This is a genomic window from Myxococcus sp. RHSTA-1-4 (assembly GCF_020037125.1).
GTDB lineage: Bacteria > Myxococcota > Myxococcia > Myxococcales > Myxococcaceae > Myxococcus.
On the sequence record NZ_JAIQDG010000028.1, the window covers coordinates 112144 to 165836 of the forward strand.

Consider the following 53693-nt stretch of genomic DNA (forward strand, 5'->3'; position numbering starts at 1 on the left):
GGAAGAACCCTCGAGGCTACGGCTTGCGGCTGAGCCACCTCCGCCAGGAGGAGAAGGAGTTCATCCAGAAGTACCTGGCCCGCGCGAAGCCCAAGAAGTGAAGCCGTCCCACACTCCGCCCGCGACTAGAGCATCTGTCCGACGAACACCGCCCCCGTCATCACGAAGGCGGCCATCACCGCCATCACGGCCTTGAGCTCGAAGTCGTTGCGGTCCATCAGGTTCATGAAGTTCATGGTCGTCATCTCCGGTATCGCCCCTCGCCCTTCCCTACGGGGTGCGGCGAAACCCATTGCAAAGGCCCCCTGGGGCATTCAGGAGCCGCCTTGCGGCCACACGAGGCGCCCCCCAGGATGACCGCCGTGTCCACCGACCCCGCTGACTACCGGCTGCTCGAAGGGCTGCCCATTCCCGTCTCCGTCGTTCGCGGGGAGCGGGTGCGGCATGTCAACGCGGCGTTCGCGTCCCTGCTGGGCACGACGCGGGAGGAGCTGCTGTCCACGCCCCTGCTGGAGCTCATCGCCCGGTACGTCCCCGAGGAGCGTGGCTGGCTGGAGCCGATGTACGAGTCCGTCTCCCGGGGTGAGCCGCACCCGGAGCACCCCCGCTGGCTGCGCGTCCGCCGGGCCGATGGACAGGAGCGCACCGTGCAGGTCTGGCACGTGCCCGGCCTCACGCCGGAAGACACCGTGGTGCTGGTCCAGGACATGGAGGGCGAGCACTCGGTGCGGCGGCTCACCGGAGCGCTGGTGGCGGCCGCCGCGGAGATGATGCGGTGCCGGGACGAGCAGTCCGTCCTGGAGACGGCCGTGGACGCCATCCACCGCCAGGGCTTCTACGTGTCGGTGATGCGCCTGGACGGAGACGTGTTCCGGCACGGCCCCATGCGCCAGGAGGCCGCCAGCGTGGCCGAGGCGGAGCGCCTGTACGGCATGCCCATGGGCGACGTGCGGATTCCTTCCGCCGCCGTGCCGCACTACCAGGAGGTGCTCCAGCGACGCAGGGCGGCCTTCCACCCGGACTTCTTCGCCGTGGTGAGCCGCATCCACCCGCCGGAGGTGGTGGAGAACATCCGGAAGCTCTACCCGCCGGAGTCACAGGGCCTGGACGCGCCCATCCTCGTGGAGGGCCGGCCCTACGGCGTGCTCTCCGTGCAGGGCACCACGCTCACCCCGGCGGGCGCGGGCACGCTGGAGCTGTTCTCCCAGCTGTTGGGCGGCGCGCTGGAGAACGTGCACCACCACCAGACGGTGGCGGAGCGGCTGGAGGAGGTGTCGCGGCTGCAGGAAGAGCTGGTGGCGCGCGAGCGGCTGACGGTGCTGGGTGAGGCGGCGGGCGTGGTGGCCCACGAGGTGCGCAACCCGCTGGGCGCCATCCTCAACGCGGTGGCGGTGCTCCGGCGCGAGGCGCACCTGGGCCCCACGGGGCAGGCCGCGGTGGGCATGCTGGAGGAGGAGGTCATCCGGCTGGAGGACATCGTCAAGGACCTCCTCGACGTGGTGCGCCCGCTGGAGCCGCGCCCCCGCCCCGTGTCGGTGGGCGAGCTGGTGCGCCGCGCGCTGGGGCAGCTCCACGGGCCTCCGGACGCGCCCACGCTGCGCTTCGTCGTGGACGAGGCGCCCGACACGCCGGCCATCGAGGCAGACGAGACGCTGCTCCAGCTCGCGGTGACGCACCTGGTGCGCAACGCGGTGCAGGCCTCACCCTCGGGAGGCCGGGTGCGGATGGCGGTGGCGCCCATGGCGGGAGGCGTGTGCCTGGTGGTGGAGGACGAGGGCCCCGGCATTCCGAACGTGGACCCGGCGCGCGTCTTCGAGCCCTTCTTCCTCACGCGCGCCAACGGGCGCGGGCTGGGGCTGGCCATCGTCCGGCGCGTGGTGCTGGCACACGGGGGCACCGTGCGGGCCATGGGGCGGCCGGAGGGCGGCGCCCGCTTCGAGGTGCACCTGCCGCTGGAGCCTAGCCGTAGGTCTCCCGCTTGATGCGCTTGTCGGAGATGCCCAGCGCATGGAGGTGGCCGAGCACCGTCTCCATGAAGCGCGGCGTGGCGGGCGTGCGCGTCTCCAGCGCCTTGCGCCTGTCCCACGGCGTAATCGCGGGGCCGCACGCGTAGACGAGGCAGGTGTCGCGGTCCGGAATCAGCTCCTCCAGCAGCGCCTGGCCGACGCGGCCCTTGCGCACGTTGGGGGCGTAGCGGGACTCGTCCGTCTCGCGGGTGAGGGTGTGCACCACGCGCACGCGGTCCGGGTGCGCGCGCTCCAGGGCCGCCAGCTCCTCGCCGTAGAGGACGTCGCCCCACGTCTTGCTGGAGAAGATGAAGGTGTGGCGCGGCTTGAGGCCTCGGTGGAGGGCGTCCTTGAGGATGCCGAAGTTGGGCACCGCGCCGGAGCCGGCGACGAGGTGGACGATGTGTCCGGTGCGCTCGTCCACGTCGTCCGGCAGCACGTAGGGCCCCATGAAGCCCAGCACCTTGAGACGCGCGCCGGTGAGCCGGCCATGCACGAGGAAGGGGGACAGGAGCGGCGGGTAGCGCGTGAGGCCGGGGATGAAGTCCTCGTCCTTGACGGTGATGGCCACCAGCGGCTCATGCGGCGCGGAGGCGAGCGAGTAGGAGCGCTGGGGCTCCTTGCGGCCCTTCTGCTCCTGGAGGTAGGCGGCCAGGCGCCCGAGCGCGGGGAACTGGTGCGGGTCGATGTTGAGGAACTGGCCGGCCTTGTATTCCGGAGGAGGGCCGCCGAAGTCGAGGAAGAGCGTGGCCGTGTCGTGCGTGTCCATCCGCACCTGGGTGACGGTGACCTCGTACTCGACGGGCTTCCTGCTACGGCTCGACGTGGCTTCGACGGCGCTCATACGCCCTTCCCATAGCCCAACCCGCACTCCCGCGCCGATGGGTTTGCGCGGTCCGGGACGGCAGTGCGGAAAAGTGTCCCGTCCTCCAGTGCACCCCGAGCGTTGGCTGCATGACGCCCTGCCCCGCGAGCGGGGTGGCGTACCGCGTCAGACGCTGACGGTGAACACCCGGCGGGACTACATCTTCTGGAGACGGATAGCAGTGCTGGGGACCCGGCGTCATCGTCCGGACGTCCGAGCCCTGGCCGGTCCATGCTTCCGCGCCAACCCCCTGGATGGAGGCGAGCTCCGCGTGTTGCGCATCCTCTTCTTCCTGATGTCCAAGCTGCCGGAAGGTCCTCGCAAGCGCGTGGTCCGCATGCTGATGGACCGGGTATGGGACACGCTCGCGGACGAGGTGGTGGAGGGACGGGAGAACCTCTCCGATGAGCCCTGCCTCTTCATCTGCAACCACCTGTCCAACGCGGACGGCTTCACGCTGGCGCGGGCGTTCCACCCCCGGCGCGTCATCTTCCTGGCGGGCGTGAAGCTGCAGGGGACGGTGATGACGCGGCTGGCGTCGGAGGTGATGGACACCATCGCCATCAAGCCCAACACGGCGGACATCGAGGCGATGCGGAAGGCGGTGGAGACGCTCAAGGGTGGGAGCTCGGTGCTCATCTTCCCGGAGGGCGCGCGCAGCCGTACGGGCGGGCTGATTCAGGCGAAGAAGGGCGTGTCGCTGATTGCGAAGCGCGCGGGCGTGCCGGTGGTGCCGGTGGCGCTGATGGGCACGGAGAAGCTGATGCCCATCAACGACAGCGACATGGGCGGCGAGCGGCTCTACAAGGCCCACGTCACCGTGCGCTTCGGGAAGCCGTTCCGCATCGAGGACCTGGAGGCGGAGACGGCGGGGGCGGAAGACCCGCGCCAGGCGCTGGTGGACGCGATGATGCGCCGGGTGGCCGCGCTGCTGCCGCCCGAGTACCACGGTGTCTACGGGGGTGACCCGTCCCCGGTTTCCGTGAGCCGGAAGCCGGAACAGCCATCAGCGCCCGCGTCCTGAGCACGGGCACGGCCGGAATGAGCCATTGCGGCCGGCCCGGAGGCGCGGACAATGGGGCCTCCCGTGACGAGCCCGAGAAACGACGAACAAGTCTACGTGTCCACCCTGCCCGGCCTGGAGCCCGCGCTGGAGGCGGAAGCCGCCGCGCTGGGCTGGAAGCCGCGCCGCGTGGAGGGGGGAGTAGAGCTGGAGGGCCCGGCCGGACTGCACCAGGAGGCCAACCTGCGCCTGCGCACCGCCAGCCGGGTGCTGCTGCGCGTGGGTACCTTCCGCGCGGGTGACTCCGACACGCTGGCCGAGCGCCTGGGCGCGCTGGACCTGTCGCGCGTCTGGGACGGGCGCACCCCACCGAAGCTGTCCGTGAGCCTGCACCGTTCGCCCGTGCCGGGAGCGGACGTGGTGTTCTCCTCGGCGGCCTGGGCCTGGGGCCTGCCTTCGCTGGAGCAAGCGGGAGCGCTCGACGAGGAGGGCGGTGGCCCGGGCCTCACGTTGCTGGTGCGCGTGGAGGGGGACGCCTTCACCGTGAGCGCGGACACCAGCGGCGAGCCGCTGCACCGGCGTGGCTACCGGCAGGAGGTGAGCCGCGCGCCCCTGCGCGAGACGCTGGCCGCGGGCATCCTGGTGCTCGCCGGCTACACCGGCGCGGAGCCGCTGGTGGACCCGATGTGCGGCTCGGGCACGTTCCTGGTGGAAGGCGCATGGATGTCCATGCGCCGCGCGCCCGGGCTGCTGCGCTCCTTCGCCTTCGAGTCCTTCCCGGGCTTCGACGCCGCCGCGTGGGCGGAGCGCAAGGCGCGGGCGGAGAAGGAGGCACTGCCCGAACCGCGAGCGGCGCTCCACGGCTACGACATCAACGCGGGCTCGCTGGGCACGGCACGGCGCAATGCGCGGCGCGCGGGGGTGACTCTCACATTGGAGCGGAAGGACGCGCGCACCCTGACGCCACCCTCCGAAGGCCCGGGACTGGTGGTGGCGAATCCGCCCTATGGCAAGCGCGTGGGAGAAGCGGAGGACCTGCCCGGCCTCTACCGCGCGCTGGGCCACACGCTGCGGCGGAGCTTCGCGGGCTGGCGCGAGGCGGTCATCCTTCCGGATGACGCCATGCTGGTGAAGGCGCTGGACCTGCCCGGCGCGCGGAGCCTCCCCGTGCGCAATGGCGGCCTGCGATGCCGGCTCCTGTTGAAAGCGCTGGAGCCCCCACGGAGCCCGGCCGACGGATAGCGCCGCCCCAGGCTCGGAGCCCCTCGATGCGACCCGGCCGATGGGTGTGTCTGTATTCACCCCGGGAGCACCCTCTGATAGATAACAGGTCTCCCCCATAACCCAGGAGAGCTGGATGAACAGGTGGACCGGAGTGCTGGTCGCGGCGCTGTCCTTCGTGGTGGTGACGGCGTGCGGAGGAGCCGAAGAGGTGGGTGCCCCCGAGGAGGTGCTGGGACAGCACGAGGGGCGCATCGACGTCTGTGGCAACGGCATCTGCTACTCCTACGAGCAGGTGTCCTGCCCCGAGGACTGTACCTACGGGGGCTACTGCGGTGACGGCGCCTGCACCGGGCCCGAGACGTATGACAGCTGCTCCCGGGACTGCCCGTGGACTGGAGGCGGCTGCTTCGCCCCGAGCACGGGGACTCCGAGCGAGCCCCTCCAGGGCTTCGACGTCTGTGGCAACGGCATCTGCTACTACAGCGAGCGGAACACGTGCCCCGACGACTGCTACTACGGCGGCTACTGCGGCGACGGCGCCTGCGCCGGGCCCGAGACGGTCGACACCTGCGACCGGGACTGCGCCTGCTGAGCGGCACCTGAGCGAGACAGCCCTCCCGTGAGCTTCGGGCAGGCAGGCTCGCATCCAACCCCGGAATCCCCTCCGGTCTTCACCGGAAAGCCCGCTGTCCGGAGTCCTGCCCGCCCCTCCCTCCGCGCACCGCCGGGCGCAGGGCGGGCGAGGCAGCCCGGACCCATTTTACAGAGGGCCCCGAAGCGCCGGACCATACCCCTGACATGGGCCTCTCCCGCGCGCTGCTTGCGTCCGCCGTTCCCGAGCTCTCCCCCCAGGCCTCCACGCACGTCAGAGGCCGGCACCGCGGAACAGCGCGCCTCGTGGCCCTGGGGTGCGCACTGCTCCTCGTGCTCGCGCTGACGCCCACGGCGCACGCCGCGGCGGTGGACACGTCCGCGCCCATCGCCGGCGGGTGGCGCTTCCGCTGGGGCGACGCTCCCTTGCGTCCCGATGGCGTCCCCACCTGGGCGCAGGAGACAGGCGAGTCCGGGGACTGGAAGCCCGTGGACGCGCTCAAGGAGCCGCCCGGCCGTGGAAGCCACACGTTCCTCTGGCTGAGCATCCCCGTGCCCCAGGGCCCCTGGCCCGAGCCCGCCCTCTACCTGGGGAGCGTCGCCACCGCCTTCGAGGTGTATGCCCAGGGCCAGCGCATCTACGGCAGCGGCAGGCTGGTCCCCGGCGGGCGCGAGGAGATGGACAACATGGCCTGGCACGTCGTGCCCCTGCCGCCCGGCACCATGGGCCAGCGCGTGCTCCTGCGCATCCAGGGCTCCGGGCCCGCCATCGGCGTGGGCCGGGACGTGCGGGTGGGAACGCACCATGAATTGCTCGCGTCGATGACCCGCGCCGGGCTGGCGCCCTTCTTCATGGGGCTGCTGCTCCTCGTCATCGCGCTGGTGTCCACGGGCACCGCCCTCCTGCGGCGCCAGTGGCGGATGCTGGTGGCCCTCACCGTCTTCTGCGCGGGCTCGGGCGGGCTCCTGCTCGGCGCGAGCGGTCTCTTCGGCTCGCTCTGGGACGAGCCGTCCATGGGGACGCGCCTCATCATGCTGGGCTCGTACGGCATCCTCCCCGGCCTCGCCTGGTTCGTCTCGGACATGGTGGGCGAAGGCCGGATGCGCTGGCTCCGCCGGGGCGCGGCGGTGGTCTCCGTCCCCGCCGTCCTCCAGGCCATCCTCGTGCTCGTGGACCCGGGCTCGGCCCTGCGGCTCATGGCGCCGTTCATCTTCTACTCGGTCCCCGCCATGCTGGTCTGCGTCGGCGTCGTGCTGGCCGAGGCGTGGCGGGGAGACCCCGATGCCCGCATCTTCAGCGTCGGGCTGGGCAGCCTCTCCTTCTTCCTCGTGCTCGGCATCCTCCCCCTGATTGGCCTGCAGCGGACGGGCGACAGCCAGGTCCACTGGGGCTTCCTGGGGCTCGCGCTGTCGCTGGTGGGTATCGTCGGACGCCGCTCCTCGCTCCTCGTCCAGGCGCTCGCGCAGCACACCCACCAGCTCGAGGAGCGGCGGGCGGAGGTGCGTGAGCTGGCGGACCGCATGGGCAGCGGCGCCCGGGAGCTGGCCGCCGTGGCGCAGCAGCTCCGCACCGCGAGCGAGGAACAGACCGCGGGCATCAGCCGCCAGGCGACGGCGCTCCAGCAACTGGAGGCGACGATGGAGGAAATCCGTCAGAGCTCCCACGTGACTGCCGACAAGGCCCGCCTGCTGGCGGCCTCGGCGGAGAGCGCCGAGCAGGTGGGGCGCGAGGGCGGCGCCGCCCTGGAGCGCACGCTGACGGACCTCGCGGCCATCCGCGCCGAGGTCTCGGAGATGGCCAGCAGCATCCTCTCGCTCGATGCGCGGACGCGGGAAATCTCGGGCATCGTGGACGCGGTGAAGACGCTCGCGGACCAGTCCAACATGCTGGCCATCAACGCCGCCATCGAGGCGGTGCGCAACGGCGACAGCGGCAAGGGCTTCGGCGTGGTGGCGCGGGAGATGCGCAGCCTCGCCGACCAGTCCATCCAGGCCACCCACCGCATCCGCGAGGTGCTCGACGGGCTGAGCACGAGCATGCGCGACACGGCGAAGCTGAGCGAGCAGGGCGAGCTGCGGGTGCGCAGCAGTCTGGACGCGGTGCGCACCTCGGGCACGCAGCTCCAGAAGCTGGCCGGCATCATCGGCGACACCAGCTCCAACGTGCGGCAGATTACCGCCGCCGTGGCCCAGCAGGACGTGGGCACCCACCAGATTGCCCAGGCCATCCAGGAGCTGTCCGCGCAGATGCAGCGCACGCTGAAGGTCGTCGGGGAGACGCAGACCGTCACGCGCTCCGTACAGTCGCTGGCCGAGAGCATGTCCGGCATCGCCGACAGGGCGCTGCGGTCCGACACGCTGGAGGCGAGGGCGCAGCCGGCCCGGTAGCCCCCACCGTCAGGTGCTCATGGCCGCTCCCGGAGCCCCTCCCCCGGGCTCCGCGGAAGCAGCCGCGCGCAGGCGGCGCCGCGCCACCAGCTTGCGCAGCTCCTCCACCCACAGCACCGTGCTGGCCACGGCGCCGATGGTGAGCACCTCCTTCAGGCTGAACGGGACGGTGTGGAAGACCTCGTTCATGAAGGGCAGGAACACCACCGCCGCCTGGAGGAGGTTGCCGAGCACGAGTCCTCCGACGAGCCAGCGGTTCGTCAGCAGCCCCATCTGGAAGACGGACTTCCACTCCGAGCGGCAGTTGAGGACATTGAACCACTGGCACACGGCCAGCACGGTGAAGGTCTCCGTCTGGACCTGGGGGAAGGCGACGCCGCTGGACAGCCGGTAGATGAACCAGCCGAGCGTGGCGGCGGCGATGGACGGCGTCATGAAGAGCATGCGCGACAGCAGGCCCCGCGTGAGCAGCGACTCGTCCCGGGGCGTCGGCCGCTGCCGCATCTCGTCGCCCTCGGGCGGCTCCAGGATGAGGTTGATGGTGACGGTGCCCTCCGTCACCAGGTTGATCCACAGAATCTGGACCGCGGCGAGCGGCGGCGGGAAGCCGAGCGCCAGCGACGTCAGGAGGACGACGACCTCCGCCAGCGAGGTGGAGAAAAGGTAGAGGATGACCTTCTTCAGGTTGCGGTAGACGATGCGGCCCTCTTCGACGGCGGCCACCAGGGTGGCGAAGTTGTCGTCGGCGAGGACGATTTTCGCGGCCTCCTTCGCGACCTCCGTCCCCGTCACGCCCATGGCGACGCCCACGTCCGCGCGGGCCAGCGCGGGCGCGTCATTCACGCCGTCGCCCGTCATCGCCACCACGTGCCCCTGGCGCTGGTAGGCCTCGACGATGCGGAGCTTCTGCGCCGGGTGGACGCGCGCGAAGACGGAGATGCCGCCCAGCCGCTCCATCAGCTCCGCGTCCGGCATGGCCGCCAGCTCGCGGCCGTCCACCGCCGCGTCGCCCTCGCGGGCGATGCCCAGCTCCCGGGCCACCGCGAGCCCCGTCACCTTGTGGTCCCCGGTGACGATGACCGGGCGGATGCCCGCCCCCACGCAGCGCCGCACGGCCTCGGCCACCTCGGGCCGGGGCGGGTCCACCTGGCCGACCAGGCCCAGCAGCACCGCCCGCCCCCGGAAGGCGGAGAACCCCACCGCCCCGTCGATGTCCCCCCCGGGAACCACGGCGAGCGCGAGGACGCGGAGCGCCCGGTGCGCCATGGCCTCCGCGCCCGCCCGCACCCGCTCACGCGCGGCGGCGTCGAGCGGAAGCGCCCCTCCCTCCCGCCGGGCGAAGGCGCACAGCTCCAGCACCTCCTCCGGGGCGCCCTTGAGGACGACGAAGGCGCCGTCCGGCCCTTCATGCTGCGTGGCCATCATCTTGGCCCCCGCGTCGAAGGGAATCTCCGCGCGCCGCGCGAAGCGCTCCCGCACCTCCGCCGGCACCAGGCCCGCCTTCACGGCGAGCGTCACCAGCGCCACCTCCGTCGGGTCCCCCAGCGGCTTCCAGCGAAGCCCGGCCTCGTCCGTGCCCTCCAGCTCCGCGTCGTTGCAGAGGAGGGCCGCCTGGAGCAGCTCCCCCACCGCGCCATCCGCGAGCGGCTCCAGCGTGGCGCCCCGCTCGAGGAACCCGCCCTCGGGCTCGTAGCCCACCCCCGTCACGGAGATGTCCCGGCCGTCCGGCAGGAACAGGGCCGTGGCCGTCATCTCGTTGCGCGTCAGGGTTCCCGTCTTGTCGCTGCAGATGACGGTGGTGGACCCCAGCGTCTCCACGGCCGCGAGCCGCCGCACCACCGCGTTGCGGCGCGCCATCCGCTGCACGCCCATGGCCAGGGCGATGGTCATCGCCACCGGCAGGCCCTCGGGCACCATGCTCACCATCTGGCTGAGGCCCACCATCACCATCTGCCCGGCCGGTACGTCGCGCAGCAGGCCCACCGCCACCACGACGAGGAAGAGCGTCGTCGCGGCGACCACCAGCATCCGGCCGAAGCGCTCGATGCGGTGCTCCAGGGGCGTCCGCGGCTCCTTCGCGCCCTCGGTCAGCGCGGCGATATGGCCAATCTCGCTGGCGGCGCCGGTGGCCACCACCACGCCCCGCGCGCGGCCGGCCGTGACATGCGTGCCCGCGTGCACCATGCCCTGCCGGTCCGCGAGCGCCGTGTCGTGCGCGACGGGCAGCAGGCCCTTCGTGACCGGCACCGACTCGCCCGTGAGCGCCGCCTCGGACACCTGGAGCGCCGCGCCCTCGATGAGGCGTGCGTCGGCCGGCACCGCGTCGCCCGCGGCCAGGATGACGATGTCCCCGGGGACCAGGTCCCGCGCCTCCACGAGCTGTTCATGCCCGTCGCGCAGCACGCGGGCCTTGTGGCTCGCCAGCCGCCGCAGGGCCTCCAGGGAGCGCTCGGCCCGGCCCTCCTGGAAGGTGCCGATGAGCGCGTTGAGGAGCACCACCACGACGATGACCACCGCGTCGCTGACGTGCCCCAGCGCCACCGAGATGCCCGCGGCGACGAGCAGCAGGTAGATGAGCGGACTCTTGAACTGGTGCAGCAGGACGGTGAGCAGGGACCTGCTCGGCGGCTCGGCGAGCGCGTTGGGGCCGTGCTCCGCCAGGCGCCGCTCCACCTCCTCACGCGACAGCCCGCGAGCAGGCTCCGTCCGGAGAGCACGCGCGGCCTCCTCCGCCGTCAGGGCATGCCAGTGTCGGGCCTCCAACGCCGCCGGCCCGGCCTCGGAAGTCGTCGGGGTCGTGGGCCTCACTCACTCACTCCTTCCGGGAGCCAGTGGCCCCTCGAGAGAACACCTTGCAGGACACGGACCCGCCATGGCCGGAGCACGCCTCACGCTCCTGGGCGAATGCCCTGCGCGAGCCCGGACCGATGCGCAAATCCTTCGCGGGGCGCACCCGGCATGGCCTGCTCGTGGCATGGGGTATCATGGCTGGGAGCAGCCCTTGCAAGAGGAAGCGCCCATGAGCCCCACCTCTCTTCCAGGAATCGAGCCGCTTCGCCGGGTGCTGCTGCCCACGGACTTCTCGCGCGGAGCGGCGAATGCCGCGAAGCGGGCCGTGCTCCTGCCCTTCGAGAAGGGCGCCCGGCTGCACCTCGTTCACGTGCTGCCGGCGAACGTGCCGGAGAAGCTCGAGGACGTGATGGAGCGGCAGGCGGAGATGAAGCTGGAGAGCCTGCGCCGGCAGGTACACAAGGAGGCCCGGCAGCGGGGCATCAAGGGCGTCGAGGTCACCGCCCTCGTCCGGCGGGGTGAGCCCTTCGTGGAAATCATCCGTGCCTCCCGGACGCTGGAGGCGGACCTCATCGTGCTGGGCCGGCATGGCCGGCGTCCCCTGCGCGACATGTTCATCGGCAGCACGGCGGAGCGGGTCATCCGCAAGGGAGAGGCTCCGGTGCTCGTCGTCAGCGGGCGGGCGTTCCACCCGTACCGGCGGCCCCTGCTGGCGGTGGGGCTGGACGCGGCGTCCGAGTTCTCCCTGGCGCTGATGCGGCGCGTGCTCGGCCCCGGCGCCGGGAGCGCGACGCTGGTCCACGCCTTCAACATCCCCTTCGAGGACTTCCTCGCCCCGGCGAAGCCGGGCGGGCGGGAGCAGTCCTTCCGGAAGGAGTACCGCACGGAGGCCGACTCGCGCATCCGGAAGTTCCTCGCGTCCGAGCGGGCCGCGGGGCTGGAGTGGGACGTCGTCCTCCGCGCCGGGGACGCCCGTGCCCTGCTCATCAAGGAAGCGGTTCGCCGGCAGTCGGACCTCATCGTCCTGGGCACGCACGCGCGCCAGGGGCTGGCCCATGCCCTGCTCGGCAGCGTCGCCGAGTGGGTGGTCACCACGGCACCGTGCGACGTGCTCGTCGGACGGCCGACGCCGGTCGAGTTCCAGCTTCCCTGAGCGCGGCGGTCTCGCGACCCCGCCGCGTCTCCACGATTTCGTGCTACCGAAGGGCCGTGGAGACGTGGGTGACGCCGTTCGAGCCGCAGCCAGCACCGGGGGAGACTCCGGAGAGCTTCCCGAGCCCCTTCGATGAGGCGGGCCCGCATGCGCTCGCACGCCAGGCCGCGGAGCTGCTGCAAGCGGAGCTTCGCGCGGGGGCCATCGCCCCTGGGCTTCCGGCGGCAGCGCTCGACACGCCGGAGGGCGGGAAGATGTTCGGCGTGCTCGTCGTGCGCGAGCCCGGCGGACGCCTCGGGTTCCTCCGCGCCTTCTCCGGCATGCTCGCGGGGCGCTGGGATGTCCCCGGCTTCGTTTCCCCACTCTTTGACCGCGAGGAGCGAGCGCGGCTGGAGCCCGAAGGCGAAGCGGTGGTGAAGGCGCTGCTCGCCCGCGAGGAGGCGCTTCGCACTTCGCCGGAACTGGCGGCATTGCGCGCCACACATGAAGCCTTGCAGGCGCGCCACACCGCGGAGCGCGCGGCGATGCGGGCGCGGCATGAGGAACGGCGGAGGCAACGCCACACGCGCAGGGCGGAGCTCAAGGCTCCATCGGGAGAGGCCGCGAAGCACGCGGACCTCCGCTCACCCGCGCCGGAGCGTCGAAGCGACCCGCGAGAGGAACGCCGGGCAGAGGCGCTCGGAGAGGCCAGGCGCCGTACGCCCCTCCACGCGCTCCACCGGGAGAGCGGGGGCGACAAGCGAGAGATGCCCCAGCCAGAGACGCTCGGAGAGGCCGAGCGGCGCGCGGCGCTCCATGCGCTGGACCAGGAGAGCCGGGGCGACAAGGCGGAGTGGCGCCGGATGGAGGCGGCCCACGAAGAGGAGCGGCGGGCACTCGCGCCGAAGCTCGCGCGGCTGGAGCGCCGGCTCCGAGCGCATGAACGGCTGCGGCAGTTCGTCTGCCGCTCGCTCATGAAGCGCATCCACGACACGTACCCGGTGCCCAACGCGCGCGGCGAGCGCCGCCCGCTGCGCGCCCTGTTCACGTCGGGGGAGCCGCCCTCGGGCGCCGCGGACTGCGCCGCTCCGAAGCTCCTCGCCCATGCCTTCACCCACGGCCTCCAGCCGCTGGCGCTCGCGGAGTTCTGGTGGGGCGCCCCGCCGCTCGCCGGGGGCCGTGTCTCCGGTGCGTTCTATGCCGCGTGCCGGGACAAGTGCGGCCCCCTCCTGCCCTTCATGCTGGAGGGCCTGCCCGTCGCCGCCCCACGGGCCTTCGCGCCCCCCGTGTCCCGGAGCGGAGGGCTGTCCATCGTCTTCGAGGACGCGTGGCTCGTCGTGGTGGACAAGCCGTGTGATTTGCTCTCCGTCCCGGGCCGGGGAGCCTCGCTGACGGACTCGGTGCTCACGCGGCTGCGCGCCCGGTATCCGCACGCCACGGGCCCGCTGCTCGCGCACCGGCTGGACCTGGACACATCCGGGCTGCTCGTCGCCGCGCTCGACCTGGAGACGTACACGGCCCTGCAACGGCAGTTCGTCCAGCGCGAGGTCCACAAGCGCTACGTGGCCTGGGTCCAGGGGCACGTCCGGGGCGAGCGGGGCACCATCGACTTCCCCATGCGCGTGGACCTCGACGACCGGCCCCGGCAGATTCACGACCCCGTGCACGGCAAGCCCGCGATGACGGAGTGGCACGTCCTGGAGCGGAGCGGCGAGCACACCCGCGTGGCCTTCTTCCCCCACACCGGCAGGACGCACCAGCTGCGCGTCCACGCTGCGCATCCGCTCGGCCTGGGCGCGCCCATCGTCGGAGACCGCCTCTACGGACACCCGGGCGGCCGGCTGCTCCTGCACGCGGAGGCCCTGTCCTTCCAGCACCCCGCCACGGGCCAGCGCGTCTCCTTCGAGCTGCCGGCGCCGTTCTAGGCAGCGCCTACCCCGCGCTCGAAGCGAGCGCGGCATCCCTCACGGCGCGGAGCCGGGCGCGCACCTCGGCCAGGTTGGTGCCGTCGTAGCGCAGCGCATTCGGGTGCGAGAGGCCCTCGTTCCACGGCTGCGCGGGGACGATGACGAGCCCGCGCGGGCGCCACGTGAGCCAGCGGTGGATGTACTCCGGCCAGTCATCCACCAGCACCTTCCCGTAGACGAGCCCTTTGTCCATGGTGACGGTGACGCGCGCGTCCGGCACGTGCGCCTGGCACCACTGGAGCTTCTCCGCCCACGCATTCGTCGAGTTCGCGGGCCCCTTGGTGAGCACGTGCAGCTCGAACTCCAGCGCCCGCAGCTCCTCCAGCACGTCGAAGCCCTGCTGCCGCCGCTCCAGCCGTGCCCACCACCCGGGCTGCCCGCGGATGAGCTCCTGCCGCGCCCGCATCCAGGGAGTGTCCTCGAACTCGGACGTCAGCGGCGGCTCACCCGGGCTCCGCAACCGCTCCAGGTCGCGCAGCATCGCGCCCTGGTAGTCGCAGAGCGTCCCGTCCATGTCCACGAGCGCCACCAGCTCCGACCGCTTCACCGTGTCCGCCATGCTCCCCCTTCTACTCCAGCCCGGGGAACGCGGCGGACGGACACGGCGGGCCCCGGCCCCAGGCCGGGCCCGCCGCGAGTCACTCCCCCGCGGGAGGCGGGTTCGCCGCTTCGGAGCCCCCCGGCGCTTCGGGCTCCGGCGCCTCGCCCCCGCCCGCTGGTGTGGAAAGGGTGGCGGGCTTCACGCCCAGCTCCCGCGTCAGCTTCGGCGCCACGCCCGTCTCCGCCAGCAGCCGCTCCAGCTGCACACGCGCGCGGCGGTTCTCCCGGTGCACCCTGCGCCCGAGAATCAGCTCGTTCTTCAGCGAGTGCTCCCAGCCCGTCAGCTCCGTCACCGTCACCTGGTAGCCGAAGGCCTCCAGCGTCAGTGCGCGGATGACGTTCGTCAGGTGCGAGCCGAACTCGCGCCGGTGCCAGGCGTGCGCGTACAGCAGCGACATGGAGCCGCTGCCCCCCGCCACCGGCCGCCGCTCCTTGAGCTGCGCGGCCACCTCCGCCTGGCAGCACGGCACCACCGCCACGTGGTCCGCCCCGTGGCGGATGGCCGCCACCAGCGCGTCATCCGTGGCCGTGTCGCACGCGTGCAGCGCCATCAAGAGGTGGATGCGCTCCGGGTACCGCGCCGTGTCGATGTGCGCCGTCTGGAACTGCATCCGGTCGAAGCCCAGCCGCTCCGCGCGGCCCTTCGCCCGCTCGGTCAGCTCCGGCCGGCCTTCGATGGACAGCAGCGAGCCCCCGAGCGCGTTCTTCAGGAACAGCTCGTAGAGGACGAAGCCCAGGTAGGCATTGCCGCTGCCCGCGTCCACCATCACCGCGTCGGGATGGCGCGACAGCACGTCCTCCACGGCGGGGCGCAACAGGCCCATCAGGTGGTTGACCTGCTTGAGCTTGCGCAGCGCGTCCGCGTTGAGGTTGCCCTCGCGCGTGAGCAGATGGAGCTCCCGCAGGAGCGCCGGGGACTGGTCCGGCAAGAGCTCGCGCCGGACCTGGGGTGCCTTGACGTTGCGCCTCAGACGGACACCACCTCGAGCACCTCGGGGATGGCCTCACGCAGCCGCCCCTCGATGCCCATCTTCAGGGTCGCCGTCGACGACGGGCAGCCCGCGCACGAGCCCTTCATGTGCAGGTAGACGATGCCGTCCTCGAAGCGGTCCAGCGTGATGTCGCCGCCGTCCATCGCCACCGCCGGGCGGATTTCGTTGTCCAGGATGTCCCGGATGCGCCCCTCCACGGAGCCGCCGTCCGCGCCCACGGCCGCCTGGCGCGCCGCCGCCACCGCCGCCTCGTCCACCACCGGCTCGTTGGCCGACAGGTGCGAGTCCAGCGTGGCCATCACCGAGTCATTCAACTCGTCCCACTCGCCTTCCTCGCCCTTCGTCACCGTCACGAAGTTGCTGCCAATCATCACCGCCGTCACGCCGCGCACGTCCATCAGCTTGTGCGCCAGCGGCGACTTCGCCTGGGCGTCGTCCCGGCTCGTGAAGTTCAGCGCGCCGCCCGCCAACAGCCTCCGGTCCACCACGTACTTCAGCGTGCTGGGATTCGGGGTCCACTCGAGCTGGATGTTCACCGACATTCAATTCTCCTGAGGCCTCTCCTGTAAGGCGCCCGCTGCCCCATAGCAACCCGACTCTCCGGGAAGCAAACCTCCCCGCGCCCCTTTCCCGGGCTCCTCCCATCCTCCAACGAGAAATCCAAGAAGAACCAGAAGTCCTAGGTGGTTCTGGTAGAGTCATGAGATGAACGCTCCCCTGGGAGCCCACCGATGCTGCTGACCTCTTCCCGCCGTCCCCCCGAGACGACCCCGCCCCCCGCGCCGCGCGTGCCCGCCAGCGTGTTCGAGGGGCTGTTCGTGCGGGGCCTCAAGGCGGAGGGCCGGCTGGCGCGGGAGCTGGAGGCGCTCGGCTACCACATGAAGCAGCCGGAGATGGACTACCCCATCCAGCTCTGGCAGCAGGTGGTGGCCCTGGCCCGGCGGGAGGTCTACGCCGGGCTGGGCGAGGAGGACGCGTACCGTCAGATTGGCCGGCAGCTCGTCAACGGCTTCGCGGAGACGCTGATTGGCCGGGTGGCCGCGGTGGCCCTGCCCATGGTGGGCCCGGCGCGCGCCCTGGAGCGGCTGCCGCGCTACCTGGGGATGATGGGCCGCACGGACGTGGAGATGACGCTGTCCGCCGTGGGAGAGCGCGGCCGCCGCCTCCACCTCACGGACCGCTACAACCGCCCGGACCTGATGGCCGGCGGCCTGGAGCGGATGCTGGAGCTGGCCTCCGTCCAGCCCCGAATCACGGTGGAGGAGCGCAGCGCCGAGGGCTACCGTCTGCTGGTGCGCTGGTAGTCAGCGCCCAGGAGCGCCCATGTCCTACCCTCCCCGCCTCGCCCACCTCGCCACCCGCGCCGTGGTGGTGGCGAAGCTGGTGCCCACCTACGCCCGGGCCCACCACATCGACGAGGAGGAGGCGGCGCAGCGGCTGTCCTCCGTGCTCTCCGGGCGGATGCTGCCCTCGCTGCTGGACGCCGCGTGGGCCGCCATGCGCGGCAAGTCGAAGCGGCTCACCGACGACGGGCTGCTGGAGAAGGTGGCCACCACCCTGAGCGAGCGCCCCCTGCGCCCCGGGCGTGTCGCCGCCCTGAATCCCGCCTGGAGCGCCTTCCTCATCCTGGTGGACCTGGAGGTGGGCACCGCGAGTGACGCGGCCCGCCGGGTCATGGAGACGGACGAGGGGCGCCGCCGGGGCGAAGAGGGGCTGGCGGAGGCCGGGCGCTTCCTTGCCGCGGAGCTGACACGCGGGAAGTAGCCTGTGGGCCGGCCCCATGCGGCACCCGGACCGCATCGTTATAGGCTCGGCCCGACAGACACCCCGACCGCCGCGATGTCCACCCCGCTGCCCACCACCCTGCGCATCCTGCGCTCCATCACCGAGGTCCCCCGCGCCGCGTGGGACGCGCTGGTGGACGACGCGGCCGTGCCCTTCCTGGAGTGGACCTTCCTCGCCAGCCTGGAGGAGAGCGGCAGCGCGGTGCCGGAGCGGGGCTGGCACCCCCGCCACCTGACGCTCTGGCGCGGCTCGCGCCTCGTCGCCGCGGCGCCCGCGTACCTCAAGGAGGACAGCAACGGCGAGTTCGTCTTCGACAGCCCCTGGGCCACCGCCGCCGAGCGCGCCGGCCTGCGCTACTACCCGAAGCTGGTCCTCGCCGTGCCCTTCACCCCCGCCACCGGCCGGCGCGTGCTGGTGGCCCCGGGCGAGGACCGGCCCGCGCGCGAGGCCGAGCTGTACGCCGCCGCCCAGGAGTACGCCCGCGCCGAGCGCCTGTCCGGCGTCCACGTCCTCTTCCCCACGGAGGAGGAGCTGCCCGTGCTGGAGGCCCAGGGCTTCGCGGTGCGCCTGGGCGTGCAGTACCAATGGCGCAACGAGGGCTACCGCACGCTCGACGACTTCCTCGCCCGCTTCCACGCGAAGCGGCGCCACCAGCTCCGCCGCGAGCTGCGCGCCCCGGCGGACCAGGGCATCCAGGTGCGCACCCTGCGCGGCGACGCGCTGGCGCAGGTGGACGTGGACGCCGTCTGGCGCCTGTACGTCTCCACGGTGGACAAGTACCCGTGGGGCCAGCGCTCTCTCACCCCGGACTTCTTCGCGCGGATGCTCGCCCGATTCCGGCACCGCTGTGAGTGGGTGGAGGCCCGCCGGGAAGGGCGGCTGGTGGCCGGCGCGTTCAACTTCGCCGGGCCCCATGTCCTCTATGGCCGCTACTGGGGATGCTTCGAGGAGCACCCCTTCCTTCACTTCAACGTCTGCCTGTACCACCCCGTGGAGCAGGGCATCGCCCGGGGCCTGGAGCGCTTCGAGCCCGGGCACGGCGGGGAGCACAAGCTCACCCGAGGCTTCGAGCCCCGGCTCACGTACAGTGCACACCTGCTCCTCCACCCGGGGCTGGACAGGGCCGTCCGCGGCTTCCTGGCCCACGAGCGGGCAGCCGTCCAAGGCGGCCTGCCCCAGTGGCGGGCGGAGACCGGTTTCAAGGAGGGGGCCTGAAAATCCCCCCTCCCGACATCATTAAAGGGAGCCCGACATACCCATGGCGCAGAAGCACGAGCACGATACCTCCGTCGTCACGGAGACCGTTCCCAAGCAGAAGCTCAAGAAGCCACCGCTCTACAAGGTGCTGCTGCACAACGACAACTACACGACGCGCGAGTTCGTCGTCGCCGTGCTCAAGGAGGTCTTCCACAAGTCGGAGACGGATGCCGTGCAGATCATGCTGCACGTCCATTACAACGGAGTCGGGGTCGCCGGCGTCTATACGTTCGACGTCGCCGAGACGAAGATTCGAACGGTGGAGGCCGCGGCACAGGAGAATGGGTTTCCCCTGCGGCTCTCCATGGAACCCGAGGAAGGTTGAAACGTGGCAGGACCGCTGATTGCCAAAGAGTTGCAGGCCAGCTTCCGCACCGCTCTCGAAGAGGCGCGGAAGATGCGGCACGAGTACCTGACGCTGGAGCACCTGCTCCTGGCGCTCACGAAGGACTCGCGGACGCGCGAGGTCCTCAAGGCGTGCGGGGCCAACGTGAAGCAGCTCCAGGAGCGCCTGGCCGCCTTCCTGGAGGAGACGGTCGAACGGCTGCCCGAGGGGGTGGAGGCCGAGCCCCAGCAGACCATCGGCGTGGAGCGGGTGCTCCACCGCGCCGCCATGCACGCGCTGTCCGCCGAGCAGAAGCTCATCGACGGCGGGGACGTGCTGGTGGCCATGTTCCGCGAGGAGGAGAGCCACGCCCTCTACCTGCTCCAGCAGGAGGGCGTCACCCGGCTGGACCTCCTCAACTACATCTCCCACGGCATCTCCAAGGACGGCGAGGGCGAGGGTGCTTCCGACGCCGCCAGCCGCGCCGCGCCCGCGGGGGATGACGAGGAGGGCGAGTCCCCCCGGAAGAGCCCGCTGGAGGCCTACACCACCCAGCTCAACATCGAGGCGAAGGAGGGTCGCATCGACCCGCTCATCGGCCGCGAGAAGGAGCTGGAGCGCACCATCCAGGTGCTCTGCCGCCGCCGGAAGAACAACCCGCTCTACGTGGGCGAGGCAGGCGTGGGCAAGACGGCCATCGCCGAAGGGCTGGCCCTGCACATCCACGAGGGCAGGGTGCCGGAGGCGCTGAAGAACGCCGTCGTCTACTCGCTGGACATGGGCGCGCTGCTGGCGGGCACCAAGTTCCGCGGCCAGTTCGAGGAGCGCCTCAAGGGCGTGCTCAAGGCGCTGCAGGAGCAGCAGGACGCCATCCTCTTCATCGACGAAATCCACACGATTGTGGGCGCCGGCGCCACCAGCGGCGGCTCCATGGACGCGTCCAACCTGCTCAAGCCCGCGCTGGCCAGCGGCCGGCTGCGCTGCATCGGCTCCACGACGTACCAGGAGTACAAGTCGGCCTTCGAGCGGGACAGGGCGCTGTCGCGGCGCTTCCAGAAGATTGAGGTGGGCGAGCCGTCCGTGGAGGACACCGTCCTCATCCTGGAGGGGCTGAAGAGCCGCTACGAGGAGCACCACAAGGTCCAGTACACGCCCGAGGCCATCCGCGCGGCGGCGGAGCTGTCCGCCAAGCACATCAACGACCGGTTCCTGCCGGACAAGGCCATCGACGTCATCGACGAGACGGGCGCGGCCGAGCGGCTCAAGCCGGAGGGCCAGCGAACCAACACCGTCACCGCCGCGGACGTGGAGGCCGTGGTGGCGAAGATGGCGAAGATTCCGGCCAAGAGCGTGTCCGCCAGCGAGGGCGTCCAGCTCCAGAACCTGGAGAAGGAGCTCCAGGGCGTCATCTTCGGGCAGGACGCCGCCATCAAGGACCTGGTCAGCGCCATCAAACTGGCGCGCTCGGGCCTGCGGGCGCCGGAGAAGCCCATCGGCAGCTTCCTCTTCTCCGGCCCCACGGGCGTGGGCAAGACGGAGCTGGCCAAGCAGCTCGCGCACTCGCTGGGCGTGGAGTTCCTGCGCTACGACATGAGCGAGTACTCGGAGAAGCACACGGTGAGCCGGCTCATCGGCGCGCCTCCGGGCTACGTGGGCTTCGACCAGGGCGGCCTCTTGACGGACGCCGTGCGCAAGCACCCGTACGCGGTGCTGGTGCTGGATGAAATCGAGAAGGCCCACCCGGACCTCTTCAACATCCTGCTCCAGGTGATGGACCACGCGACGCTGACGGACAACAACGGCCGCAAGGCCGACTTCCGCAACATCGTCCTCATCCTCACCACCAACGCGGGCGCCCAGGAGATGAGCACCAAGGCCATTGGCTTCGGTGATTTGGCGAAGCCGGCGGACGCCACCCGCGCGAAGAAGGCCATTGAGCGCACCTTCACGCCGGAGTTCCGCAACCGGCTGGACGGGTGGATTCTCTTCTCCGGCCTGCCGCCCGAGGTCATCCTCAAGGTGGTGGACAAGGAGGTCCGCCTCCTCCAGAAGATGCTGGACGAGAAGAAGGTGAAGCTGGAGCTGACGCCCGCCGCCCGCGCGTGGCTGGCCGAGCACGGCTACGACCCGGCCTTCGGCGCCCGGCCCATGGCCCGGCTGGTGGACAACTCGCTGAAGAAGCCCCTCGCCGAGGCGCTCCTCTTCGGCGACCTGAAGGACGGCGGCATCGCCCGCTACGACGTGGAGGGCGACAGCCTGAAGCTCCAGACGGTGCCCGCCACCGCCGCCGTGGAGGCGTAGCTCCGCCCCACGCGGGAAATGAAAAGGCCCCGGCTCCCAGGTGGAGTCGGGGCCTTTCTCTTTTCCGGAGGGCGGCGCGCGTCAGCCGACGCGGTAGCTCTTCACCGCGCTGGAGAGCTGCTCGGAGATGATTTGGAGCGTGGTGGCGGCCTCGCCGGTGGAGCCGATGCGGGCCACCGTCTCGTCCATCATCTTGGAGAGGTCGTTCACCGCCAGGGTGATTTGATTGATGCCCACGTTCTGCTGGCTCACCGCGGCCGCAATCTGGCGGACGGCGGCGGCGTTGTCCTGGACGATGGAGGACAGCTCGCGCAGGTTCTGACCGCTGTTGCGCACCTGGGCCACGCCCGCCTCCATGCGCTCGGCGCCGCGCTCGGTGATTCGCACCGCGGCCGTCACCGAGTTGGCGATGTCGTCCAGCAGCTCGCGCACGCGGGTGGTGGCCTGGATGGACTGGTCCGCGAGGGCGCGAATCTCGCGCGCCACCACGCCAAAGCCCTTGCCGTGCTCGCCCGAGCGCACGGACTCAATCGCCGCGTTGAGGGCCAGCATGTTGGACTGGTCCGCCAGGTCCTTCACCGACTGGGTGATGCCGCCAATCTGCTGCGTGCGCTCGCCCAGCTCGAGAATCTTCTGGGCAATCTCGCCCACCTGGGCGCGGATGTCGTTGAGGCCCGCCATGGTCAGCTCGATGGAGGCCTCGCCCGACTTGGCCAGCGCGTCGGCGCGCTCGGCCACGGACAGCACGCTCTCCGCCTTCTGCGCGGCCAGCATGGACGTCTGCTTGATTTCCTGCGCCGTCACCTGCGTCTCCTGCAGCGCGGCGGCCTGGCGGGAGATGGTCTGCGCCTGCTCGGTGGAGGACGCGTTGAGGTGCTCGGTGGACTGGGTGAGCGCGGTGGCGGCCTGCTGCAGGTTGAGCGTCACTTCCTTCAGCCGGCCCACCATCTGCGCGAAGGAGTTGGACAGCCGGCCCACCTCGTCGCCGCTCTTCACCTGGATGGGGCGGGTGAGGTCGCCGGACTCGACGATGTGGCCCGCCACCTCCGTCAGCTCCCGGAGCGGGCGGACGATGCTGCGGCCGAACAGCGCCGACACGCCCACGCCCACGGCCACCAGCAGCAGGGCGAACAGCGTCATCCGCCAGCGCAGCGCGGACACCAGGTCATCGATATGGTCCACGGACACGCCCACGTGCACCGTGCCCAGCCGGCCTCCGGCCACTGGCGTCGCCACGTCGAAGGCGTGCAGCCGCTTGCCGCCGGACTCCACCTCCACCACGGCTCCGGCCTGCGCTCCGGCGGCCGCGGCCTTCAGCGGCTCGGGGAAGCCGCCGGCGAAGGTGTGCGCCACGACGTTGCCCGTGGCGTCCTGGAGGAAGACGTACGCCAGGTCCTCACTCTCGCGGGTGACGTCCAGCATGGGCTGGAGCGCGCTGGTGCCCGCCGTCACGCCCTGCTCGGCGGCCACCGCGAGGCTGCGGGACAACAGCCGGCCCTCGCCCAGGTGGTTGTCCACCAGGTCCGCCTCGAGCTGCTGGGTGGCGATGCCGGTGAGCATCAAGGCCAGCGTGGCGGTGATGACCGCGGTGAGCAGGACGAACTTCGGCGCCAGCCCCAGGGACTGGCGGAACTGCTGCTTGAGCTGCGTGGTGAGCGAGGGTTGCTGAGGGTTCACGGAATCACCACCGTGGAGACGGCGTCAGGATGGCACCCGCGCGAGGGCGGGCAGGAAATGGACGCGCGGGGGGACGCGAAGCTCATCGGTTCTGGCCTCCCTCGCCGCCACGCCCGACGGCCCGGAAGGCCGGCAGCGAGCAACTCTGGAGGATGAGGTCCGGCATGGAGGCCAGGGGCACACCCTGGTCCACGGCCTTCAATTCCAGCGCGGCGCGAGGCATGCCGAAGACGACGGAGGAGGCCTCGTCCTGGGCGAAGGTGACACCACCGGCGTTGCGGATGGCCAGCAGGCCCCGCGCGCCGTCCTCGCCCATGCCGGTGAGCACCACGCCGCCGCTGCGCCGGCCGAAGACGGTGGCCAGCGACGACAGCAGCACGTCCCCGTTGGGACACGGGCCGCCGCGGCTGCGCTGCAGGCGCGCCAGTCCCCCGGCGTCCACCAGCAGGTCGTGCCCGTCGAGCGGGAAGTACACCTTGCCCGGCTCCAGCCGCTCGCCCTCCTTCGCGATTTCCACCGGAAGCGGCGTCACCTGGGACAGCCAGCGCACCATGCCCTGGGTGAAGCCCACGGTGATGTGCTGGGCGATGAGCAGCGGGACGGGGAAGTCCTTCGGCAGCTTGGCCAGCATGTCCGCCAGCGCGGGCGGGCCGCCGGTGGAGGCCACCACGCCGAAGACGTCCACCCGGGCGCCCGTGGGCGGGGGCGGTGTCACGCCCGTGCGCGGGCGGCGGGAGATGACGGGCACCTCCGCCATCAGGCACACGGAGTGGGCCAGCTCCCGGCCCCACTTGCGCAGCTCCTCGCTGTTCTTCACGTTGGGCTTGCCGATGAGCTCCAGCGCGCCGGCGCTCATCGCCTGGAAGCCCAGGTCCACGCCGCGCTCCTCCGCCACCGCGCTCACCACGAGGATGCGCGCGGGGGCCTGGGACATGATGGCGGCGATGGCGGCCGGGCCGTCCAGCCCCGGCAGCAGCAGGTCCATGGTGATGACGTCCGGCCGCAGCAGCCTCGCGAGCTGCACGGCGCGGTTGCCGTCACCCGCCCGGCCCACGACCTCGATGCGCGGCTCCTCCGTGAGGAGGGCCGTCAGCGTGTTCGCCATGGTGGGAGAGTCATCCACCACCAGGACGCGGATGGACCGCTTCGCGCTCAAGCCCGGTTCCCCCTACGGCTCATCACGTCCAACACCTCCGCCAACAGGCGACCCGCGGCGCACTCGCGCTTGCTGAGGTAGCCGTCCGCGCCCGCCGCGAGCCCACGCTCGCGCGCCGCGGCGCTGTCATGCGCGGACACGAGGATGACGGGCAGCGACGCCGTCTCCCTGCGCTCCCGCAACTTCGCGATGAGCTGCGTGCCGTCCATCTCCTCCATGTCCAGGTCGCAGATGACGACGTCGTAGGTGTCCGTCTGGAGCCGGTCCAGGGCCCGGGCGCCGCTGGCGGCCAGGTGCACCGTGAAGCCGCCGGCCTCCAGCATGGCCCGGTGCAGCGCGCGCGCGGTGAGCGAGTCGTCCACCACCAGCGCCCGCCGCTGCGCCACCACCTGCGCCTGCGCCGTGTCCGTCACCAGCCAGTCCGGGCGGCAGATGAGCAGCAGCTCGCCGCGGCTGAGCGTGGCCGCGCCCTGCCAGGCCGGCACGTCCCGCACCTCGGAGGGCAGCGGGCGGATGACCAGGTCCCGGTCGCCCACCACCGCGTCCACCGCCAGCGCCACGCGCTTGCCTCCGCTCTGCACGATGAGCAGCGGCTGGCCCTCCGCCGGAGGCGTGAGCGCGCGCAGGCCCAGCCGCGCCCCCAGGTCCACCACCGGCAACAGCTGCCCCTGGTACTCCCAATGCGCCCGGCGCTTGCCCAGGCGCAGCGCGTCCGCGCGGGCCAGCTGCGTGGCCTCCACCGCCAGCATGGGCAGGCCCACGAGCTGCTCCAGCACGCGCACCACCAGCACCGGAGAGCTGCCCAGGTCCACCGGCAGGGTGAGCATGAAGCGCGTGCCCTGCCCCGGCGTGCTGGCCACCTCGATGCGGCCCTGCAGCGACTCCACCGAGGCGCGCACCGCGTCCAGCCCCACCCCGCGCCCGGAGGTGTCCGTCACGTCCGTGCGCGTGCTGAAGCCGGGCCGGAAGATGAGGTCCCGCGCCTGGTTCTCGTTGAGCCGCGCCGCCTCCTCCGCGGTGACGAGCCCGCGCGACTCGGCCACCTTGCGCACCTTGTCCAGGTCGATGCCGGCGCCGTCGTCCGCGCACTCCAGGTAGAGCAGGTTGCCCTGCTGCTCCACGCGCATCGTCAGGGCGCCCTCGTGGTGCTTGCCCGCGCGCTCGCGCTCGGCCGGCATCTCCAGGCCGTGGTCCACCGCGTTGCGCAAGAGGTGCACCAGCGCCCCTTGCAGCTTCTCCAGCAGGCGCCGGTCCAGCGACACCTCCGAGCCCACCACCGACAGCCGCGCCTCCTTGCCGAGCTGGCGCGACAAATCGCGCACCATGCGCTGCAGCGGGTCCAGGATGGTGCGCACCGGGCGCGTGGTAATCGCCTTGAGGCCCTCCTCCAGCGCCTCGACGATGTCGCCCGTCTCCTCACCGTCGGTGCGCAGCGTGCGCGCGGTGCCCGCCAGCAGCGAGCGCGCCTCGGCCGTCTCCGCCAGCAGGCCCTGCCTCGCCAGCAGCGTCGCCACGCGGTCCAGCTCACGGCCGCGCTCCTCGAAGCGCAGCCGCACCTCGCGCAGGCGCTCCACCTCCCGCATCAGCGACGTCACCTGCCGCGCCGACACGCGCCAGCCGGCGTCCGCCGACTCGGGCAGCTCGGGCGTGGGCAGCGGGGCGGGCTCGGCCGCCACCGGCGAGGTGGCCGCGGCGGGCTCCGGAGCGGCGGTGGCCGGGCCCCCCATGGCCGCGGCCTCCTCGGGGGGAGGCGCGTCGGCCACGAGCTGGGCCAGGGCGGCGGCCGGGTCCGGCAGCGCGTCCCCGCGCCCGTCCGCGTGCGCCTGGGCGCGCAGCAGGAACAGGTCCAGGCCGTGCAGCAGCACGTCCACCACCGGCCGCGGCATCTTCTGGGGGTTCGCCTTCAGCGGGGCGAGCGCGTCCTCCAGCTTGTGGGCGATGTCGCTCAGGTCCTGCATGCCCAGCGACGCGGCGCTGCCCTTGAGGGTGTGCAGGTGGCGGCCCAGCCGGACGTAGAGCTTGGAGAGCGCGTCCGTCTCCAGGCCGTCGCGCTCCAGCTCCAGCAGGTCCATGGTGACCTTCTGGACGACCTCCTGGGCCTCCACGGCGAAGCCGGCGACGAGTCCCTGCAGCAGCGGATCAACGGGCATGACGTCCTCCCGTCCCGCGCGAGGCGAACAGGCGCTTCAAATCAATCAGGTGGATGAGCTGGCGGTCCTGCGTGAAGACCTCCATCACCGGCCCCTCCGCGCGCACGCGGGCGGCCTCCACCGCGCTCATGGGCACCGTCGTGGGCCGGGGAATGGCCTCGCAGTCCAGCGCGCACAGCTCGCCGTCGCCCCGGTCCACCACCAGCAGCACCGCCGGGTCCTGCCGCCAGCCATGGCCGCCCAGAAGCGACGCCAGGCTGAGCGCGGCCAGCACCTGTCCCTGGAAGCGCAGCACGCCGACGACGTGCGGGGCCGACAGCGGCACCGGCGACACCATCTTCAGCGGCAGCGCCGCGCGCAGCGTCTCCAGGGAGAGCGCGTAGCGCTCCTCGCCCAGGGGGAACTCGGCAATCCAGTGGACGGCCTCCTCGACGGCCGCCTCGCCCTGCTCCCGGAGCCGGGACGCGCGCCGCTCGAGCAGCTCGCGCGCCTCGGCCTCCTGGGCCTCTTCCATCGTCCGCGGGGTGACCTTCATTCCAGCGTCCCCTGATTGAGGTAGGCGTCAGCGGACGCCTGGTAGAAGCGCGCCGGCAGCGCCTCGGGCCCGTCCACCAACTGGTCGGGCGGGAGGCGCTCGGCGCGGGAGCGCAGGGCGCGCATCAGCGGCACGGCCGCCTCGCGCGCCCCGGAGCGCTCCCGCAGAAGGGCCAGCTCCAGCAGGCCCGGCAGGTAGTCCGGAGACTGGCGCACCAGCGCCTCCAGCACGGCGGTGGCGCCCACCTCGTCTCCCTCCTCGATGCGCTCCAGCGCGGTGAGGTGGAGCCGCGAGGGCACCGGCGGCACCGCCGCGGCCACGCGCACGGGCGCGGGGACCGGCGGTGAGATGGGGCGCAGGGCCAGCGCGGGGGCCCGGGCGCCCACGGCGGCGCGGGCACGGGGGGACGGCGCGGCGGACTCGCCGGGGCCGAGCAGGCGGAAGGCCTGCAGCTCCGGAGGCCCCTCGCGCACCATGCCCGGCGGGACACGGTCCACCTCCACGGCGCCCAGGAAGAGCAGCCCGCCCGGGTTGAGCGTGCGCGACAGCAGGGAGATGGCCGCGTCTCGCGCGGCCGGAGTGAAGTAGGTGAGCACGTTGCGGCAGAGGATGAAGTCGAAGCGGCCGAACCGCTCCGGCAGGGGCGCCAGCAGGTTGGCCTGGGCGAAGGTGGTGACGCGGCGGACGACGGGAAGGATGGTGACCTGGCGCTCCCCGGTCTCCACGTACAGGGGGAAGAGCTTCGGCGCGGACTCGCGGCGGGACCAGGTGCCGTACGTGGCGCGGCGCGCCGTCTCCAGGCTGGCCTCGTGCAGGTCCGTGCCCAGGACTTCCACGGGGAAGCCATGCGGGAGCGACGCCTGCAGGCACGCGGCCAGCGAGTAGGCCTCCTCGCCGGTGGCGCACCCCGCGCTCCAGCCGCGCAGGGCCAGCGCGCCCCGGCGCAGGGCCGCGGGCACGCCCTCGCTGGCGATGAAGCGGAAGTGCTCCGGCTGGCGGAAGAAGTACGTCTCGCCCACCAGCACCGCGCGCACCAGCGTGGTGGCCAGGGGGGACATCGGATGAATCAGCTCTCCCAGCAGGTCTCCCGAGGAGCGCCCGCGCGAAAGCTCCGCCCGCACGGCGCGCTCCACCGCCTCGGCGGAGATGGCGTCGTCGCGAAAGCCGGTGATGGCGGCCACCACCTCCCGCGCGCGGGTGAGCAGCCGCGGGTCGAGCTCTCCGCTCATGCGCTCCGCCTGGCCTCCGCGGCCTCGAGCATCGTGGGCAGCTCCCGCAGCAGGCCGCGGGCGACGAAGACCTTCGGGTCGAGGATGGGCAGCGCGCGCCCGCCGGCCCGCAGCATGCCGATGAGCCCCTCGCGCAGCGGGCCATGGTCGGCCCCGCCCACGCGCTCGCGCCGGTCCACGTCCGTGGCGGCGTACTCCTCCGGGTCCTTCACCGTGTCCACCGCGAGCGCCAGCGACACGCCATCCACCTGGATGACCACCAGCATGCGCTCCACGCGCGCCAGCTTGTGCTCCACGCCCAGACGGCGCGCCACGTCCAGCACGCACAGCGCGGTGCCCCGCACCTCCACGTACTCACGCAGGTACGCGGGGCCCGTGGGCAGCGGCCGCGTCGCCGGGTGCAGCAGCACCTCGCGCACCGCGTCCAGGGGAATGGCGAACTCCAATTCGCCCACCGTCACGCGCAGCACCAGCAGCGAGCCCGTGCGGGCCCGGCGCCGCGCGCTGGCCAGCGCCTCGCCCACGGTGTGCAGCAGCTCGTCCGCGCGGAAGGGCTTGGCGAGGAACGCCTCCGCGCCCAGCCCCAGGCACGCCTCGGCGCGCGACTTCTCCGAGGAGATGATGATGACGGGGATGTCCGTGGTGGCCGGGTCCGCCTTCATCCGCTGGAGGACCTCGTCGCCGTCCATCTCCGGCATGGACAGGTCCAGCAGCACCGCCTCCGGGCGGAGCCGCCCCACCTTGTCCAGGGCCTCGCGGCCGTTGCTGGCCGTGTGGATGGTGTAGTGGCCGGAGAGGATGGCCCGCTCCAGCGCGAGGATGGCGTCGCTGTCGTCGACGAGCAGCAGGGACGGCAGGCTCACGGATGTCAGGCCTTGGAGAGGAACTGGCGGACCGTTTCCGTCAGCTCGTGGTGGGACACCGGCTTCTGGATGAAGGCGTTGGCGCCGGCCTCGGTGCCCTTCTGGCGCAGGTCCGTGTTCTTCTCCGCCGTCAGCAGGAGGATGGGCACCGAGCGCACCTGGGGCATCTGGCTGGCACGCACCTCCTTCACGAAGGTGATGCCGTCCATGCCGGGCATGTTGATGTCCGCGATGACGAGGCTCACCGGGACCAGCCGGAGGATCTGCAGAGCCCGGGTCGCGTCGTCCGCCTCGACGGTCGAGACCTTGAGGTTCATCAGGTAGATCTTGACGATGTTGCGAACCGTCGGGCTGTCATCCACCAGCAAGACGTTGGTGCTGTGGGTCGTCACTGTGATGCGGCTCCTCACGCAGGCCCGCGTCGGTGCGGGAGGCCCCTGCGAAACGTTCAAGACTCTACCGTGAGGACCCCTCACGGGAGAAGTTGGGCGGATCCCGCCCGGTATGGGAGCGGGCAGGCAGGTGTGTGATGACCCCGGGATCATTCCCGGGGCCCCGGCGGGAGGGCGCCTACCCGGCCGCCGGTTTGGTGGCCGCGGCGGAAGATTCCGCGGACTCGGCCTCGGGGTCCACCGGGGGCGCACCCACCGCGTGGTAGCCGCCGTCCACGTGGACCATCTCCCCCGTGGTGGAGGGGAGCCAGTCCGACAGGAGGGCACATGCCGTCCGGGCCACCATGTCGTGGCTGTCCTTCGCGCTCCAGCCCAGCGGCGCCTGGCGGCCCCAGCCCTGCTCCAGCGCCTTGAAGCCCGGGATGCCCTTGGCGGCGATGGTGGCCAGCGGGCCCGCCGCCAGCGCGTTGACGCGGATGCCCTTGGGGCCCAGGTCTCGTGCCAGGTAGCGCACCGTGGCCTCCAGGGCCGCCTTGCACACGCCCATCCAGTCGTAGATGGGCCAGGCGATGCGGTTGTCGAAGTCCAGCGTGACGATGGAGCCGCCCTGCGTCATCAGGGGCAGGCAGGCCACCGCCAGCTCCTTGAGGGAGAAGGCGGAGATGCGGAACGCCGTCTGCACGCTCTCCCAGGGGGTGTTGAGGAAGTTGCCGCCCAGCGCGTCCTCGGGGGCGTAGGCGATGGAGTGCAGCACGCCGTCCACCCGGTCCCACCGCTGGCGCAGCGACTCCGTCAACGCCGTGAAGTGGGCGGGGTTGGTGACGTCCAGTTCCAGCACCTCCAGGCCGGGCTTGAGCCGCTTCGCGCTCCGGTCGGTCAGGGACTTGGCCCGGCCGAACCCGGTCAGGAGGATATCGGCGCCCTGTGCGAGCGCGTGCTCGGCGATGCCGTAGGCGAGGGACTGGGGTGTCAGCACCCCGGTGATGAGTAGCTTCTTGCCCTGGAGCAGCATGTGAGGCGGCCTCGTCGGAAGGGAGTGAGGGAAGCGCGCTGTCTACCACTGCTGCCCGCTGAACCGGGTGAAGTTGCGCTCACGTGGCGCATGAATCCACCTGTTCCCCTTTGAGCGGTCCGTCCCCCGGGCGGCCTGGGGAGCTTAACAAGATACGGCGAAAAAACCCCATCGGGGCGCCCTTCCCAGTAAAAGACGACACCGCCATGGCGAATTTCCAGGACACGTTCCTTTCCGGCGCCAACATCGACTTCATCGAAGGGCTCTACGCCCGCTACCTCGAGGACCCCGCCAGCGTGGATGCGAGCTGGCGCGAGGTGTTCGAGCGCAATGATGGCGCCGGCCGACCCATCTTCAGCACGAAGCTGCTGGAGGCGACCGCGGCCCCGGTGGCCCCCGCCCCCGGCAAGGCGAATGGCAAGGCCGCCGCCCAGATGGCCCAGGCCGTCGCGCAGGTCCCCGCGCCCACCCCGCCCGCCCAGGACATCCTGGAGCTGCAGGCGAAGGTGGACCAGACGATTACCGCCTTCCGCCTGCGCGGCCACCTGCGCGCGAAGCTGGACCCGCTGGACCGGCCGCGCCCGCCGCTGGAGCACGTGGCGGACGTGGGCATGGTGGACGACGGCCACTTCTCCGCGCGCGAGCGCGAGCAGGTGGTGGACTGCAACAACGTCTTCCCCGAGCAGCGCGTGCGCCTGGGTGAGCTGCTGGGGCGGCTGCACCGCACGTACACCGGCAGCATCGGCGTGGAGTTCATGCAGATGCTCGACAGCGGCCGCCGCCGCTGGCTGATGCAGCGCATGGAGCACAGCGAGAACCGCACCGGGTTCTCCGTGGAGGACCAGCGCCACATCCTCACCCAGCTCTCCTACGCGGAGGGCTTCGAGCACTTCCTCCACACGAAGTACGTGGGCGCCAAGCGCTTCAGCCTCGACGGTGGCGAGTCCCTCATCCCCATGCTGGACGCCATCGCCGAGGTGGGCAGCGGCATGGGCCTGAAGGAAATCGTCATCGGCATGGCCCACCGCGGCCGCCTCAACGTGCTGACGAACATCCTGGGCAAGAAGCCGGACCAGATTTTCAGCGAGTTCGACGGCCCCAAGGACCCCAAGGCCTACCTGGGCCGCGGCGACGTGAAGTACCACATGGGCTTCTCGTCGGACCGCGCCACGCGCCAGGGCAAGAGCGTGCACCTGTCGCTGGCCTTCAACCCCAGCCACCTGGAGGCCGTCAATCCGGTGGTGGAGGGCCGCGTGCGCGCCAAGCAGGACCGCGGCGGTGACACCGAGCGCACCGGCGTCATGCCCCTGCTCATCCACGGCGACGCCGCCTTCATCGGCCAGGGCGTGGTGGCGGAGACGCTCAACCTCTCCGGCCTCAAGGGCTACACCACCGGCGGCACCGTCCACGTCGTCATCAACAACCAGGTCGGCTTCACCACCGACCCGCACGACTCGCGCTCCTCCATCTACGCCACCGCCATCGCGCAGATCCTGGACATCCCCATCTTCCACGTGAATGGGGACGACCCGGAGGCCTGCGTCCACGTGGCGCGCCTGGTGGCCGAGTACCGGCAGACCTTCAAGAGCGACGTCGTCATCGACCTCATCTGCTACCGCCGCTACGGCCACAACGAGGGCGACGAGCCCTCGTTCACCCAGCCGGCGATGTACGACATCATCCGCAAGCACCCCACGGTGCGCACGCTCTACGCGGCGAAGCTGGCGGAGCAGAACCGGATTCCCGCGGAGGAGTCCGAGGCCATCAAGCAGCGCTGCCAGCAGGAGTTCGACGCGGCGCTCACCCGCGCGCGGCAGGAGAGCCAGTTCAAGGAGCCCAGCGCGCTGGAGGGCCTGTGGAAGCCGTACAAGGGCGGCTCGCTGAAGAGCGCCCCGCAGGTGTCCACGGGCGTGGACGCGGAGAAGCTGCGTGACGCCCTGAAGAAGCTCTCCACGCTGCCGGAGGGCTTCAACATCCACCGCGACGTGGAGCGCACCGTCATCAAGAAGCGCCTGGGCATGCTGGAGAGCGGCGAGCTCCAGTGGAGCGAGGGCGAGTCGCTGGCCTACGCCACCCTGCTGTCCGAGGGCTACAGCGTCCGCATCACCGGCCAGGACAGCGAGCGCGGCACCTTCAGCCACCGCCACGCGGTGCTGCACGACACGCAGACGGGCGAGGAGTACGCGCCCCTGCGCCAGTTCGTCACCGGCAAGGGCGGCTTCCACATCTACAACAGCGCCCTGTCGGAAATGGGCGTGCTCGGCTTCGAGTACGGCTACAGCCTGGACGTGCCGGACGGCCTGACGGCGTGGGAGGCCCAGTTCGGTGACTTCGCCAACGGCGCGCAAATCATCATCGACCAGTTCATCGCGGCCGCGGAGAGCAAGTGGCGCCGCCTGAGCGGCATCACCCTGCTGCTGCCGCACGGCTACGAGGGCCAGGGCCCCGAGCACTCCAGCGCGAGGCTGGAGCGCTTCCTGGACCTGTGCGCCGAGGACAACATCCAGGTCTGCTACCCGACGACGCCGGCGCAGATCTTCCACCTGCTGCGCCGCCAGGTGCTGCGCCCCGTGCGCAAGCCGCTGGTCATCATGTCGCCCAAGAGCCTGCTGCGCCGGCCGGAGGCCACCAGCAAGCTGGAGGAGCTGGCCACGGGCACGTTCCAGGAGGTCATCCTGGACAAGGTCGCGCCCGCGGGCGTCACGCGGCTCATCCTGTGCAGCGGCAAGGTGTACTACGACCTGGTCAAGGCCCGGGACGAGCGCAAGGACGACAGCATCGCCATCGTCCGGCTGGAGCAGCTCTACCCGTTCCCCTTCGACGAGCTGGCAGGCCTCGTCGCGAAGATGCCGAAGCTCGCGGAGCTCCTCTGGGTGCAGGAGGAGCCGCGCAACGCGGGCGGCTGGCACTTCATGTTCCCCCGCCTGCACGACCTGGCGTCCACGCGCTCGCAGCAGCCGGTGAAGATCGGCTACATCGGGCGCGCGGAAGCCGCCAGCCCTGCCACCGGCTTCCCCAAGACTCACGAATACGAGCAGCAGCTCATCATCGAGGAAGCCATCTTCCGAGGGACCAAGAATGGCCGTTGAACTGAAAGTGCCCCCCCTGGGCGAGTCCATCACCGAGGCCGTCGTCGGAAAGTGGAACAAGAAGATGGGTGACGCGGTCTCCGCCGACGAGCCTCTCGTCGTGCTGGAGACGGACAAGGTCACCATCGACGTGCCCGCTCCCACCGCCGGCTCCCTGGCCAGCATCTCCTTCAAGGAGGGCGACAAGGTCCGCGTGGGCGAGGTGCTGGGCCTCATCGAGGCCGGTGCCGGCGCCGCCGCCGCGAAGCCCGCGGCCGCCGCCGCGCCCGCCCCGGCGCCCGCTCCCGCCGCCGCCGCTCCGGCCGAGGCCGGCGTGGACGCGCGCATGACGCCCACCGCGCGCAAGGTGGCCGAGGAGAACCGGGTGGACCTCTCCCTGGTGAAGGGCACCGGCGCCGGTGGCCGCATCACCAAGGAGGACGTGCTCGGTCAGCTCAACCGTCCGGCCGCTCCCGCCCCCGTCCAGGCGCCCGCCGCCCCGGCGGTGCCCGCGGGCCCGCGCCCCAACGCCGCGCGCGAGGAGCGCGTGCGCATGACGCCGCTGCGCAAGCGCGTGGCCGAGCGCCTCATCCAGGCGCAGTCCACCGCCGCCATGCTCACCACCTTCAACGAGGTGGACATGGGCGAGGTGATGGCCCTGCGCAAGAAGTACAACGAGAAGTTCCAGACGAAGCACGGCGTGAAGCTGGGCTTCATGAGCTTCTTCATCCGCGCGTCCGTCGAGGCCCTCAAGGCCTTCCCGCAAATCAACGCGGAGATTGACGGCGAGGACGTCATCTTCAAGCACTACTACGACATCGGCGTGGCCGTGAGCGGCAGCCGCGGCCTGGTGGTGCCGGTGGTGCGCAACGCGGACAAGCTGGGCCTGGCGGACCTGGAGAAGACCGTGGGTGACTACGGCACCCGCGCCCGCAACGACAAGCTGGGCCTGGCGGACCTGCAGGGCGGCACGTTCACGATTACGAACGGCGGCATCTTCGGCTCCATGCTGTCCACGCCCATCCTCAACCCGCCGCAGACGGGCATCCTGGGCATGCACAACATCGTCGAGCGCCCCGTGGTGCGCGACGGCCAGATTGTCATCCGGCCCATCATGTACCTGGCCCTCACGTACGACCACCGGCTGGTGGACGGCCGCGAGGCCGTGCAGTTCCTCGTGCGCGTGAAGGAGTGCATCGAGGACCCCGAGCGGCTGCTGCTCGAGGTCTGACGCGCCACGGCGTCACCCAGACTGACGACTCCCGGGCTCATCACAACCCGGGAATTCCGGGCGGCCGGCTGGACTTCCAGCCGGCCGTTTCACTACAAATGGTGCGTCTCCCGGTAGTCGGGGGGCGGGAAGAACAGGCGGCGTCCACGATGCCGCCCCGTCAGACTGAGGAAGTGCAATGGCAACTGGTACCGTGAAGTGGTTCAACGACGCGAAGGGCTTCGGCTTCATCACCCAGGACGGCGGTGGTGAGGACGTGTTCTGCCACCACTCGGCCATCAACATGGATGGCTTCCGCACGCTGGCCGAGGGCCAGAAGGTGGAGTTCGAGGTCACCCGTGGCCCCAAGGGCCTGCAGGCGCAGAACGTCCGCGCCCTGGGGTAACGCGTCCGTCCGCCACTCCTCACGGACTGGCAGATGAAACAGAGGCCCGGCCCCCACTCCAGGGACCGGGCCTCTTGCTTTCCAGGCGGTGGCCTGAAGGGCGCGAGCGGCTACAAGTTGCGCTTGAAGTGGTCCATGACGCGCTCCCACTGGCGCTCGGTGACGACGGGGTCGGGCACCATGTGCGTCAGGCCGCTGAGGGGCAGCAGCTCATGCGGCTTGCCGGCGCGGAAGAGCGCGTCCGACAGCTTCAGCGTGTGGAAGAAGTACACGTTGTCGTCGGCGGTGCCGTGGATGAGCAGCAGCTTGCCCATGGGCTTGTCCTGCTTCGCGTACGTCAGGAGGGAGCTCTTCTCGTACGCCTCGGGGCGCTCCTGGGGCAGGCCGAGGTAGCGCTCGGTGTAGTGGGTGTCGTAGTCGAGCCAGTCCACCACCGGGGCGCCGGCCACCGCGGCCTTGAAGACGTCCGGGCGCTTGAGGACGGCCAGCGCGGCCATGTAGCCGCCGAAGCTCCAGCCCTCGATGCCCACGCGGTTGAGGTCGATTTCGGGCAGCTCCTTCGCCAGCTCCTGGATGGCGGCGGCCTGGTCCTCAATCGTCACGCCGGCGAAGTCGTACTTCACCGCGCGCTCCCAGGCGGCGTCACGCAGCGGGGTGCCGCGCCCGTCGAACTTCACGACGATGAAGCCCTGGTCCGCCATCCACTGCGCCATCAGGTGGGCGGCCATGTTCTGGTAGACGACGGTGGTGGTGGGGCCGCCGTACACCTCGACGATGACGGGCAGCTTCTGGCCCTTCTTGAAGTCGCGCGGGCGGGTGATGGAGGCCCAGAACTTCCGCGGGCCCACCTGGCGCACCTCGGTGTTGGGCGTGAAGGGCGGCTCCTGGGCGATTTCCGGCAGCTCGCCCAGGCGGGTGCCGTCGGAGCGATGCACGGAGACCTTCGTCATCGACTTCGGGCCCGAGGTGTTGAACACCACCAGCCCGCCGTGCTTGGAGACGAGGCCGCCCTCGGTGGCGGGGCCGGTGCCGCCGAGGGACAGCTTCTCCGGGGCGCCGCCGTCCTTCACGCGCCACAGGTAGCTCTCGGTGGGGTTGGGGCCGCCGTTGAAGTAGAGCGTGCGCTCCTTCTGGACGAAGCCCGCCACCATGCGGAAGCCCGCGTCCGGCTTCACCACGCTGCGCTCCAGGGAGCCGTCCGCCTTGCGCAGCTCCACCTCGGGGCCGCCGTTGCGCTCGGTGTACCAGAGGAAGCCGCTGCCATCCTCCAGCCACAGCGGGAAGGCCTGCTCCAGGTTGAGCCAGGCGTCGTCCTTCTCCGTCAGCAGCTCGCGCGTCTTGCCGGTGCGCGGGTCCACCGCGAGGAGCTTCTCCTCCGTCTGGGTGCGGTTCTGCACCAGGATGGTGAGCGGGCCGCCCTTGGGCCACACGACGGTGGCGAGGTACGGGTACTTCTCCGCGTCCCAGGCCACCCACGTCGTCTTCCCGCCCGCCGCGGGGATGACGCCCAGGCGCACCTTCGCGTTGGCCTTGCCCGGGCGCGGGTACGGGAACTCCTCGCCGCCCCGCTCGGGGTGCATGACGTCGACGATGGTGAGCTTCTCCACCTCGGAGGTGTCGGACTCCGTGTAGGCGAAGGACTTCGCGTCCGGGCTCCACCAGTAGCCGGAGAAGCGGCTCATCTCCTCCTGGGCCACGAACTCGGCCAGGCCGTGCGTCTTCGTCGCGGTGCCGCCCCGGGTGACGCGCTGCTCCTGATTGGCGGCGACGTCGATGCGGTAGACGTCGTGCTCGCGCACGTAGCCCACCTGCTTGCCGTCCGGGGAGAACTTCGGGTCCAGCGTGCCGGGGCCCGTCTTCAGCTCCGTCACCTTGCCCGAGGCGCGCTCCACCACGTAGAGGCGGCCGGACAAGGGCACCAGGAGGCGGGTGCCGTCCTCGGAAATCTGGAAGCCGGTGAAGCCCCTGGCGCTGACGCGCATGCGCTCACGGCGGGCCTTCTCCTCGGGGGTGAGCGTCTCCTCGGCGCCCTTGAGGATGGCCTCGGGGGTGAGCAGCTCCTTCGCCTGCCCGGACTCCACGTCGAAGGCGTACAGCATCTGGACGTTGGAGGTGGGGGTGGTGCGGAGGAAGAGGACGGACTTCTCGTCGGGGGTGATGCGCACGCCCACGGGGCGGCCGCTCATGAAGCGGCGCGTCTCCGAGTACTGGCGCAGGAAGGTGTCTGGCTTGCGCTGCGTCTGGGACATGGGTGGGGGCTTCAGCTCCTGGGCGAATGCGGGGGCGCTCATGAGGATGAGCGCGGCGGTGAGGACCTGGCGCATGCGTAGTCGAATACCCGCTGGGGGCGGGTCTCCTTTCACTGAAAGGTGCGGGGAAGCCTACACTCGGCCGCCACGCGGCCCGAGCAAACGCCGGGCGGGCGGGAGGATTCCCGAGGACATGGATATGGAAGACGACTCCCCGAGCCACCTGCGGCTGGCCGGGGTCATCCGGCTGGGACTGGGCGGCGGGCGCGGCCCGGCGGACGCGTATGTCTTCGACCCGCACCGGCTCGCCCTGCCCTCCTGGGCCTTCGCGCTCGGAGCGTCCGGGCCCCCCGCCCTGCTGGTGACGCTGGACCGGCACCTGGACACGGTGGTGCCCCAGCGGCTGGAGGCGGTACCGGACCGCTCGGCGGGGCTGAAGGCCCTGGACGAGCACGCGCGCTGGGCGCTGGACGTGCGCAACTACGACCACATCCTCGCGGCCATGGAGGCGGGGCTGGTGGGAGACGCGCTGCTGGTGGCGCGGGCCCGGCCGCGAGGCGCCTTCGCGGGCGACACCTACGTGGACACGCGGGGCCGGCCGCACCGGCTGGTGGTGGTGTCCACGGTGGACCGGGCCGCCGAGGCGTGGAGCCACCCCGCCCCGGGTGACGCGGTGCGGGACGTGCTGGACGCCGCGCCCCGGGTGCTGCTGGACGTGGACCTGGACTGCTTCACGTCGCTGAGCGACGCGGACCCGACGACGGTGCTGCCGTGGCCCCGGAGCATCATCCGCGAGTTCCTGCTGCCGGAGGGCTCGGAGCCCTTCTGGGACGCGGTGCTGCGGAAGACGGTGGCGCTGACGCTGGCGCGCGAGCCGCACCACTGCGGTGGGCTGCTGGCCTCCGGGGAGCTGTTCCGCGACGTGGCGGAGGTGCTGTTCCGCGAGCTGCTGCGCACCGAGCCGCCGTGAGCGCGGGAGCGGCTACAGCGGCGAGTCGAGGAAGCCGGGCCGCAAGTCCGTGAGCTGCCCGCCGGCGAGCGAGAAGCGGCTGCCCACGGGCGGCCGGGTGTCGTTGAGCACGTAGCCGAAGTCGAAGCGGAACGGGACGACGTTGAACTGGGGGAAGAGCACCCGCAGGCCCACGCCCACCGAGTGCACCATTTCCGGCCTGTCATCAAAGGCGCTGCCCGAGTCGAAGAAGAGCACCCCGCCCACGTGCACCGTGCGCACGACGAGCGGCGCGGTGCGGTACTCCACATTCACCAGCAGCAGCCGCTTGCCGGAGTACGCGTCCACGCGCGCGCCGCGCAGCCCGTTGCCCCCGCCCAGCAGGGTGACACGGTCGAACAGGTCGTCGATGTTCACGTCCAGCAGCCCACGCGCCACGAAGCGCCCCCCGAGCACCTTGGGGGACACCTGCACCAGCTCCGTCGCCCAGCGCCGGTTCGTCCACTCCGCGCCCTCCCCCAGCTGCCGGCGGATGGAGGCCGCGGCGGACACGGTGGTGAGCGTATCGCCCGGCCCCAGCCGGTAGCGCCCGGCCACGCCCGCCTCCGTGAAGTGGGAGTCCAAGCCGAACACAGGGGGCGCATAGCGCAGCGTGGCCGACACCGAGTGCCCCATCTGGAAGTCCTCGGAGAGCGCGTACGAGTCCACGTCGCGCATCACCTCGTAGCGGGCCTCGAAGGCGCGCAAGGACAGGGAGACGTAGCCCGCGTCCTCGGCGCGCGGCAGGTAGTTCTCGCGGAACCAGTCCTCCTGCTCCGGGCTCAGCAGGGACGCGGCGGGCGGGTCATAGGCGTAGTGGTACGCGCCCAGCGTGCCGCCCACGTTCCACTTGTAGCGCAGGCCGTACGAGCGCGTGTACGAGACGCCGCCGGCCAGCTCCTCCGTCTCGTAGACGTAGGGCACCGGCGCCCCGTCCGGGAAGGGCAGCTGCCAGATGTCCGCGCCGCGGTAGACGCGGTTGGTCTCCACGTTCCAGGCCACGGAGGTGCTGGTGCTCCACGGCGTGGACAGCGAGTACAGGGGGCGGCTGACGGAGAGGCTTCCGCGTGAGCCCTCGGGCCTGCCGCTCTCGCGGCCGATGATGAGCGCGGCGGACTCGCTGAAGGACCAGCGGCTGCCCATGACACGCGGGTCCGTGTAGCTCTGGCCAAGGCTGAGCGTGTCCAGGCGCAGCGTGAAGTCCACCGCCACCTTCTTCCCCCGTCCGAGGAAGTTCTGCTCCGTGCCCTGCAACCGCAGGTACTGAAGGAGCGAGCCCACCGCGGAGAAGTCGCTGTTGAGCCGCAGTGACCAGAGGTCCTTGGTGACGGCCAGCAGCGCCACGGTGCCGGGGGTGCGTCCCTTCACGGGGACGAGGCGGACGACGGAGAAGAGGTTCAGCCCGCGCAGGTTGCGCGCCGTCTCCTGGGCGAGCGCGTCGGAGTACGGCTGTCCGAGAGGGAGCAGCACCTCGCGGCGGACCACCTCCTCGCGGGTGCGGATGTGGAAGATGTTGAGGAAGCCCGGGTACGGGTCGCTCTCGGCCACCACGTCCTCGGTGGAGACGAGCACCTCCTCCAGCACCTTCCCCTCGGGCTCGGGCTCCACCTCGCGGCCCTGCTGCTGGAGGACCCGGGCGATGAGGGCCTCCTCGTAGTTGCCGCGCTGGGCCTCGGCCTCCTCCAGCGAGCGGGCGCCCGGGGGCACCGATGGAGGCTCCGGCCCTTCGTCCTGAGCCTGGACGCCCTGGGGCTCCGGCGCGGCCCGGGCTGGAGGCGGCAGCGCGGACGCGGGAGCCTCCGGTGGCGGAGGCGAGGCCACGGTGAGCGGTGCGACGAGCAGGGCGAGCAGCGGGAGGGGCACGGGCCCATCCTGGCACGCTCCGCGTCCTCCGCGCGGCCCACCAGCGCCCCCGTCTTCAGCTCCAGGATGCGCTCGAAGTTCGCGTCCAGGAACGAGCTGGCGCGCGGCTTCCCACGCGCCTCCTTCGGGCGCACCGTGAAGCCGGACACTCGGGAGCCCGGAGGACGCGGGAGCCTCCGGCGCCGGGGACGAGGCACGCACCCCATGCGAACAAGTGCCTGAAATGACGGCCGCGAGCTTTCGGCCGTGTCTCGTTCAGGCAACATGCCTACACGCGCCGCAACTGTGGACCGGACCGGCCGATAACGCCGGCATGAGCATCAGCGCCCCCGGCCCCCACCGTTCGCAGCCACGCACCGTCCCGCTCGCCCAGGCCGAGGGGAGGACGGCCCGTGCAACGGCGCCGGTCACCGAGGCGCGTGGCGCGGCCGGGCCGGCGTCCTCACGCTCGCCGCGGAACGGGGTGGACGCGTTCGAGACGGGGCGGGCCTCCCCCGCGAGGGACGTGTCCGCGACGCCGCGGGTCTACGAGGCCCGGCCGAACGCGCGCATCGAGGACCACCGCACCGTCACCAGCACGCTCGACGTTCCCGAGGGCGCCACGGTGGAGTCGCTCGCGCTGGACCTGGACCTCGCGCACACCTACAGGGGCGACCTGAAGGTGACGCTGACCGCGCCGTCGGGAAAGAGCGCCGTGGTGTCCGACGGGCAGGGGGGCTCGGCGGATGACCTGAAGGGCTCGTTCGACCTGTCGGCCTTCGCGGGCGAGTCCGCGAAGGGGACCTGGACGCTCACCGTCCAGGACACGGCGAAGGGGGACACCGGCACGCTGAAGCAGTGGGGCCTGAACATCATCCCGAAGAGCACGGGCCCCACCCCGCCGCCGCCTCCTCCTCCCACGGATGACCCGTTCCAGGGGCTGCGTGACGCGGCGCTGCTGAAGGCCGTGAAGGCGTCTTCCGCGGACAAGCACGTGGTCAGCTACAACGAGGCCCGGCGCCACATCTTCGAGAGCCTGGACGTGGTGAACGGCAACGTGGCCTGCGTCTACACGGGCCGCGAGATTCGCGGCGGGAAGATTCCGAAGAGCTCGGACATGAACGTGGAGCACACGTGGCCCCAGTCGAAGGGCGCCACCGGGGACGCCAAGAGCGACCTGCACCACCTCTTCCCCACCGACAGCAAGGCCAATGCCCGGCGGAGCAGCTTCCCCTTCGGCGAGGTGGTGAACGTGAAGTGGAGCCAGGGCGGAGCGAAGCTCGGCACGGACGCCCAGGGCCGCACGGTGTTCGAGCCACCCGACTCACACAAGGGCAACGTGGCGCGCGCCATGTTCTACTTCTCCGCCACCTATGGCCGCGCCATCCCGGAAGCCGAGGAGGCGGTGCTGCGGCAGTGGAACAAGCTGGACGCGGTGGACGCCGCCGAGGTGGAGCGCAACCGGCGCATCGCCAACATCCAGGGCAACGTCAACGCCTTCGTCGAGCACTCGCAGCTGGCTGACCGCATCAGCGACTTCTAGCCAGGACCTGGCGGCACCCGCCGTGGAGAGGGGCGCGCGGGCCCCGGACCCGCCGCGCCCGCTCCCTTCTGGCCGGCCGGCATCGCCCCCGCCGGGCGGAGCCCACCGTCCCACCGTCAGTTGATGATGATGTTGAAGCAGCGCGCGGAGCAGGCCTCGCTCAGCTCGTCGCACTCCCAGTCATCGTTGATGCACGCCGCGCACTCCCGCTCCAGGTCGTCGCAGGCATCCGAACAGGACAGGCCGGACGTCTGGAAGCCACACTCCCGGAGCCGCTCACACGCGTCCCCGCAGTTCGTGTTCGTGCAACCGGACGACATCACCCCGAGCCACAGCACCGCCGCGCAGAGGACCTTCATGGTCACCCCCTTCACGGCCCCCTCTACCCGCGCCCTCCACCGCCGCCCATCGCCCCCGGGACACGTCTGCCGCGCGCCAACTGTGTCAACTGCACGACCTTGTGGCGCCGGAGCCGGAATCTCGGCCCGTGCCGCACTGCGCCAACCCGGCAGGTCGCTTGGGGAGCGGCGGATTGCGGTGCTAGCATCGGCGGGCATGTTCGACCGGAGTGTCGCGTGCCTTCCCGGTCAGCGGGGGCAGACATGATTGAAAGCAACGCCCCGGCGAATGGCGCCCCCCCTGGACTGGAGGAGGATCCGCTGCTCGGCAGGGTCCTCAACGAGCGCTTCCGCATCCTGGAGACCCTCGGGGCCGGTGGCATGGGCCGCGTCTACAAGGCGATGCAGGCGCCGCTGGACCGGCTGGTCGCGCTCAAGGTGCTCAACCCCCAGTACGGCGAGGGGAAGGACCCGGGCTTCCAGAAGCGCTTCTTCCTGGAGGCCAGCGTCACCGCGAAGCTGCGCCACCCCAACACCGTCACCGTCATCGACTACGGCAAGACGGACGACGGCATCTACTACATCGCCATGGAGTACCTGGAGGGGCTGACGCTGGGCCAGCTCCTCACCCAGGCGGGCCCGCTGCCGTGGCCGCGCGCGCTCAACATCACCCAGCAGATCGCCCGCTCGCTGCGCGAGGCCCACAAGGTCGGCCTCATCCACCGCGACCTCAAGCCCGCCAACGTCATGGTCCTCAACCAGGAGACGGACCATGACGTGGTGAAGGTGCTGGACTTCGGCCTGGTGAAGTCCTTCATCGGCGACGCCGGCCCCATTCCCCAGGACACGTCGCTCACGCAGGCCGGCATCATCCTCGGCTCGCCGCAGTACATGGCGCCGGAGCAGGCGCGCAACGTCGCCGACCCGCGCAGCGACGTGTACAGCCTGGGCGTGGTGCTCTACCAGATGCTGATGGGCCGGCCGCCCTTCCTGGCCGCGCAGAGCATCGACGTCATCGTCAAGCACATCAACGAGGCCCCTCCCGCCTTCGGCGCCCTCTGGCCCAGCCACGGCGTGCCCGCCGAGGTGGAGGCGCTGGTGATGAAGTGCCTCGCCAAGGCCCCCTCCGAGCGCTACCAGTCCATGGACGACGTGCTGGAGGCCATGCGGCGCGTGGCGTCCACCGTGGGCGTCAGCGGCGTCTTCAGCGGCCCCCGGCTCACCGGCACCGGCAGCGGCCCCATCAGCGGCCCCTACGGCGCCCCCGGCTCCGGCCCCAGCACCATGGCGCTGGACATCTCCGTGGATGACGCGCCTCCGCCGCCCAACCGGCGCCCGCTGGCGTTCGCCCTCTTCGGGGGCTCGCTGCTGCTGGGCATCGGCGTGGCCGTGTTCCTGGCGCTGCGCCCGGACGCATCCCCGGCCATACAGCCCCTTCCGCCCGCCGCGGCGGCCCCGAATCCGGGGACGCGCACCGCCACCCCGCCACCGGCCGCGGCGGCCCCGGCCTCCGCTCAGCCCGGCGCCGAGGACGAGGAGCTCCTGGCGCCGCTCCATCCTCCCCAGGTCAAGCCGGTGCGGTTCCTGATCGCCAGCGAGCCGAGCGGCGCGCGCGTCACGTACCGGGGCAAGGACGTGGGAGAGACGCCCCTGAACCTGGAGGTCGCCCCGGAGGAGGAAGGGGGCCGCGCCCGCGCGCTCCTGACCTTCACCCTGGACGGCTACACCCGCGTCACCGCGACCGCCGAGGGTGAAGGTCCCGAGGCGCGCTTCACGCAGAAGCTCCAGCCCAAGAAGAAGGCGAGCCCGAAGCCCGGCAAGGCGACGGGCTCCTCGCCGTACAAGGACGACCCGTACTAGTGAAAACCCCCAGATTCCTCAAACGAGCGAGCCTGCTCGCGCTGTGTCTTTGCGCGGGCGAGGCCCTGGCGGATGCCCGTCTGGAGGCGCGCCGTCACTTCCGCGCCGGCATGAGCCTCATCGCCCAGAAGCAGTATGACCAGGGCATCGCGGAGCTCGAGGCCGCCTACGCCATCAAGCCGCACCCCAACGTCCTCTACAACATCGCCCGCGCGTACCATGACGCCGGCCGCCTGCAGGAGGCGCTGGACGCGTACAAGCGCTACCTCGCCAGCAATCCGCCGGACGCGGCCACGGTGGTCACCACCGTGGCGGTGCTGGAGGAGAAGCTGAAGGCCGCCGAGAGCGCCACCGCGGCCGCGGCGCCGGAGGACACGTCCGCGCTGCCCATGCCGCCGCCGCCCGCGAGCATCCAGGCCCAGCAGCAACTGGGCGTGCTGCTGGAGCGGCTGGAGAAGGCCATCGAGCGCGCCGAGTCCATGCCCGTGGCGAGCGCGCCCACCGTGGCCGTGCCCGTATCGACCCCGGCGGCGAGGCCCGAGGGCCCGGAGGTCTCCGGAGCGGACGAGGGCGCGGTGCCGTACGAGGAACGCGTGGTGACGGCGAGCCGCCGTGCCCAGTCCTCGCTGGAAGCGCCCAACGCCACCACCGTCATCACCGCCGAGGACATCCGCCTGTCCGGCGCCACCAGCCTGCCGGAGCTGTTGCGGCGCGTGCCGGGCGCGGACGTGATGTCCCTGGGCGTGGGCAGCGCCAACGTGTCCCTGCGCGGCTTCAACCAGCGCATCGCCAACAAGGTGCTGGTGCTGGTGGACGGCCGCACGGAGTACCAGGACTTCCTCGGCCTGACGCTCTGGTCCACCATCCCCATCGGCCTGGAGGAAATCGAGCGCATCGAGGTCATCCGCGGCCCTGGCAGCGCGCTGTACGGCGCCAACGCCATGCTGGGCGTCATCAACATCATCACCCAGGCCCCCGGCAGCGGCCCGCGCGCCCGCTTCTCCGCCACCGCCGGCACCGGCAACAGCGCGGCCGGCTCCTTCGTCAGCCACGGCAGCTCGGGCGCGCTGCGCTACCGCGCGTCTGCGGCGTACTCGCAGGCGGACAAGTGGAGCCGCGACTTCGCCAACGGCCGGCCGGACATGGAGCTGAAGGAGCCGGACCCGGACCTCGGCCTGCGCGGCGCGCGCGCCACCCTGTCCACCGTCTACACCTTCGCGGAGGGGCGCCAGGTGGGCCTGTCCGGCGGCGTGCACCGCTACACGACGGAAATCTACCCGCTGGGCACCCTGCGCAACTACTTCATGGACGGCGTCACCGCGTACGCCAAGGGCGACGCCGAGCTGGGGCCGCTCAAGCTGAAGACCTTCTGGAACCACATCTCCGGTGACGCGGGGCCGCAGTACGAGCCCATCGGCCAGCGCACGCTGGTGCGCAGCGTGAGCTCCAACCTCTTCAACGCGGAGCTGCTCTTCGCCCGCGCCTTCCAGCTCGGCGGCGAGCACCAGCTCAACGTGGGCGTGGAGGGCCGCCTCAAGCGCGTGGCCTGGGACTACCTGGGCCCGCTGCGCCAGGAGGTGCACGCCGCGGCCTTCGTCCAGGACGAGTGGCGGCTGGTGGAGCCCCTGCGGCTGGTGGCCAGCTACCGCGTGGACCGGCACCCGCTGCTGGACAACGGCCAGCCGGGCCTGGCGCACTCGCCGCGCGTGTCCGCGCTGTTCATCCCCTTCGAGGGCCAGGCCTTCCGCGCCAGCGCGGCCTCCGCCTTCCGCGAGCCCACCTTCCTGGAGAGCTACACCCGCATCCCCGTCCCGGTGCCGGGCGTCAACGGCGCCAGCGCGCTCACCACCGGCAGCACGAGCCTGCGCGCCGAGCGCCTCACCGCCTTCGAGCTGGGCTGGCGCGGCGAGTCCGCGGAGCTGGGCCTCGACTGGGACGTGGCCCTCTACCAGAACACGGTGAGGGACCTCATCGGCCTGTCCGCCGTGCAGCGGCTGCCGGCCGGCGAGTCCTATGACGAGGCCAGCGGCTCCTACCTGCTCGGCCGCTCGTTCTTCCAGAACGAGGACGCCGTCTACACCGCGCGCGGCGCGGAGGCCGGCCTCAGCATGGCCCCCGTGGACGGCCTGGGCGTGAAGGTGAGCGCCGCCTTCCAGAGCGTCACGTCGGACCGCGAGGAGAAGGCCGAGTGCGGCCCGTGCAGCCAGGCGCCCCAGCTCAAGCTGTACGGCGGCGTCACCTACCGCACGAAGGCGGACCTGGAGTTCGGCCTGGACGCGGCCTTCACCTCGTCCAGCACCTGGATTGAGCGCGAGCCCGCCGCGGCGGACCCCACCCGCATCGAACTGCTGTCCAACCCCTTGAAGGCCCACACCGTCATCAACGCGCGCGTGGGATACAAGGCCGTCCCGGACACCGTGGACGTCGCGCTGGTGGGCAGCCACCTGGGCGGCGCACACTCCCAGCACCCCTTCGGCAACCGCATCGAGCGTCGCGTGTACGCCACCCTGACGGTGACTCCATGAGCCGCCCCACCCCGACCCACAGCCGGAAGAAGATGGCCCTGGGGAGCCTCGTCCTCGCGTCCCTCCTCGGGCTCGGCTGCGAGCCGCCCACCGTGGTGCCCACCGCGGACGGCCGGCAGAACACCCGCAACGCCCGTATCGAGGGCAGCCTCGTGGTGCAGTCGCGCGCGCGGGGCAACGCGGTGGTGTTCCTCTACGACGCCGACCGCCCCCCTCCGCCGCAGGGCACCGGCCGCCCCATCTCCTTCACCGTCATCCCCGCCGAGCAGCTCTTCGGCCCGGCGCTGGGCACCGACGCGCCCGGCCCCTTCACGGCGCCGTTCACCTTCAGCCTGGTGCCCGCGGGGCGCTACCTGCTGCGGGGCTTCATCGACGCGGACACCTGTGGCGGCGCGGCGGCGCAGCCCTGCCACCGCCCGGACTTCATCCCCTGGTACGGCGTCACCAGCGAGCCCAACGCGGGTGACGTGGGTGGCGCCGCGGTGGACCCCACCACGGGCGTGCCCCTCACACTGGAAGTCACGGCGGACGCGGACGGCCAGCCCCAGCCCCTCACCGGCGTGTCCGTGAGCTTCTCGGACTCGGCCCGCGTGCCGCTGGACAGGCCCGCCTTCCAGGTGCAGGGCGACCCGACGATGGGGAGCGCGATGAAGGTGCTGCGCCTGCAGCGCCTCGCCATCCAGGACGGCGCGGTGGACCAGCGCCCCCCCGGCTTCCTCGTCAGCTACGTGGACGCGAACCGGGACGGCACCCCGGACGATGCCAACGCCGACGGCATGCCGGACTTCTCGCTGCGCGTGGTGGTGCGCAAGCTGGCCGAGGGCCTCCACAGTGTGGAAGAGAACGACCTGAACCGCGATGGTGTGCCGGATGCCACGGGTGTGGACTACATGCACGCGGATGGCACCCAGGACGGCAACCCGGACGTGGTGGTGCTCGCCGCGGGCCTGGTGCCGGACCCGCTCATCGCCGCCCTGACGGACGAGCAGGGCCAGCCGCGCATGCAGCCCGTCGTCGTCCAGGAGCTGCAGCTCGCCGTCCGTCCGCTGGCCCTGGACGCCCGGAACCCCGCCGCCCCCGCCCCGCTCCGGGAGATGCCCCGTGGCCGGTACGCCGTGGTTCTGATCCAGTCCACCGGCCAGACATGGAGGGTGCCCAATGAACTGGACCCGGCCGTCGCCCCTGGCGTAGGACTGCCTTCCGTGGAGAGTCAGGCCTTCGTCCTGGAAGTCCCGTGAAACCCGCGGCTTTGACTTCGGCCTGTCCTTCCGTCAACATGACAAAGTTTCCAGGGGAACAGCCCCACCTGAGGTTGATGATCCGATGAAGGCCGGAACCCTCTCATCTTCAGAGCCCGTAACCTCCCGCACCACGGCGGAGACGACCCGACCTCTGGGGGCGCGCCCGGCAGCGGGCACCTCGCCTCAGCGGGTGCTCCTGGTGGACGACAGCCGCTCCATCCGGACGCTGCTGAAGATCTACCTCATGGCCCGCAACTTCGAGTTCCTGGAGGCGGAGTCCGCCGAAGAGGGGCTGAAGGTGGCGGAGTCGGGGCCGGTGGACCTCATCCTCACCGACTTCCACATGGACGGGATGAACGGCGCGGACTTCGCGGCGCAGATTCGCGCCAGCATGAATCCGAAGCTGTCCAAGGTGCCCATCCTGATGATGACGGGCGACCCGAACGTGGCGGAGGTCCGCGCGCTGGGTCAGAAGGCCGGCATCAGCGCCTTCGTCCGCAAGCCGGTGAGCTGCGCGCAGCTCATGACGCTGGTGGACACCATCCTCCCGCTGCCGCGCAAGTAGCCTCAGCCTCGGGATGTCCCTCACGCCGGGTTCCGGGCCGCCACCGCGGCACGGGCCCGGCGTTCGCGTTTCAGCCCTTCCGCTCCGGTGGTGCCCTCACGCGGCGTTCCGCGCCGCCATCGCGGCACGGGCCCGGCGTTTGCGTAGCGCCTCCGCGCCGCGGATGGCGAACAGCAGCGCCAGCACCGCGCCGTAGACGAGCGGCTCGGTGAGGTCCTTCTTCACGCGCCAGACGAAGTGCACCACGCCCAGCACCGCGGCCACGTAGGCCAGCCGGTGCAGGCGCTGCCAGCGGGGGAAGCCCAGCCGGCGCACCCACCGGTTCGTCGAGGTGACGGCCAGCGGCACCAGCAGCACCAGGGCGGTGAAGCCCACGGTGATGAAGGGCCGCTTGCCGATGTCCTCGAGGATGGCGCCCAGCGCCAGCCCCTGGTCCAGCACCGCGTACACGAGGAAGTGCGACGCCGCGTACGTGAAGGCCAGGAGGCCCAGCGTGCGGCGGACGCGCGCGGGCCACGTCCACTTGGAGACGAGCCGCAGCGGCGTGCACGCCAGCGACGCCAGCAGCAGCACCAGCGCGAGGAGGCCCGTCTGGTTGAGCGCGGCTTCAATCGCGTTGGGGCCCAGGTCTCCCCGGGGGCCCTGCACGGCCAGCATCAGGAGCGGAGCAAGGCCGCCCGCGGTGAGGGCGGGGTTGAGCCAGGGGTACGGAGGCGAGGCCATGACGAGGCTCAGTAGTTCCTTCTCAGGTCCAGGCCGGCGTAGAGGTGCGCCACCTGCTCCGCGTAGCCGTTGAAGGGCAGCGTGGGGCGGCGCTCGAGCTCGCCGATGCGGCGCTCGGTGGCCTGGCTCCAGCGCGGGTGGGACACGGCGGGATTCACGTTGGCGTAGAAGCCGTACTCCTCCGGCGCGGCCAGGTTCCAGGTGGTGGGCGGCTGCTCGCGGGTGAGGGAGATGCGGACGATGGATTTGATGCCCTTGAAGCCGTACTTCCAGGGCACCACCAGCCGCAGCGGGGCGCCGTTCTGGTTGGGCAGCTGCCGCCCGTAGAGCCCCGCCGCCATCAGCGTCAGCGGGTGCATGGCCTCGTCCAGGCGCAGGCCCTCCACGTAGGGCCAGTCCAGCGTGCCGCGGCGCTGGCCGGGCATCCGCTCCGGGTCCAGCAGCGTGGTGAAGGCCACGTACCTCGCGTGGCTCGTGGGCTCCACGCGCTTGAGCAGCTCGCCCAGCGGGAAGCCCAGCCACGGAATCACCATGGACCAGGCCTCCACGCAGCGCATGCGGTAGACGCGCTCCTCCAGGGGGAACCAGGAGGTGAGCTGGTCGATGTCCACCGTCTGGGGCTTGTGGACCTCGCCGTCGATGACCACGGTCCACGGCCTGGGCTTCAGGGTGTGCGCGAAGCGGGCCGGGTCGTTCTTGTCGAGGCCGAACTCGTAGAAGTTGTTGTAGGTGGTGACGTCCTCGTAGGGCGTGCGCGGCTCGTCGGTGTCGTACGGGCCCTTCGACTTCGCCACCGGCAGGTCGACGAGGCCGGCGTCCGGGACGAAGGCATCCATGGGCCGGGTCTGCTTGCGGCCCAGGAGGTAGAGGCCCCCGGCCACGGCGGCGGCCGTCCCGGCGAAGAGGCCGGCGTTCTTGAGGAACTCGCGCCGGCGCAGGTAGAGCGCCTCGGGCGTGACTTCGGAGCTGGGAGGCTCGGCGGGCGGCTTGTCGCTCATGGCCCCTGTATAACGGCCCACCCCGCCGGACGGTTACGGGGAGGCGCCTTCCCGTTCCGGGAGCGGCCCGGCCACCGGCTCGACGGACCGCGCGGCCTCGCGGGCCCGGGCGTCCTTCATCCGCCACAGCCGCCACCAGGGCGTGCCGGGCGACTGGTGGTGCTCCCAGTGGTAGCCGAAGAAGAAGCAGGACAGCAGGGCCCACAGGTGGTTGCGCGGCAGGGTGCGCGCGTGGTGCGGCGCCATGTCCGGCGTGTCCGGGCGCCGGTGCGGCAGGTACGTGCCGAAGTAGAAGAGCTGCAGCGTCCCCAGCAGCGAGGGCAGCACCCAGACGCCGAGGATGCGCGGCTCGGACGCGCCCAGCAGGAGCAGCACGTTGAACTTGGCCGCCATGACGCCGATTTGCGGCAGCGTCGTGTAGCGCGCCATGAAGGTGACGAGCCAGGGCAGGAAGGACTGGGTCCGGGTGGAGAAGTCCGGGTCGTCGTCGCCCGTGGGGTTGGCGTGGTGGGCGCGGTGGTTGACCACCAGCCGGTGGTAGGACAGCCCCGCGAAGAGGAAGCAGGCGACCGTGCCCACCGCCTCGTTCACCCAGCGCCGGCGGGACACCGTGCCGTGCATGGCGTCATGCCCGGTGATGAAGAGGCCGGTGCACAGCCAGGCCTGGAAGGCGACGTGCAGCCAGGTGAGCGGGGAGTCCCAGGGCAGCCCGGGCACCACCAGCAGCCAGACGAGGTGCCCGCACCACGCGCCGACAATCGCCAGCGCGAGGACGAGGCCCCACGGGTCGGGCGGTGCCGGACGGGGATGGTGGGCCAGGGTCTGCATCCTCCTTGCTTACTGGGCACGCCGGGCCCGCCGCGCACGGGAAAAACGCCACGGCGGGCCGGCATGGCGACCGGTGGCTACTTCCGCACGGCGGTATCGGCCGCGGGGCCCGCGAAGCCGCGCGCCAGCTCCTCGGCGGTGACGTAGCGCGGCGCGATGTCCACCGGCACGTCCTTGAGGCGCTCCAGCACCCGCTGCACGGGAGGCCGCACCACGCCCATCTTCGCCAGCAGGGCCTCGGCCGCCTTCCGGTCCCCGCGTCCCTGAATCTCCATGAGCTGCTTCGTGAGCGAGGTGACGGACTCGCGGATCTTCTCCGGCACCACGGCGAAGGTGCCGTCCGGGTTCACCTTCACGGCGCCGGTGTCCAGGAAGTGGTTGAGCTGCAGGGCAATGCCCTTGCCGTGCGCCTCGTCGATGCCGAAGCGGATGGAGCGGAACGCGGACGCGAGGAAGGTGGTGTACATGGTCCGCTCCAGCGACTTGTCGAGCACGCCCTGGTCCACCAGCCGCTGCAGGGCCCACAGGCCGGAGATGTCCGCCTTGGCCTCCTCGAAGGCGCTGGAGGCCGCCTGGAGGGCCTGGCGCACCGTGGTCTGCTTGCCGCCGACGGTGATGTTGTGCGGCCCCAGCCCGTGCATCAGCTCGTGCATGAGGATGTGGGTGAAGAAGGCGTCGAAGGAGACGTCCTGCTGGTCCTTCGGCGTGAGCGCCAGCTTCGCGATGGGCATGAGCACGCGCTCGAACTTGGCCTCCTGCACGTTCTTGAGCATCACGCGCTTGGAGCCCATCGCCTCGGTGACGCGCTCGTCGTTGGGCAGGTTGTAGGCGGCCGTCTGCACGCCGCGGTTGGCGTCACCGGCGGAGAAGAGGCTGTTGACGACGCGGATGGGCGCGAGCGCGCCCAGCTTCGGGTTGCGCAGCTTCGGGTCGATGGGGAGGTGGTTCTCCAGGTCCTGGAGCTGGCCGCTGAACTTCGCGAGCTTCTGCGTCTCCGCGTCGTCACGCAGGCCGAGGAAGGACTCGAAGGCGGCCTTGTAGTTGAACCACTTGTCCTCGTAGACCTCGTAGGGCCCGATGGTGGGCTCGATGCTGGCGTCCAGCTTCATCCACGCCACCTCGCTGGCGTAGTAGTCGTTGGACAGGAACGCGTCCGCGCGGGCGGTGAGGAAGGCCTTGAGCGTGGGCTGCTTCGTGAGCGCGGCGGCCTCGCGCAGCAGCGTGGCGGCCTGGGCCAGCTCGCCCTGGTACTCCACGCTGTAGGGCACGGAGAGGAACTTCCCGTCCGTGCCGCGGCGGAGGGTGGTGTAGAAGCCGGTGGCCTCCTTCTGCTGGGCCTCGGGGAGCGACTTCACCCAGGCTTCGACTTCGGCCTTGGTGGCGCCGGCCGGGTAGAAGTTGGCGGACTCGGGCTGGGGCGGCACGCCGGCGATGAAGGGGCGCGCCTCGTCCAGGCTGCTCCAGGGGCCCTTGTCGAGCACGAACGCGTGCAGCCGCGCGCGGCCATCCGGAGACTCGTCCTGGAGCAGGTCGAGCAGCAGCGTCTCGTTGCCCGCCCAGCGCTGGCGCAGGAAGAGGGCGTCCATCAGCTTCGACGCCTGGACGAGCTTCGCGAGGGCACGTTTCTCGGAGTCAGGCAGCGCCTTCAGGTCCACCCGCAGCTCCACGGGGGCGAAGCGTGCCGTCATGCGCTTGAGCTCGGCGGCATCGGGGACGCGGGCGGGAGTCTTCTCCGCGGCGGAGGCGGCGCCCGACAGCAGCACCGCCCCGAGCAGGGACAGGAGGGTACGGTTCATGGCCCCTTCCCTACTCCAACGGAACGCGGCGTCCCAGCGCCGTCCGCCGGCCTGTTCACCGCATGTCAGAGGTCACGGCTAGACTCGTCTACCTCACAGGTTGTATAGGGGATGGGCTAGGTCGAGTTGCTCGCGTTCTGGGAGCGGGTGAGACAGCGAGAGCGCATCGAGGACTGGGCACCGGGCAGGGCTTTCGAGTTCCTGCTGCTGAGGGCATTCCAGCTCGAAGGCGCCAGGGTCGTCTGGCCCTATGTGAGCGCCCTCGAGCAGATCGACGGGGGCATCTACGTGGATGGACTGGCGTGTCTCGTTGAAGCGAAGGACCACGCCGAGCCCATCGGGTTCGATGCCATCGCCAGGCTTGCCTTGCGCATGCAGCGCCGACCAGCGCCCGCCTTGGGATTGCTGTTCAGCACCAGCGGCTTCACCTGGCCCGCCTTGAAGGCGGTGACGGCACACCCGATTCGCAACGTCCTGCTCTGGAATGACACGGACATCTCCCTCGCCCTGAACCACGGCATGCGCTCGGCGCTCCGGCGCAAGTGGCGTGGCGCCGTCGAGGCGGGGGCCCTGGACCATCCACTCCACAAGGAGGACTTCCGATGAAGCCCTGTATCGTGACTTCGAGTGACACCGCCGCGCTGGTCCTGGGCAGGCTGCTGGGCCCCGAGCTCGAACAAGGCGTCGAGCTGATGGATGGGCGCAACTGGGTCAACGCCGTGGCCCGCGCTCGCGCCATGGTTCGCGGAGGCTCCATCGTCGCCCTGGTGCTGGGCCCGCGCGGGAGGCGGGGCCCCGACGCGCGAGAGTGGGACAAGGCCTATGCCTATTCGCTCCTGAACCCGAGTGGTGAGCGAACGGGCCTGCCCATGCGGGTGATTCTCCTGAGGTCGGCCCCGGAGGGACTCCTCTTCCTGGAGCCGGACATCCTCCGAAGGCTCGCCGGCCGCGAACCCACCCCGGCGCATCTGGAATGGGCTCGCAGCGCTCCGCGCAGGGCGCTATCCGCCCTGCTGGGCGTGGAGCCCTCTTGTCTCGCCAGGGCATTGCGCCCCAGGTTGAAGGACGTGGACCTGACTCCCCTTGCCTCGAGGCCCCCGATTCGAAGACTGCGGAAGTTCATCCACGCGCAAATTCAACGGTCCCAGCGGCGACCATCTCGGGAGGAGCATTCCGCAAGTGAACCGCGCTGAGCACAGGGGAATCGCATCTTCACCTGCGGGAGGCGGCGGGCTTCCGCTTGGGGGGCCGAGGGGTATAGGCCCCCTTCACG

At 71.3% G+C, this 53693-nt stretch carries 44 protein-coding genes (1 of these 44 running past the window's edge); 24 read left to right on the forward strand and 20 right to left on the reverse strand.

Going from position 1 to position 53693, the window contains the following annotated elements; all coding sequences use genetic code 11:
• Both K8638_RS31955 and K8638_RS31960 read left to right on the forward strand, forming a co-directional pair.
• A protein-coding gene (locus K8638_RS31955; protein ID WP_223758472.1) for a TIGR02266 family protein crosses the window boundary here: on the forward strand, positions 1–101 show its final stretch. Its footprint begins 994 nt before the window's first position; the window shows 101 of its 1095 coding nt (coding positions 995–1095); its start codon lies beyond the left edge, outside the window; it ends in the stop codon at positions 99–101.
• Positions 102–353: 252 nt separating this feature from the next.
• Positions 354–1982, forward strand: coding sequence for an ATP-binding protein (locus K8638_RS31960; RefSeq protein WP_223758473.1), 1629 nt, complete (start codon positions 354–356; stop codon positions 1980–1982).
• Here K8638_RS31960 and K8638_RS31965 read toward each other — a convergent pair.
• A complete protein-coding gene (locus tag K8638_RS31965) occupies positions 1960–2850 on the reverse strand; it encodes an oxidoreductase (RefSeq protein ID WP_223758474.1) in 891 nt (296 codons plus the stop codon). The two genes, K8638_RS31960 and K8638_RS31965, sit on opposite strands and share 23 nt — an antisense overlap.
• Before the next feature lie 292 nt (positions 2851–3142).
• Here K8638_RS31965 and K8638_RS31970 point away from each other — a divergent pair, with 292 nt between their 5' ends.
• From K8638_RS31970 to K8638_RS31985, 4 genes are all read left to right on the forward strand, one after another.
• Positions 3143–3895 carry a lysophospholipid acyltransferase family protein gene (locus tag K8638_RS31970; protein WP_223758475.1) on the forward strand — a complete coding sequence of 251 codons (753 nt, stop codon included), beginning with the start codon at positions 3143–3145 and terminating at the stop codon, positions 3893–3895.
• A 51-nt stretch (positions 3896–3946) separates the two neighbouring features.
• Positions 3947–5116 carry a class I SAM-dependent RNA methyltransferase gene (locus K8638_RS31975; protein WP_223758476.1) on the forward strand — a complete coding sequence of 390 codons (1170 nt, stop codon included), beginning with the start codon at positions 3947–3949 and terminating at the stop codon, positions 5114–5116.
• Between the two features lie 115 nt (positions 5117–5231).
• Positions 5232–5690, forward strand: coding sequence for a hypothetical protein (locus K8638_RS31980; RefSeq protein WP_223758477.1), 459 nt, complete (start codon positions 5232–5234; stop codon positions 5688–5690).
• A gap of 305 nt (positions 5691–5995) precedes the next feature.
• On the forward strand, positions 5996–8077 hold the full coding sequence (locus K8638_RS31985; protein WP_223758478.1) for a methyl-accepting chemotaxis protein: 2082 nt from the start codon (positions 5996–5998) through the stop codon (positions 8075–8077).
• A 9-nt stretch (positions 8078–8086) separates the two neighbouring features.
• Here K8638_RS31985 and K8638_RS31990 read toward each other — a convergent pair whose 3' ends face one another.
• A complete protein-coding gene (locus K8638_RS31990) occupies positions 8087–10885 on the reverse strand; it encodes an HAD-IC family P-type ATPase (protein WP_223758479.1) in 2799 nt (932 codons plus the stop codon).
• Positions 10886–11096: 211 nt separating this feature from the next.
• On the opposite strand from K8638_RS31990, the gene K8638_RS31995 reads away from it, so the two are divergent.
• Entirely contained in the window at positions 11097–12020 is a 924-nt protein-coding gene (locus tag K8638_RS31995; RefSeq protein WP_223758480.1) for a universal stress protein, read from the forward strand.
• Between the two features lie 56 nt (positions 12021–12076).
• Positions 12077–13924, forward strand: a complete 1848-nt coding sequence (locus K8638_RS32000; RefSeq protein WP_370644159.1) for a pseudouridine synthase — start codon at positions 12077–12079, stop codon at positions 13922–13924.
• A gap of 7 nt (positions 13925–13931) precedes the next feature.
• On the opposite strand, the gene K8638_RS32005 is transcribed toward K8638_RS32000, so the two are convergent.
• The 3 genes from K8638_RS32005 to K8638_RS32015 form a co-directional block, all read right to left on the reverse strand.
• Complete coding sequence (locus tag K8638_RS32005; protein ID WP_223758482.1) at positions 13932–14525, reverse strand: hypothetical protein; 594 nt, start codon at positions 14523–14525, stop codon at positions 13932–13934.
• 79 nt (positions 14526–14604) lie between these two features.
• The gene (locus tag K8638_RS32010) at positions 14605–15390 is read right to left on the reverse strand and encodes an SAM-dependent methyltransferase (RefSeq protein ID WP_255663038.1); all 786 of its coding nucleotides are present in this window, start codon (positions 15388–15390) and stop codon (positions 14605–14607) included.
• A gap of 143 nt (positions 15391–15533) precedes the next feature.
• Positions 15534–16100, reverse strand: coding sequence for a NifU family protein (locus K8638_RS32015; protein ID WP_223758483.1), 567 nt, complete (start codon positions 16098–16100; stop codon positions 15534–15536).
• Between the two features lie 189 nt (positions 16101–16289).
• Between K8638_RS32015 and K8638_RS32020 the strand changes: the two genes are divergently transcribed.
• The 5 genes from K8638_RS32020 (at position 16290) to clpA (ending at position 21226) form a co-directional block, all read left to right on the forward strand.
• Positions 16290–16862 (forward strand): DUF2378 family protein, encoded by a 573-nt coding sequence (locus tag K8638_RS32020; protein WP_223758484.1) that lies wholly within the window; start codon positions 16290–16292, stop codon positions 16860–16862.
• A gap of 19 nt (positions 16863–16881) precedes the next feature.
• Positions 16882–17322: a hypothetical protein gene (locus K8638_RS32025; protein WP_223758485.1), complete on the forward strand. Its 441-nt coding sequence runs from the start codon at positions 16882–16884 to the stop codon at positions 17320–17322.
• 75 nt (positions 17323–17397) lie between these two features.
• Entirely contained in the window at positions 17398–18558 is a 1161-nt protein-coding gene (locus K8638_RS32030; RefSeq protein ID WP_223758486.1) for a GNAT family N-acetyltransferase, read from the forward strand.
• Between the two features lie 43 nt (positions 18559–18601).
• Complete coding sequence (locus K8638_RS32035; RefSeq protein WP_223758487.1) at positions 18602–18925, forward strand: ATP-dependent Clp protease adaptor ClpS; 324 nt, start codon at positions 18602–18604, stop codon at positions 18923–18925.
• A gap of 3 nt (positions 18926–18928) precedes the next feature.
• Positions 18929–21226: an ATP-dependent Clp protease ATP-binding subunit ClpA gene (gene clpA / locus K8638_RS32040; protein WP_223758488.1), complete on the forward strand. Its 2298-nt coding sequence runs from the start codon at positions 18929–18931 to the stop codon at positions 21224–21226.
• Positions 21227–21307: 81 nt separating this feature from the next.
• On the opposite strand, the gene K8638_RS32045 is transcribed toward clpA, so the two are convergent.
• From K8638_RS32045 to fabI, 8 genes are all read right to left on the reverse strand, one after another.
• Positions 21308–22903 (reverse strand): methyl-accepting chemotaxis protein, encoded by a 1596-nt coding sequence (locus K8638_RS32045; protein ID WP_223758489.1) that lies wholly within the window; start codon positions 22901–22903, stop codon positions 21308–21310.
• Between the two features lie 82 nt (positions 22904–22985).
• Complete coding sequence (locus K8638_RS32050; protein WP_223758490.1) at positions 22986–24059, reverse strand: chemotaxis protein CheB; 1074 nt, start codon at positions 24057–24059, stop codon at positions 22986–22988.
• A complete protein-coding gene (locus tag K8638_RS32055; protein ID WP_223758491.1) occupies positions 24056–26209 on the reverse strand; it encodes a hybrid sensor histidine kinase/response regulator in 2154 nt (717 codons plus the stop codon). Before K8638_RS32055 ends, K8638_RS32050 begins: the two co-directional genes overlap by 4 nt.
• A complete protein-coding gene (locus K8638_RS32060; RefSeq protein WP_223758492.1) occupies positions 26199–26744 on the reverse strand; it encodes a chemotaxis protein CheW in 546 nt (181 codons plus the stop codon). Before K8638_RS32060 ends, K8638_RS32055 begins: the two co-directional genes overlap by 11 nt.
• On the reverse strand, positions 26741–27973 hold the full coding sequence (locus K8638_RS32065) for a protein-glutamate O-methyltransferase CheR (RefSeq protein WP_223758493.1): 1233 nt from the start codon (positions 27971–27973) through the stop codon (positions 26741–26743). Before K8638_RS32065 ends, K8638_RS32060 begins: the two co-directional genes overlap by 4 nt.
• A complete protein-coding gene (locus K8638_RS32070; protein WP_223758494.1) occupies positions 27970–28836 on the reverse strand; it encodes a response regulator in 867 nt (288 codons plus the stop codon). Before K8638_RS32070 ends, K8638_RS32065 begins: the two co-directional genes overlap by 4 nt.
• Positions 28837–28841: 5 nt before the next feature.
• Positions 28842–29228, reverse strand: coding sequence for a response regulator (locus K8638_RS32075; protein WP_223758495.1), 387 nt, complete (start codon positions 29226–29228; stop codon positions 28842–28844).
• A gap of 178 nt (positions 29229–29406) precedes the next feature.
• Positions 29407–30240 carry an enoyl-ACP reductase FabI gene (gene fabI, locus K8638_RS32080; RefSeq protein ID WP_223758496.1) on the reverse strand — a complete coding sequence of 278 codons (834 nt, stop codon included), beginning with the start codon at positions 30238–30240 and terminating at the stop codon, positions 29407–29409.
• A gap of 206 nt (positions 30241–30446) precedes the next feature.
• On the opposite strand from fabI, the gene K8638_RS32085 reads away from it, so the two are divergent.
• The 3 genes from K8638_RS32085 (at position 30447) to K8638_RS32095 (ending at position 34924) form a co-directional block, all read left to right on the forward strand.
• Positions 30447–33329 (forward strand): 2-oxoglutarate dehydrogenase E1 component, encoded by a 2883-nt coding sequence (locus K8638_RS32085; RefSeq protein ID WP_223758497.1) that lies wholly within the window; start codon positions 30447–30449, stop codon positions 33327–33329.
• Positions 33319–34539, forward strand: coding sequence for a 2-oxoglutarate dehydrogenase complex dihydrolipoyllysine-residue succinyltransferase (gene odhB, locus K8638_RS32090; RefSeq protein ID WP_223758498.1), 1221 nt, complete (start codon positions 33319–33321; stop codon positions 34537–34539). The genes K8638_RS32085 and odhB overlap by 11 nt, the downstream gene beginning before the upstream one ends.
• Before the next feature lie 178 nt (positions 34540–34717).
• Positions 34718–34924, forward strand: a complete 207-nt coding sequence (locus K8638_RS32095) for a cold-shock protein (RefSeq protein WP_223758499.1) — start codon at positions 34718–34720, stop codon at positions 34922–34924.
• Positions 34925–35034: 110 nt separating this feature from the next.
• Here the strand turns inward: K8638_RS32095 and K8638_RS32100 are convergent, their stop codons facing one another.
• Positions 35035–37248 carry a S9 family peptidase gene (locus K8638_RS32100; protein WP_223758500.1) on the reverse strand — a complete coding sequence of 738 codons (2214 nt, stop codon included), beginning with the start codon at positions 37246–37248 and terminating at the stop codon, positions 35035–35037.
• 118 nt (positions 37249–37366) lie between these two features.
• Between K8638_RS32100 and K8638_RS32105 the strand changes: the two genes are divergently transcribed.
• The gene (locus K8638_RS32105) at positions 37367–38143 is read left to right on the forward strand and encodes a UPF0489 family protein (protein ID WP_223758501.1); all 777 of its coding nucleotides are present in this window, start codon (positions 37367–37369) and stop codon (positions 38141–38143) included.
• Between the two features lie 12 nt (positions 38144–38155).
• Here K8638_RS32105 and K8638_RS32110 read toward each other — a convergent pair whose 3' ends face one another.
• Positions 38156–40024 carry a BamA/TamA family outer membrane protein gene (locus K8638_RS32110; RefSeq protein ID WP_370644161.1) on the reverse strand — a complete coding sequence of 623 codons (1869 nt, stop codon included), beginning with the start codon at positions 40022–40024 and terminating at the stop codon, positions 38156–38158.
• 313 nt (positions 40025–40337) lie between these two features.
• Here K8638_RS32110 and K8638_RS32115 point away from each other — a divergent pair, with 313 nt between their 5' ends.
• Positions 40338–41546, forward strand: a complete 1209-nt coding sequence (locus K8638_RS32115) for an endonuclease (protein WP_223758502.1) — start codon at positions 40338–40340, stop codon at positions 41544–41546.
• Positions 41547–41662: 116 nt separating this feature from the next.
• Here the strand turns inward: K8638_RS32115 and K8638_RS32120 are convergent, their stop codons facing one another.
• Positions 41663–41905 (reverse strand): hypothetical protein, encoded by a 243-nt coding sequence (locus tag K8638_RS32120; RefSeq protein ID WP_223758503.1) that lies wholly within the window; start codon positions 41903–41905, stop codon positions 41663–41665.
• A 243-nt stretch (positions 41906–42148) separates the two neighbouring features.
• Here K8638_RS32120 and K8638_RS32125 point away from each other — a divergent pair, with 243 nt between their 5' ends.
• From K8638_RS32125 to K8638_RS32140, 4 genes are all read left to right on the forward strand, one after another.
• Positions 42149–43744 (forward strand): serine/threonine-protein kinase, encoded by a 1596-nt coding sequence (locus K8638_RS32125; RefSeq protein WP_223758504.1) that lies wholly within the window; start codon positions 42149–42151, stop codon positions 43742–43744.
• Entirely contained in the window at positions 43744–46269 is a 2526-nt protein-coding gene (locus K8638_RS32130; RefSeq protein WP_223758505.1) for a TonB-dependent receptor domain-containing protein, read from the forward strand. The genes K8638_RS32125 and K8638_RS32130 overlap by 1 nt, the downstream gene beginning before the upstream one ends.
• Positions 46266–47507 carry a hypothetical protein gene (locus tag K8638_RS32135; protein ID WP_223758506.1) on the forward strand — a complete coding sequence of 414 codons (1242 nt, stop codon included), beginning with the start codon at positions 46266–46268 and terminating at the stop codon, positions 47505–47507. Before K8638_RS32130 ends, K8638_RS32135 begins: the two co-directional genes overlap by 4 nt.
• A gap of 202 nt (positions 47508–47709) precedes the next feature.
• Positions 47710–48075 carry a response regulator gene (locus tag K8638_RS32140; protein ID WP_370644163.1) on the forward strand — a complete coding sequence of 122 codons (366 nt, stop codon included), beginning with the start codon at positions 47710–47712 and terminating at the stop codon, positions 48073–48075.
• Between the two features lie 96 nt (positions 48076–48171).
• On the opposite strand, the gene K8638_RS32145 is transcribed toward K8638_RS32140, so the two are convergent.
• The 4 genes from K8638_RS32145 to K8638_RS32160 all read right to left on the reverse strand — a co-directional run bounded on the left by K8638_RS32145 (position 48172) and on the right by K8638_RS32160 (position 52420).
• The gene (locus tag K8638_RS32145; RefSeq protein WP_223758508.1) at positions 48172–48798 is read right to left on the reverse strand and encodes a sulfite oxidase heme-binding subunit YedZ; all 627 of its coding nucleotides are present in this window, start codon (positions 48796–48798) and stop codon (positions 48172–48174) included.
• An 8-nt stretch (positions 48799–48806) separates the two neighbouring features.
• Complete coding sequence (msrP, locus tag K8638_RS32150; RefSeq protein WP_223758509.1) at positions 48807–49796, reverse strand: protein-methionine-sulfoxide reductase catalytic subunit MsrP; 990 nt, start codon at positions 49794–49796, stop codon at positions 48807–48809.
• 33 nt (positions 49797–49829) lie between these two features.
• Positions 49830–50624, reverse strand: a complete 795-nt coding sequence (locus K8638_RS32155) for a fatty acid desaturase (RefSeq protein ID WP_223758510.1) — start codon at positions 50622–50624, stop codon at positions 49830–49832.
• A gap of 77 nt (positions 50625–50701) precedes the next feature.
• Positions 50702–52420 carry a hypothetical protein gene (locus K8638_RS32160; protein ID WP_223758511.1) on the reverse strand — a complete coding sequence of 573 codons (1719 nt, stop codon included), beginning with the start codon at positions 52418–52420 and terminating at the stop codon, positions 50702–50704.
• A gap of 147 nt (positions 52421–52567) precedes the next feature.
• On the opposite strand from K8638_RS32160, the gene K8638_RS32165 reads away from it, so the two are divergent.
• Positions 52568–53026, forward strand: a complete 459-nt coding sequence (locus tag K8638_RS32165) for a restriction endonuclease (RefSeq protein WP_223758512.1) — start codon at positions 52568–52570, stop codon at positions 53024–53026.
• Positions 53023–53613 (forward strand): hypothetical protein, encoded by a 591-nt coding sequence (locus tag K8638_RS32170; protein WP_223758513.1) that lies wholly within the window; start codon positions 53023–53025, stop codon positions 53611–53613. Before K8638_RS32165 ends, K8638_RS32170 begins: the two co-directional genes overlap by 4 nt.
• Positions 53614–53693 lie beyond the last annotated feature (80 nt).

Excerpts from the sequence above, each read along its gene's own strand:
- K8638_RS31960 (WP_223758473.1), top strand. The coding sequence starts at position 354 with ATGACCGCCGTGTCCACCGACCCCGCTGACTACCGGCTGCTCGAAGGG.
- K8638_RS32145 (WP_223758508.1), bottom strand. The coding sequence starts at position 48,798 with ATGGCCTCGCCTCCGTACCCCTGGCTCAACCCCGCCCTCACCGCGGGC.
- msrP (WP_223758509.1), bottom strand. The coding sequence starts at position 49,796 with ATGAGCGACAAGCCGCCCGCCGAGCCTCCCAGCTCCGAAGTCACGCCC.
- K8638_RS32095 (WP_223758499.1), top strand. The coding sequence starts at position 34,718 with ATGGCAACTGGTACCGTGAAGTGGTTCAACGACGCGAAGGGCTTCGGC.
- K8638_RS32010 (WP_255663038.1), bottom strand. The coding sequence starts at position 15,390 with ATGGGCCTGTTGCGCCCCGCCGTGGAGGACGTGCTGTCGCGCCATCCC.
- K8638_RS32055 (WP_223758491.1), bottom strand. The coding sequence starts at position 26,209 with ATGCCCGTTGATCCGCTGCTGCAGGGACTCGTCGCCGGCTTCGCCGTG.
- fabI (WP_223758496.1), bottom strand. The coding sequence starts at position 30,240 with ATGCTGCTCCAGGGCAAGAAGCTACTCATCACCGGGGTGCTGACACCC.
- K8638_RS32120 (WP_223758503.1), bottom strand. The coding sequence starts at position 41,905 with ATGAAGGTCCTCTGCGCGGCGGTGCTGTGGCTCGGGGTGATGTCGTCC.
- K8638_RS32025 (WP_223758485.1), top strand. The coding sequence starts at position 16,882 with ATGTCCTACCCTCCCCGCCTCGCCCACCTCGCCACCCGCGCCGTGGTG.
- K8638_RS32155 (WP_223758510.1), bottom strand. The coding sequence starts at position 50,624 with ATGCAGACCCTGGCCCACCATCCCCGTCCGGCACCGCCCGACCCGTGG.
- K8638_RS32135 (WP_223758506.1), top strand. The coding sequence starts at position 46,266 with ATGAGCCGCCCCACCCCGACCCACAGCCGGAAGAAGATGGCCCTGGGG.
- K8638_RS32105 (WP_223758501.1), top strand. The coding sequence starts at position 37,367 with ATGGATATGGAAGACGACTCCCCGAGCCACCTGCGGCTGGCCGGGGTC.
- K8638_RS31975 (WP_223758476.1), top strand. The coding sequence starts at position 3,947 with ATGGGGCCTCCCGTGACGAGCCCGAGAAACGACGAACAAGTCTACGTG.
- K8638_RS32170 (WP_223758513.1), top strand. The coding sequence starts at position 53,023 with ATGAAGCCCTGTATCGTGACTTCGAGTGACACCGCCGCGCTGGTCCTG.
- K8638_RS31995 (WP_223758480.1), top strand. The coding sequence starts at position 11,097 with ATGAGCCCCACCTCTCTTCCAGGAATCGAGCCGCTTCGCCGGGTGCTG.
- K8638_RS32030 (WP_223758486.1), top strand. The coding sequence starts at position 17,398 with ATGTCCACCCCGCTGCCCACCACCCTGCGCATCCTGCGCTCCATCACC.
- K8638_RS32015 (WP_223758483.1), bottom strand. The coding sequence starts at position 16,100 with ATGTCGGTGAACATCCAGCTCGAGTGGACCCCGAATCCCAGCACGCTG.
- K8638_RS32005 (WP_223758482.1), bottom strand. The coding sequence starts at position 14,525 with ATGGCGGACACGGTGAAGCGGTCGGAGCTGGTGGCGCTCGTGGACATG.
- K8638_RS32160 (WP_223758511.1), bottom strand. The coding sequence starts at position 52,420 with ATGAACCGTACCCTCCTGTCCCTGCTCGGGGCGGTGCTGCTGTCGGGC.
- K8638_RS32060 (WP_223758492.1), bottom strand. The coding sequence starts at position 26,744 with ATGAAGGTCACCCCGCGGACGATGGAAGAGGCCCAGGAGGCCGAGGCG.
- K8638_RS31965 (WP_223758474.1), bottom strand. The coding sequence starts at position 2,850 with ATGAGCGCCGTCGAAGCCACGTCGAGCCGTAGCAGGAAGCCCGTCGAG.
- K8638_RS32125 (WP_223758504.1), top strand. The coding sequence starts at position 42,149 with ATGATTGAAAGCAACGCCCCGGCGAATGGCGCCCCCCCTGGACTGGAG.
- odhB (WP_223758498.1), top strand. The coding sequence starts at position 33,319 with ATGGCCGTTGAACTGAAAGTGCCCCCCCTGGGCGAGTCCATCACCGAG.
- K8638_RS31980 (WP_223758477.1), top strand. The coding sequence starts at position 5,232 with ATGAACAGGTGGACCGGAGTGCTGGTCGCGGCGCTGTCCTTCGTGGTG.
- K8638_RS32035 (WP_223758487.1), top strand. The coding sequence starts at position 18,602 with ATGGCGCAGAAGCACGAGCACGATACCTCCGTCGTCACGGAGACCGTT.
- K8638_RS32115 (WP_223758502.1), top strand. The coding sequence starts at position 40,338 with ATGAGCATCAGCGCCCCCGGCCCCCACCGTTCGCAGCCACGCACCGTC.
- K8638_RS32100 (WP_223758500.1), bottom strand. The coding sequence starts at position 37,248 with ATGCGCCAGGTCCTCACCGCCGCGCTCATCCTCATGAGCGCCCCCGCA.
- K8638_RS32065 (WP_223758493.1), bottom strand. The coding sequence starts at position 27,973 with ATGAGCGGAGAGCTCGACCCGCGGCTGCTCACCCGCGCGCGGGAGGTG.
- K8638_RS32020 (WP_223758484.1), top strand. The coding sequence starts at position 16,290 with ATGCTGCTGACCTCTTCCCGCCGTCCCCCCGAGACGACCCCGCCCCCC.
- K8638_RS32085 (WP_223758497.1), top strand. The coding sequence starts at position 30,447 with ATGGCGAATTTCCAGGACACGTTCCTTTCCGGCGCCAACATCGACTTC.